Here is a 57,671-nt window from a genome sequence, read left to right as displayed (position 1 = left end):
CGGGCGCGCGCGCAATGAAATTGTCCGTTCGATGCGCAACAGTAGAGGCCATCGAACATCCGTCAGGCTACGTCAGCCGACGGCGGACGGGTAGGGCAGTCACGCCACGCACGCAAGTGGCACGCCACGCCCACGGCGCGAAGGGAAGGCATATGCAGTACGGGTATCAGGAAGCGAATTACGGCTATGGCAATGCCGTGGCAGCCCCCGGCAACGCCGACGCGCCCAAGCCACTCGACCAGCTGCCGCGGCTCGCCCGCGACACCACCGCGGAGAACCCTTGGCCGGTCAGCGTGGTCAGCCAGAAATACCATGATGCCGTCGAACGCTGGCCGGCGTCGTGGGTCGAAGGCCAGATTGTCGAAATCAACATGCGGCGCAGTACGTCTGGCTACATCACACTGCGCGACAACACCCAGGACATCTCGATGTCCGTCATGGGGTTCAGGAACTTCGTCGCGATGGCCCGCGAGTTCAAACAGGGCGAGCGCGTCGTTGTCCATGGCAAGCCGGAAGTGTGGGTGAAGGCGACACGCCTGAGTTTCATCGCCGACGACATCCGCCGCGTGGGAGCCGGCGACCTCAAGGTGCAAATCGACGAACTGCGCAAGAAGCTCAAAGGCGAAGGCCTGTTCGACGCCGAAAACAAGATTCCGCTTCCGGAATTCCCCCGTTGCATCGGCCTGATTTGCGCACCCCAGGCCCGCGCCGAAGGCGATGTCATCACCAACGTGAACCTGCGTTGGCCGGCGGTGGACTTCGTGATTGAGCATGTCCACGTCCAGGGTGCGCAGTGCCCGCCGGAGGTGGTCCAAGCGATCCGCAAGCTCGACGACGACCCGAGAGTGGACGTCATCATCGTCGCGCGCGGCGGCGGCAGTTTCGAAGACCTCATCGGCTTCTCCGACGAAAACGTGGTACGTGCCACGGCGGCATGCCGCAAACCAATCGTCTCGGCAATCGGGCATGAGGACGACTGGACGCTCATCGATTTGGCCGCCGATCTTCGCGCCTCGACGCCGACGGATGCGGCAAAGAAGGTCGTACCAGACGTGCGTGAGCAGTGGCAGCTCATCGCCAACGCCTGGCAACGCATGAATCTGCGAATGGACGCCATGGTCGGCAACGAGCAGCGGCTTATCGAAGGCTATGCGAACCGGCCGAGCCTGACCAACCCGAGTACCATGCTCGAACCGCATCAGCGGCTGGTTGACGACGCCGTGCAACGCATGCGATATGGGTTGACCCGAATCATCGACGACGCCGGCATGACCGTCGAGAAGCTCCACGCCAGCCTCACCGCCATGAGCCCGCAGGCGACCTTGAACCGCGGGTACGCCGTCGTGCAGACCGCTGATGGGCATGTGCTTGACAACGCGGCCGATGCGAGCATGGGAGAGCAACTGTCGATCACCCTGCACCACGGCACCCTGCTCGCCGAAGTCAAAGGGCAGACGGGCGGAAACCACATCGACACCGGCGACTGACGCGGTTGCGGCGCGCCCGTGCGATGCCCGTGTGGTGCTTGTTTGGTGCCTGCCGCCATATGGCCACCAGCAGGCACAGCTTCACCCGCGCAACGCCACGACCCCAGCCCATCGCAACGCAACCGACAATCCGCCTATCAATCATCGACATCAATCACCACTATCAATCATCAACACCCATGGAAGGAACACCGATGACAGTTGAAGCACAGAATCCCCAGAAGACCAACACCACGGCTTCCAGCCTGACCCAAGAGGAGCGCGAGCGTATCGCGTCCATGTCCTATGAGGAGGCGCGCGACCAGCTGATCCAGGCGGTGCAGGCGCTCGAAGCCGGCGGGCTGAACCTCGACCAGTCCATGCGCCAGTGGGAGCTCGGCGAAGCGCTTGCCAAGCGCGCCCAGACCTTGCTTGACCAAGTCCGCGCCAAGCTTGACGCCGCGCAGGCCGAGCAGCAGACTTCTGCCGACACCGCGGGAACCCAGTCCAACCTCGAGTGACCGCCGGCTTGGCGGGCGTTTTGCAGGCGGGTCCAGCCGAAGCTGTGCGGCGGCAAGCCGAAGCGGGGTGGCCGTTAGCCGAATGGCCGTCCGCCGGGTGCGCGCCCGTCTAGCTGCGGCCCGCCAAGCAACGTGAGCCGATGCGCGTCTACGCTGCCGTACCATGCGCAACCGCAATCACTCCACATGCGACGCCCCACAGATGACACCCCGCAGGCGCATCGCCATACCCGGTGCGATGCGCCGTCACGCCACCTGTGAATGCGCTGTTATGCCACCTGCAATGTGGCGAGCAGCGCCACATGGTCCGAACCGGCCACATGCTTGGACTGCACCTGCCCGGCGACCATGCCCTGGTCAATCAGGATGTGGTCAATGCCGGCGAAGGCGGGCACGCCGGTATGGTTCGCCGGCCATGTGAACACCAAACCATGCCCTGCCTGGCGTGTGGCGTCAGAGAACCTCGAACCGAGGATATCGCGGAAAGCGGCATGGTCGTATGTGGCGTTGAAATCCCCCATCATCACATACGCCGTACCGGTTTTCTGCTGCATCAGGGACAGCTCGTTTAGCGCTCTGTTCCACTGGGACCAATACCCGGGCTGCGGCGACGTGGTATGCACGGAGATGAACCGCACCTGCACGCCGCCCATATCAACCGTCCCCGCGGGCATGAACGAGGCGCTGGAATTGACCTCGTCGTCGACGGGACGGTCGAGAGCAACGGCGGACCACAGACCGTTGCCGTACACGCCGTCAGACGATGAGACCTGCGAATACGGCAAATAATCGCCGATACCATCCGCTTCCAGCTGTTTGACGAACGCGTCCGTGGTCTCCTGCAAGGCGAGCACCTCAACACGCTCGTCACGTACCAAATCGACCACAGCCTGCGGGTCGGTCTGCCCTTTGAACACGTTGAGCGTCATCACCCTCGCATAATGGTCGCCGGTCACCGCATGCGCCTGACCGACCGCCGTCACCGCATCCTGTGACAACGCGGCCTGGGAGCGGAAAAACGGCGCCTGCCACCACACCTGCGCCGCGACGCACGCCAACGCAATCAGCGCCACAAACCAACGATTCGAGAACAGTGCGAGCAGCAACGCCACCACGGCGAGCGGCACGAACCACGGGGTCAGCGAGACGACGACCGGAACATACGGCAGCGACTGCAAATCAGCAGGCAGCGCCCGCGCAATCGTCCCCAAGACGGCGACAATCATCAGCAATGCCGCAAGCACGCCAGAAAGCACGTGCTTGCGTTTCGGCTTCACCGCAGGCGCTGACGAATTGGGTGTTCCAGCCATCACATCTCCGTTTTCCTTGTCGTATATCCTCACCACATGTATCCTCACCACTGTAATGCGCGAACGCCCGCCCGCCGTCACAGACAAGCGAACCATCGCGCAATGCTCACCAGTCGGCTATGCTTGAACCAACCGACATGAGAAGGACCCGCATGACCGAACCCACCACACCACCCCAACATTTCGAAGCATTACGGGACTTCGCCAATGACCTGCTGAGCCATTCCGGCTTGCAAGGGCCGACGTTCCTGTGGGATCGTTCCATTCATGATGACGCGCAAAGCGATGACGCCGAGCGCGAAGACATACCCGTGGCTCCCCCTGAGGAGACGAAGCAGACCATCGACGCGCCGATTCGTTGGTATTTACGCGCCATGGATTCGCTCAGCCCGACTCCGCAAGCTGACGGCACTGACGGCATCAACCGCACGGACATGCCGACCTTCTACTACAGCACCGGAGCGCTGTCCGGGGTCGAGGCGGTCGTCGGAAACGCGCTGATGAGCACGAGGTGGTGCGACGCGGCCGGCAATCTCGCCACCGCGCTGATTACGACGTCCTCGTTCCTCGGTAGCATCGCCGACCGGGAAGGCGAAGGACTCGCCTATCTCAAGCGCCTGATTGACGAGACGCGCATTTATTTCGACAGCGTGGCCCAGCACGCGGATCCGGTCACCGGCGGGCAAGCGCTCTCCAGTATCGTATCAGCGGCTTGTCAGGATGATTTCCGGTTCAACCCGGTGCAGATGGTTCAGCTTATCTCGTGCTCGCTGCCGTTTGCGCAATGGGATGACACGCGGGTATTTGTCTACGATGCGATAGACCGGGCGCAAGCGACCATGGCATCGGTCGAGCGCGATATCCGCTCCAATGACAAGGACGACCCGGCGGGCAATCTCATGATGGATTCCGAGGGGAATCTTGTCGATGTGTCGGCGGGCGGCATCCGCGAGCAGTTCGACATGTCGATGCTCATGCTGCGGCATGACGTGTTGCGCATGTGCGGGGAGGACGAGCAGGCCGACCGCATGCTCAGCGAGCACAGTGACATCGAGCCGATGGCCGACGCGTATGCGGCGCAGCTCATCAGGCGCGGACAGTGGCGGCAGCTGCGGGACTTCGCCGGGCGCGTGCTCGCCGACGACCCCTACCAGCAGATGGCGCTGATTCCGCCGCAGCTGGCCCCTGACGAGTGGCACACCATCCTCGATCTGGCGCAATACGAACTCGCGCAGGGGCGGTGAGTCTGCAAGGCTACTGCGGCGTGCAGGGTGATGGCGGTCGAGTTGGGTGACCGCCGCATTGGATGACCGCCGCATTGGGTGACCGCCGCGTCCGGTGACAGTGATGTTGAACGGCGTCGAAGCCTGGCGACAGCAGTGCTAGACGATGTCACCGCGCAGGATTGCACGTGGCGTGGTGCGTTCCGCGTATCGTGTTCCGTGGCATGTCACGTTTCACAGGATTTCATGTGCCCATGTCGCGCGCGGCGCATGCCGTGGCATACATCACGTGCCGAATACCGTGGCGTTTCGTCGAATACCGGCACAGAACGCCACCCGACCAAGCCAAACCAACCCGCCGAAGCCATCCCGACCGTCAAAGTGTGAGTGAATCCTCACACAACACCGTACAACCCAGCCAAACCTGCCACCCGAAGCTAGTCAGGCCGTCAGTATGTGAGCCAATCCTCACACAACCACACCAGACCAAGCCAAACCAGTCACCAGGCACCGCCCCAACCGTCAGTATGTGAGCCAATCCTCACACAACCACACCAGACCAAGCCAAACCAACCCGCCGAAGCCATCCCGACCGTCAAAGTGTGAGTGAATCCTCACACAACACCGTACAACCCAGCCAAACCTGCCACCCGAAGCTAGTCAGGCCGTCAGTATGTGAGCCAATCCTCGCACAACCACACCAGACCAAGCCAAACCAGTCACCAGGCACCGCCCCAACCGTCATCGTGTGAGCGAATCCTCACACAACCACACCAGACCAAGCCAAACCAACCCGCCGAAGCCATCCCGACCGTCAGTATGTGAGCCAATCCTCACACAATGACGCCAACGCGCGCCTTTGTGCGGGCAACGGGCAGTCGTCAGGCGATACGACAACATAGAAACGACAACACGGAAACGACAACATAGAAACGACAACACGGAAACGACAACACGGAAACGATGACACGGAAACGACAACCGGCCGGGGTCGCGCCGCATCCGCGTGTGCGGTGGCGCAACCCCGGCCGGTCATCGTTCGGCTCGCAGGCATCCTGCCCTGCAATCGGCTCAATCAGCAACGCCCTCAGCCGCGCACGGCCAAGGAGCCTGATACCTAGCTCAGCTGAGTTTGAACCCGAGCTCCTTTGCCGCGGCAATCGGCACCGGATCGTCGCACCAGTAATCTTCGACGTTCTCATCGGTTGCCAGCGAACGAATCTGAGCCCGGTCGATGTACAGCTCGCCGCTGAGATGATCGGTCTCATGCTGGAAGATACGAGCCGGCCATCCGTGCAGTTGCTCCTCGTGCCACGTGCCGTCCATATCCTGCCAACGCGCGGTGATATTGCGCCAACGCTTGCGCACCGCCTGATAGCCGTCAAAACTCAGGCAACCTTCGTAGAAGCTGCGCGTTTCGGTACCAATCGGCTGGTAGGACGGGTTGATGATTGCGTGGAACGGGAATTCGGATATCTCGCGCGGATCGTCCTGGTCGTCACGGATATGGTCCTCGACCACGGCGAGCGCGATGCCAAGCCCGATTTGCGGGGCGGCAAGACCGACACCTGGCGCTTCGAGCATGGTGGTTCGCATCGCCTGGACGAGTTTGGTGAGGGTGTTCTTGCTCAGTTGCCCGTTGTAGCGGCGCGTCGGCTGGCGCAGCACCGGCTCACCCACTTGGACGATCGGGAGGATGCCTTCGCTGTCGCCGGACCTGAGCAGGCTTTCAACCGCACGGTTCAATCCCAAATCGATACTCGAGCCTCGTGTGAACATGCTCATGCCAGTTCCTCCGCGACAATCTTGGCGAGACGGTCGCACACCTCGTCCGCTTGCTGTTGGGTGGCGGCCTCAGCCATCACGCGCACCAATGGTTCGGTGCCACTCGGGCGCAGCAACACACGACCGGTCTCCCCCAGCAACGCGGTTTCCTTTTCAACGGCCTTCTGCACGGCAGCGTTCGTGGTAACCGCCTGCTTGTTGGAGCACCGGACGTTGACCAGCTGCTGCGGCAGTTGCGGGAAGTCAGCGGCGAGCTGCTTGAGGCTCTTGCCGGATTTGACGACTTCGTTGCACAAGGTCAGCGCGGTCAGTGTGCCGTCGCCGGTCGTGGCGAACTCGCGGTTAATCACGTGGCCGGACTGTTCACCGCCCAGCGAATAGTCGCCGCGCAGCATCTCCTCGAGCACGTACCGGTCGCCGACGTTGGTCTGCACGGTCTTGATGCCCATGTCTTTGAGAGCGAGCTTCAAGCCGAGGTTGCTCATCACCGTCACCACGAGCGTGTCGTGGTTGAGCTTGCCTTCGCGTTTCTTGGCGCGCGCGAGGATGCCCATGATCTGATCGCCGTTGACCATGGTGCCGTCCTCGTCCACAGCTAGGCAGCGGTCCGCATCACCATCGAAGGCGACGCCCATCGCACTGCCCGTGGCCTTGACCATGGCTTGGAGTTGCTCAGGATGCGTGGACCCTGCATGATCGTTGATATTGTAGCCGTCCGGGGATGCGTTGATCACGATGACTTCCGCACCGGCGCGGCGCAACGCTTCCGGGGCGACCACGGATGTGGCGCCGTTGGCGCAGTCGGCGACCAGACGCAGGCCGGCGAGCGGCTTCGGCTGGGTTTTCTCTGGTCCGACGACTGGGGCGATTGTGGATACCAGATGGTCGATATACAGGTTCGTGGCGGTCACGGTGTCGTGGCTGACGCGGCCCACCCCGGCTCCGGTCGGGCGGTCCCAATCCTTGCCCAGGACTGCTTCAATCTCGTCTTCCTTGCTGTCAGGAAGCTTGAAGCCGCCACGTGCGAAGAACTTGATGCCGTTGTCGGGCATCGGGTTGTGGGAGGCGGAAATCACCGCGCCCATCTCGACGTTAAGCACGGAGGTGAGGAACGCGATGCCCGGAGTCGGGATGATGCCGACATCGATGACGTCGAAACCGCCGGCGCTCATACCCGCAGACAGCGCAGATGACAGGAAGTCACCGGAAACACGGGTGTCGCGCCCCACCAACGCACGACGCCGTCCTTCGGAATGCACGTCATCATCCTTGGTTTTCGGCGCATCGGCCTGACCGAGCACGCGGACGGCGGCGTCCCCCAGATCCAATGCCAGTCGGGCGGTAAGGTCTTTGTTCGCTAACCCGCGCACGCCATCGGTTCCGAACATTTTCGGCATGGTAGTAGTCCTCGCTTCTTCGACATGAATATGCTGCACACCATCGTACCTACCCGTGCTCCCAAACCCGCCGCCGGTGTGGGTGAACATTTGCGAAGCCCACCGCCGGAACCTGCCGCTGACATTCCACGAGTCTGAACATGTCCAACATGTGGAACGTCTTCGAACAGCTTTCCCACGCTCCCGAACCACCCCGCGGATACCCCCGATTCCGCGCGAAGTCAATCACGACAACGAATCAGCCCGTTGCTCACACTCAATGTTACGTCCACATTCCGCCCACGTAATCGACGTATGAATGGCACACAACACCCGAAACCTTCCGCTCTTATAACAAAATCAAAGATTTCACAGGTCCTCCACCGGTCCACAAGATCGTCGCGGGCAGACGAGATCTAAGCACATCCCACGCGTGTACCACCCAATGGAGGCTTCATATCGGCCCGGCTCGGCACCGGCGGCACATGCAATCCATAACCCCGAACGATACCTGCCGCAACCCGATACCCCCCTTTTTTGGCCCGCACACGACCGGCACAATCACCCCGGAAACCAAAGAAACCAAGCATATCAAGGAGATGGCACGATGAACTTCAACCCGGACCATGTCATCATCACCATCGGCTGCGAATACGGCGCAGGCGGCCCGCAAATCGGCAAGATGCTCGCCGACGCTCTGGGCATCGAATACTACGACCGCGACCTGGTCGACAAGGTCGTCAACCAACTGGGCGTCAGCCGCGGCCTCGTCGAGCAGGCCGACCAGAAGCCGAACGTCCAGTACGCCTTCGAGACATCGCTCGGCCCGCGCTACGCGAACCTGAGCAACCGCGTCATCTTCACCCAATCCGAGGTTATCAACGACCTTGCCGACAAATCGTCATGCGTCATCATCGGCCGTTCCGCCAACTACCTACTGCGCGACCGCGACGACGTGCTCGACGTGTTCCTGTACGCGCCGAAGGATGTGCGCATCGAATCCATCATGGAGCAGGACCACGTGGACGCCAAGAAAGCCCGGGAAATCGTCGAATACAACGACGAACTCAACCATTCGCGGCACAAGTACATCACCGGCACCCACCGCGGCGACCGCAGCCAGCGCGACCTGCTGCTCGACACCAGCCTGCTCGGATGGGACAAAACCGCGAAATATCTGCTGACGCTCGTCGAAATGCTGGGCGAGTGACGAGAGGAAGTGAACCAAATGACTGACAAGAAAGCATCGGAATTCGACAAGGTCTTCAATGTCTGGGACATTCTCGTCATCGCCTTCGGCGCCATGATCGGATGGGCCTGGGTCGTCTCCAGCGGCGACTGGATTGACCGCGGCGGCGTGGTCGGCGCCATGCTCGGCTTCGTGTTGGGCGGCGTCATGATTTTCTTCATCGGTCTGACTTACGCGGAGCTGACGCCCGCCATGCCGGACTGCGGCGGCGAACACGTGTTCAGCCACCGTGCGATGGGCCCGACCGGGTCGTTCGTGTGCACGTGGGCCATCATCCTCGGCTATGTAAGCGTCGTATGCTTCGAGGCATGCGCGATGCCGACGATCATCACCTACCTGTTCCCCGGCTTCCTGCAAGGCTATCTGTACACGGTCGCCGGATTCGACATCTACGCTTCCTGGCTCGCGGTAGCCATCATCATGGCCCTGTTCATCACGTATATCAACATCCGCGGCGCGAAAACCGCGGCCATCGTACAGACTGTGCTCACCTGCGTGATTGGCGGCGCAGGCATCCTGCTGATCGCCGGCTCCGTGATCAGCGGCAATCCGTCAAACCTTGAAGGACAGGCGTTCGTCGGCGGCAACACCGCGAGCGTATTCGGCAATATCCTGCGCGTCGCGATGATGACACCGTTCTATTTCATCGGTTTCGACGTGATTCCGCAGGCAGCCGAGGAAATCAACGTGCCGCTGAAGAAGATCGCGAAGATGCTGCTGCTGTCAATCCTCCTCGCAGTCGCTTTCTATGTGCTCATCATCTTCGCCGTCGGCTATGTGCTCAGCCCAGCCGACATCGCACAGTCGGAAAGCTCCGGCAGCGGCTTGGTGACAGCCGACGCCATGGCCCGTGCCTTCCACACCGATGTTATGGCCAAAGTGCTGATCGTCGGCGGCCTGTGCGGCGTGGTGACCTCGTGGAACTCCTTCATGATCGGCGGCAGCCGCGCCATGTACTCGATGGCCGTGTCATACATGATTCCGCCGGTGTTCGGCAAGCTGCACAAGACCTACAAGACACCGTGGGTGGCCATCGGCCTGATTGGCCTGCTCAGCTGCCTCGCCCCGCTGCTCGGCCGCAAGATGCTCGTGTGGATCGTGGACGCCGGCAACCTCGCATGCTGCGTCGCCTACTGCATGGTCGCGATCTCCTTCGTGATCCTGCGCAAGAAGATGCCCGACATGCCACGCCCGTACAAGGTGAAGCACTACAAGTTCGTAGGCTTCATGGCCATCGTCATGTCCGGCTTCATGGTCGTCATGTACTGCATCCCCGGCAGCACGGCGGCCCTCGTGCCCACCGAATGGGCGTTCGTCGGCGGCTGGGCGCTGCTCGGCGTGGTCTTCTACTTCGCTTGCAAGGCCCGCTATGGCAAGAAATTCGGCACGCTGGTCGAAGTCGCCAATGACGAGCTTGACCAGGATTACGCTCGCGAGCGCTCCGCAGCCGCTTCCATCGCGGCCGGCGAGGCCGTCAGGGCCGCACCAGCTGCCAAAGTCGCGACCATCGGTCAGGCGGAGGTCACGGCGGCGATATCCGCAGTCACCGCGGCGGCTACAGCAACGGCAACCGAGCCCACGGCACGCACGTTCAGCTACTATGCGCCGGTCAATCTCACCTTCGGTGCAGGCACGCTGGCGAAGGCGGGCGAACTCGCCAAACCGCTTGGTTCCAAGGCGCTTATTGTGACCGGCCGTTCCAGCGCCAAGAAAACCGGCGTGTACGACAAGGTCAACGATTCACTCACAGCGGCGGGCATCACCACCGGCCTGTTCGACAAGGCGTCAGCCAACCCGCTGACGACGACGGTCGAGGAGGGCGCGCGCCTCGCAAAGGACGGCGGCTACGACATGGTCGTCGGCCTGGGCGGCGGTTCGGTGATGGACTGCGCCAAGGGCATCGCGTTCATGGCGAAGAACGACGGCGATGTCAACGATTACATCTATGGACGCAAGTCCAGCGATGTAGCGCTGCCGCTCGTGCTCATCCCCACCACCTGTGGATCGGGTTCCGAAGCCAATGGTTTCGCGGTGCTCACGAACCCGGAGAACGGCGACAAGAAGTCGCTGCGATGCCCGGCGATCATGGCCAAACGCTCGATTGTGGATCCGGAAGCGATGATGACCATGCCGAAGAGTCAGCTGGCGGCGGTCGGTTTCGACGCGTTCTGCCACTGCTTCGAGGCTTTCACGGCCAAGAACGCGCAGCCATTCACCGATGCGCTCGCGCTGTACGCGCTTCCGCTGATCCTCGACAGCCTGCCACGGCTTGTCGCAGGCACGGGCACGCTCAAGGACTGGGAACACATGTCCGAAGCGGCTACAATCGGCGGCCTGGTGATTGGTACAGCGGGTATCACGCTGACGCATGCCATGGAGCATCCGGTCTCCGGCTTGAAGAACGTGACGCATGGCAAGGGTCTTGCGGCGCTTGCCCCGACCGTCGTGGACACCACATGGCAGGGCGACCGGTTCAAGTTCGGCAGGCTGGCGCGGCTTATGGGCGGCTATACGGCCGAGGATTGCGCCGGGAAAATCCGCGGTTTCGAGCGGAAAATCGGGCTCGATGTGACGCTGAGCGAATTGGGCATCAGCGAATCGGACATCCCGTGGCTCACCCAAAACGCGATGAAGGTCTCCCCTGCCAATATCGCCAACACGCGTACTGAAATCAGTGCGGAGGACATCTCCGAACTGTATCGCAAGGCGTTGTGACCGGCAGGTCGTCGGTGCGGTCTCGCTGCAATCGCCGAATCCGCCGCGGTACCGCACCGACACCACGTCACAGCAACTGCCCCAATTTGGTTCCGCAATCGTAGAATCATCATCCATATCACTCCGGATCGTTTACATCACTCCACATCACAGACGGCCGTCGCTCAGGCCGACTGCATGCCAACCGTCTTCATACGACATGCGGTCGCAGCCATGCGGCGGCCGTCATGTGTTCCGAGTGGGGGCTCAATCAGCCGCACACCCCGTCAATGCCCCCATAGACACCCTTCTTGGTCGCACGTTTGCGTCCCTTCGACGCTTCCGAACACACTCTCCGTGTACACCCCATCAGTACCCCCGTTTATGCCCCGTCGATATATGCCGGAATCATCTCGTCGAAATGTCCACGTTATGGACAGTCATCGCGACCCGCATCCCGCCCGCGCGCCATGCCACCGCAGCGTCGAAGGTGGATTCCCAATCCCAGCACCAACATTCCAGAACAATCGGAAATCCTTGGAATTCCGCTGTTTTCAAGCCCACAAACAATACCCCCGGACCGGATGCGCCCAACTCGTACGACGCGAATGTTACGAGCAAAACACTCCTGTTTCAGCAAAGCAACGACCCCGTTTCTGAATGCCGAACGGAGGGCAACACGCGGGTGTTAAACATTTTCTCGTCAGGTAAGACGGCGACGAAATCCGCAGTATTCCGCCACCGTTGTTGCGAAATACATAGTCAAGGAGATACCGCGATGACATTGGCTGAAGACATGCCCCAGATCGTCACTGAAAGCGTTCCGGGCCCCAAGACCCAAGAGTTCCTCAAGAAGCGCAACGAGAACGTCCCCGCCGGACTGTGCTCTTCGACGTATCCGATCTGCATCAAGCGCGGCGAAGGCGCCATGTTCGAAGACCTCGACGGCAACAAGTTCCTTGACTGGGTCGGCGGCGTCGGCGTGCTCAACATCGGCTACTCCCGTCCGGAGCTCGTCAAGGCCGTGCAGGACCAGGCGACCAAGTACTTCCACACGATTTTCAACGTCATCGGCCATGAAGGCTACGTGGATCTGGCAGAAGGTCTGAACGAGACGATTCCGTGTCGCGGTGAGCACAAGAAGACCTATTTCGCCAACTCCGGCGCCGAATGCGATGAGAACGCCATCAAAATCGCCAAGTCCTACACCGGCCGGCAGGGTGTCATCTGCTTCTCCGGCGCATTCCACGGCCGCACCAACCTGACCATGGCTCTCACCGCGAAGAAGGCCTATTCCAAGGGTATGGGCCCGTTCCCGGCGGATATCGCCCGTGCTCCGTACCCGTACCTGTATCGCGCGCCGAAGGGCTACTCCGAGGCGGAGGCCATCGCCTACTATGTGGACGGCCTGAAGAAGGTGTTCGACCAAGGCATTCCCGCCAATGAAGTCGCCTGCCTGCTCGTCGAGCCGCTCCAGGGCGAAGGCGGCTTCATCCCCGCCCCGATCGAGTGGGTCAAGGCCGTGCGCAAGATCTGCGACGAGAACGGTATCCTGCTCATCGCCGACGAAGTCCAGTGCGGCAACTGCCGTACCGGCAAGTACTTCGCCTCCGAATACTGGGCCGAGGCGGGCGCCGCCCCGGATATCGTGACCACCGCCAAGTCCCTCGCCGGTGGCATGCCGATTTCGGCGATTACCGGCCGTGACGAGGTCATGGATGCCGCCCCCGCAGGTACCATCGGCGGCACCTTCTGCGGCAATCCGCTGTCCTGCGCGTCCGGTCTGGCTGCGATGAAGATCTACAAGGAAGAGGACTTCCCGGCCAAGGCACGCCACATCGGCGAGCAGGTGACCGCGGGCTTCAAGGCAATGGCCGAGAAGTACGACGTTATCGGCGATATCCGCGGCCTCGGCGCGATGATCGGCGTGGAATTCGTCAAGGATCGTGAGACCAAGGAGCCTGCCACCGAGCTCGTCGCCAACCTCATCCAAGAGGCTCTCCAGCGCGGTCTGCTCATGGAATCCGCAGGCACCGACAGCAATGTCATCCGCTTCCTCGCGCCGCTCGTCATGACCGACGAGCAGACCAAGCGCGGTCTGGAAATCTTCGAAGAGTCCCTCAAGGCGGCCCTCGCGAAGTAAGCGGCGCAGGCGATTGCCTCAGTAACGCAAGTGGCGGGTCATCCTATCGCAACGGTCGGATGGCCCGCCACTTGCATGCCCGCAAGAACCCCGTTGCCGACACCGGCGTTCAATCCTCGATGGCGTCAAGATACGGCTGCAACTGGGCAAGCAGCCGGGGAACATCCACTGTGGCGGTGACGTACAGGGCGTCAGAGTCGATCTCGTCGTATTCATGGACGATGGCATTGCGCAATCCCCGAAGTTCATGCCACGGCAGCTGCGGGACCTCCTCGAGAAACCCGTCGGACAGCTTGCGCGCAGCCTCCTGGGCCTGGACCATATCCATAGCGACCGAATTGAATCTCATATAATCCGCTTCCAGCTCCTGAGCCGAAGCAACCGCATTGGCATCACGGCTTGCGCGGGCCAGATGCTCGGCGAGACGGATGAGATTCGTGTCGTCCCTGAATCGCTGGTCGGCATGTCGTCGTTGCATCACACCACCCGAACCATATCGCGCTGAATATGCTCGTAGAACCGTCTGCTTGCGCGGCTGCGCTGCGCGTGCCGGCGCAATGAGGCAAGCGAGGTCAGCGAGACTTCCCTACCAAACGACCGCTCCAGTTCATTCTTCAATTGCGCAAGGTCGCCCATGCCGGATTGGCTTGCCTCCCGCGAGACATACAGCAAGTCGATATCGGAATCGTCATCCGCCTCCCCACGTGCGAATGAACCGTACAGATACACTTGTGCAAGACCGTATTTCTTTGCGATGGCACCGGTGATCAGCTTCAGCGTCGTGATATCGACGGTACTGCCGGATTTCATCGTGATACTTGATGCCGCCGTGAGGTCTGATGTCGTCGTGAGACCGGAAAGGGCCTCGTCATACCGTTGCAGGAAATCCTGGGTCGGATTGCCGCCATGTTCCGCCCGGGATAATGCCGATTGCGTGGTGCCCATCCGCGACGCCACCGTCTGCTGGCTCAACCCCGCCTCAAGACGGCGGGCCTTCAATGCGTCAATGGTGTCCATATCAACACTATAGCATATATGCTATACATACATCGAATCGAACGTCTGAGGGCCGGCCGACACCAAAACGCCAGCCGGCCGGCCCTCAAGGTGTCTGTGTCAGAAGGTCACAGCGCCTCGTTGTAGGCGCGCACCTTGAGCACACGACGGGAGGATTCGACGTTCTCGATGATGATGCGGCGCAACGCGCGCGGCGCATCAGCATGCTCGCTGAGCCACTGGTCGCCCAGTCTGACGAGTTCCGCCGGATCCGCATAGGACGGGTACAGCCCTTCGAGCAGGGCTTCGGCCATGTGGAAGGTCTTATGTTCCCACACCCAGTCAACCTGGTTGAAATACTCGGCGGCGTACGGCTTGGCAAGGTCCTCGCGCGGGGTGGATGCGAAGCCTGCGGCGACCGCTTCGAGCTGCATGTTGGTCAAATCGCCGTTGTGCAGCGCCTGGTCCCACGCCCACGCCTTCGCCTTGGCCGTCGCGCGGCTCGCGCGGGCTCCGTAGGCGAATTCACGGTTCTCGGTCGTATCACGCTTGGCGAGCTCCTCGTCGATGCGCGCGTTGTCGATGGCGTTCACACCGGCGAGCGCCTTGAGAATCGTCCAGCGCATGTTGTTGTCGATGTCCAGCCCCTCGAGCTTGACACTGCCGTCCAACAGGCCTTCCGCGTTGGCACGGAACCGCTCGTCGCCTTCCACGCCGTAGGTGAGGTAGGCACCGACCAGCTGGAACTGCTCATCGGAGCCGGCCTGTGCCTTGCCGGCAAGCTTCCATAGGCGCTCGGCGGTGTTCTTCGCCACGTCGGCGCTGCGGGCAGGGACGACATAGTGGTGGGCCGTCGTGGACACCTGGGCGAGCGCATAGCGGAAGGTGGTGGACTCATGCTCGGTCGCCAGCGCGTCGAGGCTCGTGTTGATGAAGCGCTCGGCTGGGAATTCGCCGTCACGGGTCATATCCCACAGGGACAGCCACACCACGGACCGCGCGAGCGGGTCAGCGAAGCGGTAGAGGTTTTCCGCCGCGAATTCGAGGGATTGCGCGTCGAACCGCAACTTGGTGTACGTCAGGTCATCGTCGTTGACGAGGATGAACGCCGGACGCTTCTTGCCGGCTGCTTCCTCGACGGTCGTATGTTCGCCGGTCACATCGAGTTCGAATCGGTCAGTGCGCACGATTTGCCCGTCGGCGTTCTCGTTGTAGAAGCCGACCGCCAGACGGTGAGGCCGCAGCACGGGATGCTCGGCGGGCGCGCTCTGATCGAGGGTCAGCGCAGCGATGGTGCCGTCGGCGTTCTCGTCAACGCAGGCACTGATGGTGTTGATACCAGCGGCTTCCAGCCACTGCTTGCTCCAGGCCTTAAGGTCGCGACCGGAGGTCTGCTCCAGTTCGGCGAGCAGGTCGGCGAGCGTGGCGTTGCCGTACGCGTGCTTGTTGAGGTAGTGGTTGATACCTTCGAAGAACTTGCCGCGACCAACATAGGCGACGAGCTGCTTGAGCACGGACGCACCCTTCGCGTAGGTAATGCCATCGAAGTTCACATAGGTGTCGTTCAGGTCATTGATCGGCGCAACAATCGGGTGGGTGGTCGGCAGCTGGTCCTGCGCCTGGCCCCAGCTCTTCTCGCCGGAGCTGAAGGTCGCCCACGCGTCATGCCATTCAGTCGCCTCCGCGGTGGCGAGCGTAGACATGAATTCGGCGAAGGATTCGTTCAGCCACAGGTCGTTCCACCATTTCATGGTCACGTAATCGCCGAACCACATGTGGGCGAGCTCGTGCAGCACGGTGACCACGCGGCGCTCGGCATATGCGTCGGTCACCTTGGATTCGAACACGTACTGGTCGCGGATGGTGACCATGCCGATGTTCTCCATCGCGCCCGCATTGTATTCCGGCACGAAGATCTGGTCGTACTTGGCGTACGGGTACGGCACACCCCAGGTCTTGGCGTAGAACGCGAAGCCCTTCTTGGTGATGTCGAACAGGTAATCGGCGTCCTTGTCGAGCGCATCCTTGAGCGCCTGACGGCAGTAGAGCGCCATTGGGATGGTACGGCCGTCCTCGTTCGCGTATTCAGTGTGCCACTGCGCATACGGGCCGGCACAGATCGCGGTCAGGTAGGAGCTCATCACCGGGGTGGGCTCAAACGTCCACTGGCGGGAGCTTTCCGCCGGATGGTCGCCGAGCGTGCCTTCAGCGGTGATATGGTCTACGTCTTGCGTGGAGGTGACCGGCATATTCGACGTGACAATCCAGCTTTGTGGGGCGAGCACGTGGAATTCAAAAATCGCCTTGAGATCAGGCTGATCGAAGACCGCATAGACACGACGGGCGTCCGGCACCTCGAACTGGGTGTACAGGTATACGTTGCCGTCGGAGGGGTCGACGCTGCGATGCAGGCCTTCGCCGGTACGCGAGTACTGGCAGCGGGCGGTGACGGTGACCTCGTTGTGCTCGAGCAGCCCGGCCAGTTCGATGCGGTTGTCGCGGTAGGCGGTCGCCGGATCAAGCTCCTTGCCGTTGAGGGTGATCGAAGTGACGTCGTCGGCGATCAGGTCGAGGAACGTGCTCGCGCCGGTATTCGCGCCGAAAGTGATGGTGGTGGTCGAACCGAAATCCGTTGCGCCTTGGGTCAGGTCTAGGCTGACGGCATAGTGGATGGGCGCCTTGACGATGGATTTACGTTCCTGTGCTTCTTCTCTGGTGAGGTTCGCGCCTGGCATGTCGTTCCTTCCTTGTACGGCTTTGGCTGCATGCAGAAATACGCCGGTTGGCACGGTGTATCTGTCCGTGGTTGCTGGCCGGTATCGCTGATTCGCATGGCTGATGCCGTGGTGCCGTGTATACGCAAAACATCGCGGCTCGGCATGTGAGCCACGCCGCGCCGCGATGTTGGTTGTTCTTCAGTGCTTGCCGCACTGGTTGTCGATAACGTGACGATTCTACGCCACGGTACGGGCAATGTCCATTATTCGACAGAACGGGGTGCGCTGCAAGGGAAAAGTCGTCGGCAGATGATATGAACGAGTCCGGTAATCACGGGTGATTGTGGGGCGGCTACCAGCGTGGGCACATAAGTGAGGTCGCAGAACAATAACCGAGCGACCCCGCCGATAATATTTCCGATGACATATGAGTGAGCGCCGTCCCGCGGAAATGGTGGAACGGCGCTCACTGATGGCTTGCCGTTGAATCACAGCTATAGTCGCCGCAAAATCGCCGCGAAGCCGTGCCGCTTGCTCAGCGCAGCGGATCGTCCTCGTCGCGCTGCGCGATATCGGCGACCACCGGCACAATAACCGGCTTGCGATGCAGCTGACGCGCGACCCAGCTGCCCAGCGTACGACGCATGATCTGCTGGAGCTTGTGCGTGTCGCGGGTGCCTTGCATCATCGCGTCCTGCAACTGCTCGACGATCTGGTGGCGGACCTTCTCGAACTCGCTTTCGTCCTCAGCCACGGCGTTCAGGTAAATCTTCGGGCCGGAGAGCACGTCCGCGGTGTCGGTATTGACCACCACGAAGCTCGACACGAAGCCTTCGGTGCCGAGGATGCGGCGCTTCTCGAGATCCTCATCGGTCAGTTCGCCGACCGAATCGCCATCGACATACACATAGCCGCATGGCACGGAACCGACGACCGCTGCCTTGCCGTGGTACAGATCGACGACATCGCCGTCTTCTGCGAGCACGACGTTGTCCGGGGCCACACCCGTCTTCACCGCGATCAGGCCGTTGGCGACCAGATGGCGGTTCTCGCCGTGGATCGGCATTGCGCACTTCGGCTTGATGATGTTGTACAGGTACAGCAGTTCGCCCTCATTCGCGTGACCGGACACGTGAACCGCCGCATTGTCCTTGTTCACCACGCGGGCGCCCAGCTGGACGAGCTTGTTGATCACGCGGTACACACCGTTCTCGTTGCCCGGAATCAGCGAGCTGGCCAGAATCACGGTATCGAACTCGTTGACAGTGATATCGCGGTGATTGCCGTCAGCGATACGCCCAAGCGCCGCCATCGGCTCGCCCTGCGAACCGGTGCACATGTAGACGATCTTGTCGTCCTGGATGTCCTTGGCCTTCTTGAGATCGACGACCGTGCCCTCGGGGATGTGCAGGTAACCCAAATCGGCGGCAATGGACATGTTGCGCACCATCGAACGGCCGACGAAGACGACTTTGCGGCCGTACTTGTGGGCGGCATCGACGACCTGCTGCACGCGGTGCACGTGGCTTGAGAAGCTCGCGACGATGATCTTGCGGGTTGCTTCGGCGAACACGCGGTCAAGCACCGGGCCAATTGTGGTCTCGGGACGCACGAATCCGGGGACTTCCGCGTTCGTGGAATCCATCATCAGCAGGTCGATGCCACGTTCGCCGAGCTTGCCGAACTCAACCAGATCAGTGATCTTGTGATCAAGCGGCAGCTGGTCAAGCTTGATATCGCCGGTGTCGATAAGCGAGCCGGCGGGCGTGCGCACGCATACGGCAAGCGCGTCAGGAATCGAGTGGGTGACGGTCACGAACTCTAGGTTGAACGGGCCGGCCTTGATCTTGTCACGGCCTTTGACCTCAATCATCGTCGGGTTGATGTGGTGTTCCTTGCACTTGGCCTCTACGAAGGCCAGCGTCAGCTTGGAACCGATCAGCGGGATGTCTGGACGCAGCTTGAGCAGGTACGGTACGCCGCCGATATGGTCTTCGTGGCCATGGGTGAGTACCAGGGCCTCGACCTTGTCGAGACGGTCCTTGATGTAGTGGAAATCAGGCAGGATCAGGTCAACGCCCGGCTGCTCCTCCTCAGGGAAAAGCACGCCGCAATCGATGAGCAGCAGGTGGCCGTTGTATTCGACCACGTTCATGTTGCGGCCGATTTCGCCGAGACCGCCAAGCGGCACGATACGCATCGAGCCCTTGCGGTACTTCGGCGGGGCGATCAGCACATCGTCCTGCTGGGGGGCCGTGGCGAACTCCTGTGGGCGCGATCCACGGCGCGTGGTCGTACGGCCGGTATTACGGGCCGACGACGTGCGGGCGCGGCGGCCGGTATGCTGGCCGCGCCTGCGAGAATTGCTCTTGTTCTGTTCTTGTTCTTTTGCCATTTCCTCGTTGGGTTTCTGTTACTTAGTGCCCGCGCCTATACGTGGGCGAGGTAGTGCCCGTCACAGGAGGCCAGCGGCGCGCATGCCTTCGCGCGCGCGTTCGAACTCGGGTTCGCCCGGTCCGACATTCGGCAGACGCATCGTCGTGCAATCCAGCACGCCGCGAACCTTGAGCGCGGCTTTGGCCATGACCGCCTGGAATCCGGTGCCATTGAGCGATTCGACCAGCGGGGAAAGCTGGACGGCGATCTTCTGTGCCGTATGGATATCACCTTGATCGAACGCATTGGCCAGATTGCGCATCGGACCGGCGGCCGCATGGGCAATCACCGAAATGATGCCGACAGCGCCGACGGACAGGAACGGCAGGAACAGACCATCATCGCCGGAATACCAAGTCAAACCGGTCTCCAAACGCTTGCGCACCGCTCCAGCGATGTCGCCGGTCGCGTCCTTGACCGCCTTGACGTGATCCAGCTCAGCCATACGACGGTACGTTTCCAGCTGGATGTGCACGCCGGTGCGACCCGGGACATCATAGATGATGATCGGCTTGTCCGCCGATTCGTTGACCGCCTGATAGTGACGGAAAATGCCCTCTTGTGAAGGGCGAGAATAGTACGGCGCCACCACGAGCACAGCGTCACAGCCCGCCTCTTGCGTCTGCTCGACCATGCGTACGGTGTGCGCGGTGTCGTTCGAGCCGGCACCGGAGATGATCGGAACATCAACCGCTTCCTTGACCGCGGTGACGAGGTCGACTTTCTCCTCCATGTGGGTGACCGGCGATTCGCCGGTTGTGCCGTTGACCACCAGACCGTCGGCGCCATCCGCGACCAGCTGCTTGGCAAGCTTCTGGGCTGCTTCATAATCGATGGAACCGTCAGTTTTCATCGGCGTCACCATAGCGGGCAGAATACGCCCGAACGGGGCCGGATCAAGAAGATGCATGGTGGTGTCACTCATACTTGGTAACCGTACCTCTGGGGTGGGACGCAGACCCCATCGTCCTCAAGCCCTTCTCGAGGCCTACAAGCCACCCAGCGTCGGCACAACCCTCTACCGACGCTCACAGGGCGCTCAACATCGGCACAACCTTCTACCGACGCTCAGGACGGTCGCAGCGTCGGCAAAACCCTCTACCGACACCCACAACGCCGATCAGCGTCGGTAGAGGGACGGGAAGTGGGATTAGAGGTTGAGGAAGTGGTCCAGGCCGACGGTGAGACCGGGGTAGTTGCCGGACGCGATCTTGCGTACAGCGAGAAGGACGCCAGGCATGAAGGAAATGCGGTCGAAGCTGTCGGCGCGAATCGTCAGCTGTTCGCCGGCGTTGCCGAACAGGACCTCCTCGTGGGCGTTGAGACCGCGAAGACGTACCGCATGCACGTGGATGCCGTCAATCACTTGGCCGCGCGAGCCGCCGTCGGTCTGTGTATTATCCGGGATAGCGCCAAGACCGGCATCCTTCCGTGCTTCGGCGATGGCGTGCGCAGTGTGGATCGCCGTGCCGGAAGGCGCATCCACCTTGTTCGGATGATGCAGCTCGATCACCTCAGCGGATTCGAAATAGGGCGCCGCGACCTTCGCGAAATAGTCAGCCAGCACCGCGGAAATCGCGAAATTCGGGGCGATGAACACGCTCTGGTTTTCGCGCGGGGCCTTCGCGAGCGCAGCACGGACCTGGTCGAGTTTCTCGTCGGTCCATCCGGTTGTGCCGACAACCACGTTGACGCCTTGGGCGACGAGAGCGAGCACATTGTCCAGAGAGACGGTCGGCACGGTGAATTCGACGACGACATCAGTGTTTTCAGAGGTAATCTGCGTAAGGTCGTCACCTGCATCGAGCGCAAGCGCGAGGCTCGTGTCCTCCGCCCCGTTCACCGCTTCGACCACGTGCGACCCCATGCGTCCCTTGGCGCCGACGACGGAAACCTTGATCATGTTCGCTCCTTGCCTGATTCCGGGCGGCCCGTATGCCATGAATCGCATCGGACCGCCCGAATATCATCAATACACCCTTACGGATACTTACTCTTATGAATCTAAAGAGACGCTTCGACGGCTTCGACAGCTTTGCCGGCTTTGTCGCTGCCCCGCCGCGACAGCCGCCATCCGAGCAGCGCGATCGGTATGGCGCACGCGGTGGCAATCCACGGGATCATGAGCCCGGCATGCGGACCTGCATGATCGACGACCACGCCGGCGATGGTCGAGCCGAGCGACGTGCCGACGGTTCCGGCAGTGGTCACCCACGACAGGCCTTCGGTCAGTGAGCCTTCCGGCACGATGTCCTTGACGATGAGATTGCCGGTCGCGAACAGCGGCGACACGCACAGACCGGCGAGGATTTCGAGGACGCCAAGCAGTATCAGATGGTCCATACTCAGCCGGAACAGCACGTACCCGCAGGTCAGCAAGCAGAGGAACCCCACCATATGCGACCAGTTCGATCCCTTGAGTTTGCGCGTGCCGAAGATGATCGCGCCGATGCACGAGCCGAGCGCGAACATGGCAAGCTGCAGCCCGAGGAATTTTTCGATGCCGAGCGCCTTGTAGTCCGCGGTCATCGACACGTCGAAGGCGTTGAAGCTGATGTTGAACACAACGAACACGGCGAGCAGCGGGCCGATACCCGGATAGGTGAGCACGCTGCGATTGCGGCGACGCGGGGTGCGCAAACCGCCGCTGTCGAGTGTGACGGCCGTGTCGGAGCCGGTTTCAGGCCCGCGACTGGCTGCACGCAGCACGTCGGCGTCGTCGGAGGGTGCGGGTTTGACCTCCACCACTTCGATGACGGGCGGTGCGGTGTTGCGTAACGAGAAGAACACCGCTCCCCCGATTCCGGCCGCGAAAGTCGGTACGAACAGCTGGGAGACCGGGCTGACGGAGGTTGCGAGGAAAGCGGCGAGAATCGGCCCGAGAATGAACACGATTTCGTCGACTGCGGCTTCCAGCGCATATGCGGTGTTCAACAATGACGCGTCCGGATTGCCGCGCAACGCGTATGCCCAGCGCGTGCGCACGAGCGCGCCGATGGAGAACTGGCAAAGTCCCATGAGTACGGCGAGGACGAACAGCACGGCAATCGGCACACGGGCCATCGCGGCGAACGCGAAGACGAGCATGCTGGCCACTTGCAAAGCGAGCACTGGGAATCCGACACGCCGCTGACCAAGCCGGTCGAACAAGCGCGCGTAGAACGGCGTGACCGCCGAAACGGCCAGGATATACACCGCGCTCATGGTTCCAGCGATGGTCCAGTTGTCGTACAGGTGGTTGAGCGCGAGCACGATGCCCAGGCTCATCATGGATATCGGCAGGCGCGCGATGGCGCCGGAGATGCAGAAGGCTTTCGCGCCCGGCAAACGGAACAGCCGCAAATACGGCGAACCGGCTTGCTGACCGACCGTTGCGGCGCTTGACGGCGTCGTGGCCAATCACTCACCCCGTTTCGGTTGCTGCCCCGAGCCGGAATTGCCGCCGCGCCGACGATGTCGTACGGTTCGGGACGGTTCGCCGGAATAGATGTACAGATCGTTCATCCGCCCGTACATTTTCTCGACATGGTCTTCCGGATGGTCTGCGGCGATGCGTTTCGCGTTGCACACCAAGCCTTGATGGTCATAGAAGCCGACATCGCAGCTGTTGTCCGTGTGCAGGAAGTAGCGTTTGACGCCACACGCCTGGAAGTAGGCCATCAGGCGCCGCCACAGACCTCCGCCCACGCCATGACCACGGGCTTTGGGCGAGACGAGGAACAGCCGCAGTTCCGCTTGGGTGACTTTGCCGATTTGGCTGATGCGCTCGAGACGGTTTTCCGCGCGATGCCAGTACAGGGTCTCACGCAGGGCGACAGAACCGGTGTCGTCGGCACGCAGCCGATCGTCGATGCCAGCGAGTGTTTCCTGCGCATGCGGATACAGCGGGCGTTCACCATCCACTTGGGCGAAAGTCAGACCGAGGACCTGGCCGTCGAGTTCAGCGACTTCCGCTCGGGTAGTGCCTTCGAGGTAATGCATGACAAATCGTTTCGAGACCATCTGTGACAGCGGGCGGCGCTCCGACAGCGGACGGAATCCCCATGTCTGGTCGTATTCGTCGATGATCGCGGGAAGGTCCGTTGCCGTCAGCGGCCGGTAAGTGACAACGTTGCCGCCTGCGGTGGCGGCATCCGATGACGTCTCGGGCTTGAGCGCGGCGGATACGGCAGGTTTGGTATGGCTTCGGGTCGTCTGCAACGGGACGACGGCCTGCGGTGAGCGCTGTATTGACACGCGGTTGCGGTTCTCGGTGCGGGCACCATCGGTATGGTTCCGGGATGATGCCTTGGCATGGTGGATATGGTCGCGGATCGCGCCCATGATGTTCCTCACTTTCGTTTCGACTCAGCATCCGGCACGTGTGCCCGCCCACACATGCTGCTCGAGGGTCGCGGCCCCGCTGACATGACCGCCCACGGACGCGTTTTCCAGTCTGTGGACCGCCGCCCGCGCCCACGCGCAGGTCAGTCGTTGTCAGATTCTTCGGGGATTCCGGAGCTCAACTCGGCAAGGATATCCTGTTCTGTTTTCCCGCGCGCATGCAGCTCGCGGTCAGCCTCTTGGGGCTCACTCAGATAGTACAGGGTGGCGTCGATGGAGTCCAACGGGATGTTCTCGACCCGCGAAAGCAGCAGCCGATACATATCCAGCTGGGCGAGCTTCTCATCGATATCGCTTGGTTTGCGCGGTTTCCTACCGGTTTTCCAGTCGACGACCGTGAACCGCTTGGTATCGTCCTGCGGATCGAGGCCACCATAGAAGACCGCGTCAAGCTTGCCATGGACGATGATGTCATCCAGTTGCGGCAGTGAGATGACGATTTGGCGCTCAGCGGCTTGGGGACGACGTTTCGCCCACCGGGATGTGACCAATCGGCGTTCCCAAGTGACGAGCTTCCGTTCGAGCGCGGTGCCTCTCGCACTGGTACCTGCAGTTGCACTGGCGCCTGCTTTCGCGCTTGTGCCGGCAGGGGAAGAGCCGGCAGTGGAAGCACCACTTCGAACAGCGTCCGCAGAGCCTTGAGCGACGCCTACAGAACCTTCAGGGTTTTCAGCCTTTGCAGCAGACAGCAGCTCGGCGCGAGCATTGAGATCGCTGATCATCGCCGCACGCGTGGTCGCGGCGGATACCGGAACGGCGGCGTCGTTCATCTGTCCGTCGATGCCGGAAGCATCGGTGTCTTCGATGATTCCGCTGTCGTCGTAGGCGTTCATGAACTGTTCGGCCCAAGCATGGAATAGGGTTCCTGCTTCGGCGCTCGGCGATGCGATACGTGGAATCGGCCGGATCATACCGCGCCAATACTGTTGTAACTTGCGGTTGTCGGTCTGGCCGGCCTGCGTCTGTAGGGAAGTGACCGAACGACGGCTGTTCGCCATCAGACGCATGGCGGTCTGCTTCACTTGGTCGTCAAGATCGTCGGGGGCGGTGGAGAGTTGGTATTCCTGCGGTTGCAAATCCATATCGTTCAGCAGGGCGCGCGTCCTGCGTGATAGCACGTCGGTTTCGTTGATATCCCATGGCTCGGTTTGCCCGTTCGCTTGGGAGGCGTCACTCGGCTTGGATTCCGGCGATTCCGTGGATTGCGGGGATTGCGACAAACCTGCAGATACCCGCGATTCCCCGGATTCTCCGGACACCGCGGATTTCGCAGATTTCTCAGACTTTACCGATTTGCCAGATTCCACAGACTTCGCGGATTCCGCCGATGCCATCCAGTCGAGCGTCTCTTGTGCGGATTCGTCGAGTTTTCTGCGAATTTCCTCGCTCAAGTTCGCCGGCCATGCCAAGCTGGTTTTTTCGTGGATCAGCTCCACAGGAGTCGTCCATGCCTGCCCCACGACCGCGTCCTCGAAGTCCCGCGCGCCATCACCAACGAAGAAACCATCCGGCAGCGGTTGGCCAACGGATGCAAGCGTATGCGGATGCCCGTCCTTCGGGTCTGCGTCCTGGTCGGCTTCGAGTTCGCGCCGATCCGCCCATGAGGGCAACGCCGCCGGTTGCAGTCCTTCCGTCTTCGCGTAATGCCTCATGGAATCGTACATTTCCTGCCAGAAGACGGACCTTGTGTTGCTCTTGCTGTCTTCGGACCACATGTCGATGCTGCTCGACTGGGTTGCGGTGACGAAAACCTCGTGCTTGGCGCGGGTGACGGCGACGTATGCCAATCGCCGTTCGTCTTCATGCAGGCGCCGACCGTATTCTTCGCGCTGGGTGAGGAACAGCTTGTTTTTATCGATGGAATCCATGCCGTCAATCGGCAGATTGCGGCCTGTTCCGTATTCCTCGTCCGCCAAGGTGAGCGTGTCTTCGAATTCACCGAAAGCTTCGGTTGGGTCAGCGCCTTGGACGGCGTCGTGCGGGAAGCGCGGCAGAATATCCGCATCGGCGCGAACCGGTGCGGGCACCATATCGGCACAGGTCAGCCATGTGTTGGCTTTTTCCGTGTATTCCGGCGGCTCCCACTCCCCTGCTGCGTTCGTTGAGCTGACGGTCTTGGCGTCGTCGGCGGGTTTGACGCTGAGAGAGTCGCCCTGGCTGCTGGGGAAGGTCTTGTCGTTGACGTCGACGACGGCGACGGCATCCCATTGCAAGCCCTTGGCCTGATGGATTGTCATGAGCACGACATCGACTGGCTCCGTATGCGCGGCAGCGGTCGGGTCGTCCACGGTTTTCAGCGAATCAATCCAGCTGATGAAGCCTCGCAGCGTCGCCTGACCGGCTTGCACGATTTCCTGGGTGTAGGTGCCGACCAGTTCGATGATGGATTCGACCGGCGCATGTGCAAGAGTCGGATTGACCGACTGCCGGGAATCGGCGAACGCTTGGGCGAGCACGGTATCGACATCCAGGTCCAAAGCACGGATTGCGGCGCGAACCACATGTTCCAACGGCAAGCCCATGGCCTGCCGCACCTCGCGCAGGATGCCGCCGGCACGCACTACGGCATCCACCGCGGTCTCATCCAGCTTGCAACCGGCAAGATCGGCGGGTTCATGAGTGTCTGCGACCACATCGGACAGGTAGACCATATGCGGCAGTTGCCCTCGATGTTCTCGCACGACTTCGGCCCGCTGCCGGGCCGTTTCCTTGCCTGTGGCGTAACCGGCTTGGACAAGCGCCTGATACCGCTGCTCGGTGTCTCGCTGATCGGCACACCTGGCAAGCGCGGTCAGCTGCCTGGCTTCCATGTGGAATCGAGGGGTTGCCAGCAGACGCATCAGCGATTGCGAGTCGGTGGGATCCGCGGCGACACGCAGCAAGGCGAGAACATCGCGTACGTCCGCACGCTCAAGCAGCGCGGAGTATCCGACGGTCTGTACGCTCAAACCTTTGGCGCGCAATGCCTGCTCGTAGTACGGCATCTGCCGTTTGCTACGGAATAGTACTGCGACATGCGGCCGCTCTTTGGCATCCGCCGCCGGATCGGCATTCGTGTGGCGCGCGATGGCGAATTTGGCGAAGCGCACGACGGCGTCGATTTCCTGCCCGAGTGTCGCATACTCCTGGACGCCGACCGTGCCGCGTTCGGTGTCGTCGGGATTGTTGTTCAGCGGGAGCACATCGACTTCGGACATGCGCGAGCTGCTCCGTCTGCGGTGCGTCCGGCGTAGTCCCAAGGTGAGATTGTTCGCCATCTGCAATACCATGCGCGGGTTCCTGCGGCTGATGGTCATCGGGTATGGCTTGAATCCAGGCTGTTCCAAATCGAACGCACGCTGGAAGATCCGCAGCGCGCCCGGGCTTGCGCCACGCCAAGCATAGATGGACTGGTATGGATCGCCCACCGCAGTTACCGCGGACCTGCCGGCATCGGCGATTGAACCGCCTGCGTCAGGGTGGAACAGTGCGGCAATCAGTTCTGACTGCGTAGTGGACGTGTCCTGGTATTCGTCAAGCAAGACATGGGTGTACTGATGGCGGTATTGCTGCCCGATGGATGGGAAACGCCTGACCAGTTGGTATGCGGCGATGGTGAAATCACTGAATTCAGCCATGCCGGCTTCGCGCTTCGCCTGCTCATAGGCTTCGACCAGATTGAGCAGGACGTTGCGCTGTTTGGTTGCATCGAGCATCTTCGCGCAATGGAACAGCGCGGCATCGGCGCGTTGCTGACGCCATTCTTCTTCCTGTTTCCTCACCTTCTCGGCATACTGTTCATCGGTGTCTTTCTTTGCTCTTTTGCGTCGCTTTTTCTCGTCTTCACCCAGCGGGTCCCGGGACGGAATCGCAGTGTTCCGCTCTTTGATATCGGCATCGACGATGCGTTGCACCTGCTCGATGAACGCGTCATCCCAATGCCGGATGCGGCGTACCGCTTCGGAAATTGAATCGCAGTCACCGCCGATCATGGCTCCGCCGATGGCGTGTGACAGGTTGAGCAGCTTGCCGACGAGCGTACGGAACTTGCCTTGCTGTGTGCCATCCGGTTCGTCGGTGTTGGATTCGCCGTCTTGTCCGTCGTCGCCGTCTTGCCCGGAGGCGGCGAACAGTTCGTCCAGATGCGCTTCGATGACGTTGGAGGCGAGTTGGATGGCGCCCGCATCGCTCAACGGCTGTGTATCCTGGTCGAATCCGACCAGAAGCCCATATTGTCTGACGATTGACTGGAAGAACGCGTCGTAGGTCATAACCGTGGGCTTGAGCAGCATATTCGTGCCGGCCTGGAGGCCGCCTGAGACTTTTTCAGACAGTTCGGCCGCCGCCTTTTTGGTGAAGGTCAGGCCGAGGATGCGCTCCGGCGGAACCCCACATGCGATGAGGTGGTTCACGCGCGCGGTCATCGTCGTGGTTTTGCCGCTTCCCGCGCCGGCTACGACCAGCACGTCATCGTTTTCGGGCGCATAGGCGACTTGCCGCTGCTCGTCGCTCGGCTGGAATGCGTTCCCCTTGGCTTTCATTCCGTTCATACTTTCCTCGTTTCGAACACCGTGTTGATTTCTCCTGCACACGCCGGGCAAATGCCATTCCCGTCGCAATATTCAAGATGCGCTTTCTGCGGATGCGCGACAATTCGTTCGGACCGTAAGGCGGCACCCGCGTAGAACACCCGGGCGATCATCGCCAACGCCCAGGCAATCTGAGTGCCGGCCGAGATCTCGGTAAAGTTTTTCCACAACTCTTCTCGCACTCCCACAGGCGGTTCGCCGTTGCGGGGATAATCGTAGAACTTTTCAGGATTACGGTAGTGGTAACGATTGGAGAACTCATGGTCGTTGAGATGTCCATCGACAAAGAGCGGGGGCTGATACAAGGTTTCCGGAGCATAGCTTTCCGCGGGAGTCGCGTGTGCGCTGACATGGAACAATTCGCTTTGGGCAACCAACGGTTGGCTCGTTTCGCCGAGTCTTGCTCCTTCGGATGGATAGGCCAGCCCCAGCTGGTAGCACACCAGCTGCAGATCGTTGAAAACCCCTTTGACATCGGGTTTTTTGCCAGTTTTGTAGTCGATGAGCCTGATGACTTGATTGCCGTTGACACTCCGGTGTTCCTCGCGGTCGATGCGTCCTGACAGGCGAATCGTCAGATCCTCACTCATGCCTTCTGGCCAGCCGCCGACAAGCGCACCCATTATTGCGCCGATTTCGGCAGCAGTCGCCGGTACGGTAACACGCTTGACTCTGTTGTATGCCTCAGCGATGTCGCTCAAGGTGAACTTGGCGTTGAATTCTTTCTCGCATTCAGCTGACTCAAGTTTGCCAACCTCGATTGGTTCCGTATCCTTGCCGCCACGGCGTATCGCATACTCCGGGTCATTGGACTTCACGAAGTATGAGGCGATATTGCCCAGCATGGTGCCCACTTGGGCGTCTTTGTATAGCAGGGTGTAGCGCTCGGCGGGGTCGCTGACCGTAGCGGGATCGACGCGCAATTCCTGATAGCGCGCCATCATCTGCTCACTGATGGCGGCAATGCGTTGATCCTCTGTTTCTCCCTGCTGGTTGTCAGGCGCGTCAAGATGCCAGTCCTGGCTGGCTTCCTGGGCAATCTGGTGGACGATGGTGCCAATGCTCGCCTGCACTCCGCCGGGGCGCGGTCCAGCGAACTGGTTGTCCATCATCCAGCACACCGGGCACGCCCACAGACCGTCAACGGACGACGGGGACAGTTTCACCTCGTTGGGGTTGTGTTGTTCCCCTTGACCAGCCCGCTCCCCCTGCTGCCGTACCGATATATGGGCATCCGCGGCGGGCTCGGTATGCTCCCCGTTGCTCTCCGGCACTGTCGGCACCGCAGTGAGGAAGGACCAATTGCGCGGATCCGCCGACAGCACTCCGTGGTCCTTGAGCATGGTCAGGGTCTTGTACGCGTCCTCACGGGCATGCCGTTCGGTCTCAGTATCGCCGGTGTTGCGGGCGAGCGTGATACGAGCCGCCGCCACCAGACCACGCACGTCGGTGCACATGGCATTGAGTTGCGAATCAAGAACCGTCTCATCCGTTCCGCTCTGTGCAACGGCGGTTTCACCTCCGGCGGCCATGTCTGCACCTTGGCCGTCTGCAACATCACCGCCAGCGGTCTCGCCTGCAGCAGACCCGCCGACATCTGAACCGTCGAAGCGTTCAGGAAGATACCGCAACAGGAAGTCTGATGGGATGAGATCGTCCGAGCGTACCGCGGTGAGCGTCACGTGCTCGCTGGCACGCGTCAAAGCCACCAGCAGGCCTTTCTGTTCGTTGTGGAGCACCGCGGTGAGCCGTTCGTCCCGATGCGCCCCGTGGTCCAATGATGGCAGTGTGCCATGCAATACGAGGTCGTCTAGGTCTTCGCCGCCGAACATCGTGTTGCGTGGCATGAGATTCGGCCATACATCCTGCTGCATGGCGACAATCCATACAAGCGGCCAGTGTCTGCCGCCCGAACCCGCTGGTGTCGTCAACGTGACCGCTTGGTCGATTGGCGCGACTTTGGCCAACGAATCCGCTTCGATACGCATCGAGCGCACCTTGCGGAAGAAGGTGGTGATATCGCCTCCTGCGCCCGCGCCGGAAGCGTAGTCGAACAGACGCATCGCCACGTCGAGCCGGTCGTTGGCGGCACGCCCCTCCTGCGAATTGACCAGCGCCGCCGTCTGCCAGGCGGTGGCGACATGGCAACGTTCCCAAGCCAGACTCAACACATACACCGGCTTGGTGTCGTCAAGCCTGGTGATGCCGGAGGCAATCTCGCCCACAATCCGCCACAGGTTGCCGAACGCGCGAATGTCCGCGTCATGACGGGATATGGAACTCAAAACGTCCAACACTTGCACAGACGCGTCTTCGTTCTCCTTCCCCTCATGCGTTCCAGCATCGTGTGCTGCCTGCGGGCAAGTGAGCAGCAAGTACATCGCGTCCAGCGTCAACGCCGGCGGCTCGGTCGTCTCGTTTGACGTTGCTTCTGGAGATGCCTGGCCGTCTTGTTCACTGGCCTGGGTCAACGCGTCTCGTAGCGCACCCCAATGCTGTTCCAAGAACCGCAACGGGGCTTCATTCCGAGGTTGTGTAGCAGAATCTGCACCTGCCCCACCGGCATTCCCGACACCCTCAACGTGAACGGTCCCCATAGCATTACCGGTATCAGACGTTTGGTCTGTCTTTTCGGCGGTCTGCTGCCGTATGACTGTGGACAGCGAGACCAGAGACTGCATGGCCAACTCCACGGGTTCGATGCGCGCTGGGGACTTACCGCTCTTCCGCCGAGCGGTAATCAACGGCGAGCCCATGACCATGCGCACACGGGAACGGATGAACGCAGCCAGCCTCGAAATATTGTCCCGCCCAGCGGCCCCCGTGTCGGGAGTCCCGACGAATCGCGCATCATTGACGGCGGATGCACCGCGCAAACGCACTTGGGCGAGTTCAATCAACGCGAAGAGCCCTTGGACGAACGGCTCGTCCTTCAACGGCGTGGTCACCGACGAGTACCGCACCGGCACACCGTCACGACGCAGCCTCTCACCGAACGCCCGCACAGTCGCGTTGTCATGCGCGATAACCGCCATATCATTCCACACACGCCCATGATCGAGATGCTCTGCCTTGATGGCGGCGACCACAGCTTCGAGCTCTTCATTCGCCGAAGCATACAGCCGGGTGCCCACGCTGCCATCCTGGGTATGGTCAGTGATGCTCCCGTCCGACGTTTCAGTGTTGATGGATGCGATTGGATAGCTTCCGGGCATGACCGCGTTCTTCCACGGACGTTCCGGAATCGGCATATCGAGTTGTTCTTCAGAGGCGATGTCGAGGCTCACCCGCGAGACGACCAGATTACGGTACCCACCCTGCTCAGGCTTGTCCAGCGCGCCTACCGCGGCATGGAATACGCCCTCCGCCGCCAACAGACGCCCCAACTCATATTCCGGATGCGACCCGCGGAACGCCTGCACCGATTCGTCCGGATCGTCCACAATGAGCAACCGCGCACCGGCACCGGTCGCTTGTTCGAGAAAAGCGAGACCTGCGAGCGTCAAATCCTGTGCGTCGTCGACCACAATGAGTTCGGGAAGATCCTCCCCGCTCAACGAGGGCACCGCAAGCGCCCCTTCAACAAGCAGCATGGACGGGTCAAGCCGGTATTGCCCCGGATAATTGTGCTCAATCGCCGCCGCATATTCCTGCCGCAATGCGAAGGCAAGACGCCACTGGACATCAAGCCGTTTCGCCTGCGGCCCCATACCCGCGCCGGAAGTCCCCGTTGCCCCGGCAATCGTGTGCAAGCGCCCAATCAGCGGCTGCTCGTCTGACTCACGCAGTCCTAGCTCATTGATGCGGGAGATAATATCGCGCAACTGGATGATGAACGCGTCACTAATACCTTTGGTGAACATCGCCAGCGATGTGGATTCCGATGCCGCACCACGCCCGGAAACCCCGCTCAGATTTGCGCCTGCGCGCGCACCTTGCTGCGATACTGGATCGCAGACCATATCTGCCCAGGAATCCTGGGCGAAATACTCGCGCAACAGCGCGCATGTGGGGCATTCGTCTCCACTACGGGCATGCTGAATATGCTCGGCAACCACCAAACGCAGCAGCGCATCTTGTTCAGCACCGTTGAGCAGACGCGGCAACGCCTTGCCCTCGGCCGACCGCACTGCCGTAATCGCCCTGAACGCGAGCGCCGACATGGTTGTCACCGGACGGGCCTGAGAAACCGCCCCGAGCGCACGAATGGCCTCGTTACCCAACGCATCCGCAGCAACGCGACCGGATACGGTCATCACCGCGCGCGTGTCCCCAAACGCGCGGATGCCCTCAAGCAGCGCGCGATAGGCGAACTGCGTCTTGCCGCTGCAAGGCGCCCCCAAAACCACCAGCGTCCGGGTAGGGTCCCCGGAGCCGTTCGTCAGCGTGCCGGCGAGCAACGCCCGCACCAAATCATCGCAGGGCTGCCCGCTTTCGCTGCGCCCGCCGAACGTCGTGTTGCTTCGCATAGATGTACCTCCTATGAAATCCATCATATGTGTGCGACACGCCGATGATTCGAAGTGGAACATCTGCTGCAACCGGCGTCCGGCATGACGTTAAATCCGGCGCAAGCGACGTCCAGCGCGGCGAATCATGATATTGCTTGACGAAATGCCGGCAAACGGCAACCGGCCAACGTGCCGCCGGCCTGTTGCCGGTCTGCGTCTCGCAGACGATTCGCTGCAAGCGGTATGACGTGCGTGCTCCATGCTCTCACCCCCTAGGATTGCCCGGCAATCGATTGATTGCGATCAAATGGTTACGCAATCATTCCGTTGGGACTGGGGATACATATCAGCAACGCGCCGACTTCTTCTGCCGGTACAGCTTCAATGCTTTATTATTCCCCCAATGACCACCACTATTTACAGAACGCACTTGCGACCACGTCAAACGATTTACTATATTTTCGCCCCTAGTGTGGCGAAAGTTACATCATGGTGACATACGTCAGACGCTCAATCATTACCCAAGCAATCGCAAGTATTCCCGAATGGTCCCGTGCATTCCTCAGCATTCCTTACTGCTGATTGGCTTCCGTGGCTTCCGGTGCAACGATTGCCACCACTTGCTCCTCCCCCGATACCCCCTAATCTTCCGCGTTCTCGACGTGTCGCCTCGCTCACTATCGGCGAACGCGGTATACGGAACCTGGTGTCGCGGACATTTCTGACTGCTGCGTTCACCATCATTGCCGCAACTGTCCAGAACCATTGATGATGTCGTTCGTCCCACTGCGAACAACCCTGCTGCGCGACATGTCAGTCGCACGACAGCCAGATAGCCAGCCAACCAACCCCCAACTCCGACGGCACTCGCCCGCCATGCGACGCGTCAGTCGTACACCCCGACATACACGAGTCGGGCCGGGCGACTGCGTTTCCACAGTCACCCGGCCCGACTCGAAAATACTGAGCGCTCTCAGCGCGCCCGGCGGATTACAGGTCTATCAGGCCTGCTGCCCGTCATCGTCAGTGCCATCGGCACCGTCAGCGTCGGCGCCATCAGCACCAGCTTCGTCAGTACCGTCACCAGACGCATCATCACCGGCGTTGTCGATATCCTCCTGACCGCCCTGGTCGTCCAGGAAGTCGTCAGGATTGAAATCGTCGGCATTGAAGTCGTCAGGGTTGAAATCGCCGCCGAGCTTCATGTCGCCGAAATCAATGTTCGACAGGTCGATGTCGCCGTTCTCGTCGCCGAAGTCGAGCGGAGCGTCGGTGTCGCCACCCAGCCCGAAGTTCGGGTAGATGGTGTCGCGGATCGCCTTGTCCGGCTCAACCGTCGCGTTGCGGTAACGCGCCAGACCAGTGCCGGCCGGAATCAACTTGCCGATGATCACGTTCTCCTTGAGGCCCTTGAGATCGTCTTCCTTCTCGTTCAGGGCGGCTTCGGTGAGCACGCGCGTGGTCTCCTGGAAGGATGCCGCGGACAGCCAAGAATCGGTGGCGAGCGAAGCCTTGGTAATACCCATGAGCTCCGGACGGCCGGCGGCCGGCTTGCCACCGTTCTTGATGGTCTGCTTGTTGATCTCCTGGAACTTCTGGCGATCGACGAGCTCGCCCGGCAGCAGCGCAGTGTCGCCCGCGTCGAGCACGGTCACGCGATGCAGCATCTGGTGCACGATGACCTCGATGTGCTTGTCGTGGATATCCACGCCCTGAGAGCGGTACACGTTGTGCACTTCCTCGACGATGTTGACCTGAGCGGCACGCGGGCCGAGGATGCGCAGGATCTTCTTCGGATCGACGGAGCCTTCGCACAGCTGGGTACCGGCGGCGACATGGTCGCCATCCTTGACCATCAGCGGAGCACGGCGCGACACCGGGTAGACGATGGGCTCGATGCCTTCGCCGTCCGGAGACAGCGTGACCTGACGGCCACGATCGGTGTCCTGCACCTTGACCGTACCGGCGTAATCCGTAATCGGCGCCTCGCCCTTAGGTGTACGAGCTTCGAACAACTCGGTGACACGCGGAAGACCCTGCGTGATATCGGATGCCGAAGCGACGCCGCCGGAGTGGAAGGAACGCAGCGTCAGCTGAGTACCAGGCTCGCCGATGGACTGGGCCGCGACGATACCGACGGCCTCGCCGACATCGACCAGCGTGTTGGTGGCCAGCGACCAGCCGTAGCACTTCGCGCACACGCCGCGCTTGGATTCGCAGGTGAGCACGGAACGCGCCTTGACTTCCTCCACGCCGTGAGCGACCATGTCGCGCAGCACATCCATGGACATCGCTTCGTCACGCTTGTAGAGCACTTCGCCGGTCTTCGGATCGAGCACATCCTCAGCGAGCAGACGCGAGTACGGACCACCGTCGGCGGCCTTGACGAGCACGAGATTGCCGTTCTCATCACGCTCGGCGACCTTCATGACAAGGCCGTGCTTGGTGCCGCAATCCTCTTCACGCACGATGACTTCCTGCGCGACGTCGACCAGACGACGGGTCAGGTAACCGGATTCTGCGGTACGCAGTGCGGTATCGGCCAGACCCTTACGCGCGCCGTGCTGCGAGATGAAGTACTCGAGCACGGACAGGCCTTCGCGGTAGTTGGACTTGACAGGACGCGGGATGATCTCGCCCTTCGGGTTAGCCACGAGGCCTCGCATACCTGCGATCTGGCGGATCTGCATCCAGTTGCCTCGTGCACCGGACTGGACCATGATGTTCACGTTGTTGTCATCATGGAAGTTGTCGCGCATGGCTTCGGCGACCTTGTCGGTGCATTCGGTCCACAGGTTGATGAGCTCCTGGCGGCGCTCCTCGTCTGTCAACAGACCGAGGTCGAACTGGGAGTTGACCTTGGCGGCCTGGCCTTCGTAGTCCTTGATGATCGGCTCGCGATCCGGCGGCTCGACGATGTCGGAGAATGCCATGGTCACGCCGGACCACGGTGCGCGGGTGAAGCCGAGATCCTTGAGCGCGTCAAGGGATGCGGCGACCTGCTGCGTGGAGTAGCGCGTCGCGATGTCATCGACGATCTTAGCGAGACGGCCCTTGGGGACCTGCTCGTTGATGAACGGGTAGTCCACCGGCAGGGTGCCGTTGAACAGGACACGTCCGTAGGAGGTGGCGAACAGGTAGGTGCCGTCGGAGAAGCGCTCCTCCTTGACGACATCCGGGCTGCCCGGCTCCGGGTCGGTGACCTTGAGCTCGCCCGGCTCCCAACCGGTCGGCAGCACGAAGTCCTTCGGCATGCGAATCAGCACCTTGGCCTGCATGTCGATATCGTGCTTGTCCAGAGCCATGATGACTTCGTCCAGCGAGCCGAACACGCGGCCCTGCCCCTTGGCTCCCTCGACCACTGTGGTCAGGTAGTACAGACCGAGGATCATATCCTGGCTCGGCATGGTGACGGTGTGACCGTCTGCCGGCTTCAGGATGTTGTCGGACGCCATCATGAGCGTACGGGCTTCAGCCTGCGCCTCGGCGCTGAGCGGAAGGTGGATTGCCATCTGGTCGCCATCGAAGTCCGCGTTGAATGCGGCGCATGCGAGCGGCGGCAGGTGGATGGCCTTGCCTTCGACCAGGATCGGCTCGAAGGCCTGAATGCCCAGACGGTGCAGCGTAGGTGCACGGTTGAGGAGCACCGGATGCTCGGAGATGACTTCCTCGAGCACACCCCACACAGCCGGGTCGCCGCGATCGACCAGATGCTTCGCGCTCTTCATGTTCTGCGCATAGTTGAGGTCCACAAGACGCTTGATGACGAACGGCTTGAACAGCTCAAGCGCCATCGGCTTCGGCAAACCGCACTGGTGCATGCGCAGGCTCGGGCCGACGACGATCACGGAACGGCCAGAATAATCCACGCGCTTACCGAGCAGGTTCTGACGGAAGCGGCCCTGCTTGCCCTTGAGCATGTCAGCCAGGGACTTGAGCGGGCGGTTCGAAGCGCCGGTGACCGGACGGCCGCGACGGCCGTTGTCGAACAGGGAGTCGACGGCTTCCTGAAGCATGCGCTTCTCGTTGTTGAGCATGATTTCAGGGGCGCCGAGCTCGATGAGGCGCTTGAGGCGGTTGTTACGGTTGATTACACGACGGTACAGGTCGTTGAGATCTGAGGTCGCGAAGCGGCCACCGTCCAGCTGGACCATCGGGCGCAGATCCGGCGGGATGACCGGAATCACGTCAAGCACCATGGCCTCCGGCTTGTTGTCGGTGGTCAGGAACGCGTTGACGACCTTGAGACGCTTGAGCGCACGGGCCTTGCGCTGGCCTGTGCCCTTGTCAATCTCCTCGCGCAGTTCTTCCGCCGCAGCCTTCAGATCGAAGTCCTGCAGGCGCTTCTTGATGGCTTCGGCGCCCATGCAGCCATCGAAGTAATCGCCATAGCGATCCTTCATTTCACGCCACAGATCGACGTCGCCTTCCATATCGCCGGGCTTGAGGGTCTTGAAACGGTCGAACACGGCGGTCAGACGCTGGATCTGATCGTCGTAACGCTGGCGGATAGCCGCCATATCGCGTTCGGCGCCGCTACGCAGCTTGGCGCGTGCGCTGCCCTTGGCCTCGCCAGCCTCTTCGAGGGCGTGCAAATCCTCTTCGACCTTCTTGGCGCGCGCCTCGATGTCGCTGTTGCGGCGACGCTCAAGGTTCGCGATCTCGTTGTCGAATTCTTCCTGGAGATCAGGCAGATCCTGATGACGCTGCTCCTCGTTCACCTCGGTGACCATGTAAGCCGCGAAGTAGATGACCTTCTCGAGGTCCTTCGGAGCGATGTCCAGCAGGTATCCCAGACGGCTCGGAACGCCCTTGAAATACCAGATGTGGGTGACCGGGGCGGCCAGCTCGATGTGGCCCATGCGTTCGCGGCGCACACGGGAACGGGTGACTTCCACACCGCAGCGTTCGCACACGATGCCCTTGAAGCGCACGCGCTTGTACTTGCCGCACGCGCACTCCCAGTCACGGGTCGGGCCGAAGATCTGCTCGCCGAACAGACCATCCTTCTCAGGCTTGAGGGTACGGTAATTGATGGTTTCAGGCTTCTTGACCTCGCCATAGCTCCAGCCGCGGATGTCGTCGGCGGTGGCCATGCCAATGCGAAGCTTGTCAAATGCGTTGACGTCCAGCACTCTTGATTCCTGTCTTTGAAATTGTTTCCATCACGTTTGCGGGGAGCTGTCCGCGCCCGGCCCGCTTCAGGCGGGGCACGGACAGCTATGTCGTCACTTGTATTCGGGCTCTTCCGCGGCCTGATCCTCCTTGGCGGAGGCGTCCGGGCGGGCACCGATGTTGAAGCCGAGATCGTTGGAGTTGGAAGCCGGGTCGTCGTCTTCCTCGCGCATGTCGATCGCCTGGCCGTCGGCGTTGAGCACCTCGACGTTCAGGGCGAGCGACTGCATTTCCTTCAGAAGCACCTTGAAGGACTCCGGGATGCCTGCCGGCGGCAGGTTCTCGCCCTTCACGATGGCTCCGTAGGCGCGCACGCGGCCGTCGACGTCATCGGACTTGGTGGTCATCATCTCGTGCAGCGTGTAGGCGGCGCCGTAAGCCTCAAGGGCCCACACCTCCATCTCGCCGAAGCGCTGGCCACCGAACTGGGCCTTGCCGCCGAGCGGCTGCTGCGTGATCATCGAGTACGGGCCGGTGGAACGCGCGTGGATCTTGTCGTCTACGAGGTGGTGGAGCTTGAGCATGTACATGTAGCCCACGGAGATCGGCTTCGGGAACGGTTCGCCGGTGCGGCCGTCAAACAGTTGCGCCTTGCCGTCCTCGCCCACGAGCTTGTTGCCGTCCTTGTCCGGCAGCGTGCACTTGAGCAAGCCCTTCAAAGTGTCCGGACGGACGCCGTCGAACACCGGGGTCGCGACCGGGGTGCCAGGCGCGCCCTTTTCGGCGCCTTCAGGCACGTACTTCTTCCAAGCGGCCTCAACATCCGGGTCGATGCTGATATCCCAGCCGGCGTGTGCAATCCAGCCCAGGTGAAGCTCGAGCACCTGGCCCAGGTTCATTCGGCTCGGCACGCCTAGCGGATTGAGCATGATGTCGATCGGGGTACCGTCGGCCATGAACGGCATATCCTCTTCCGGAAGAATCCGGGAGATGACGCCCTTGTTGCCGTGGCGGCCAGAGAGCTTGTCGCCCTGCGTAATCTTGCGGTGCTGGGCGATGTACACGCGGATCATCTGGTTGACGCCGTTGGGCAGCTCGTCGCCGTCCTCCTCGGCATCCTCGCGGGTGATTTCCTTGACCGCGATGACAGTACCGGTCTCGCCGTGCGGCACGCGCAGCGAGGTATCACGAACTTCGCGGCTCTTCTCGCCGAAGATGGCGCGCAGCAGGCGCTCCTCCGGGGTCAGCTCGGTCTCGCCCTTCGGGGTGACCTTGCCGACGAGGATATCGCCGGCCTCGACCTCGGCGCCGATGCGGATGATGCCACGCTCGTCAAGGTTCGCGACCGCGTCCTCGCCGACGTTCGGCAGGTCGCGGGTGATTTCCTCAGCACCGAGCTTGGTTTCACGGGCGTCGATCTCGTACTCTTCGATGTGGATCGAGGACAGGGTGTCGTCGCGCACCAGACGCTGGGAGATAATCACAGCGTCCTCGTAGTTGTAGCCGTTCCAAGGCATGAACGCGATGAGCAGGTTCTTGCCCAGTGCCAGATCGCCCTTCTCGGTGGCCGGGCCATCCGCGAGGACAGTGCCCTTCTCCACGCGCTCGCCATGCTTGACAAGCGGGACCTGGTTGTAGCAGGTGGTCTGGTTGGAACGCTGGAACTTGGCGAGCTTGTAGCTGGACTGCGTGCCGTCGTCGTTCATCGTGCGGATGATGTCGGCGGACACGTAGGTGACCACGCCATCCTTCTCAGCGAGGATCACATCGCCGGAATCGACGGCTGCACGCCATTCGGAGCCGGTACCTACGAGCGGGCGCTCGGACTTGACCAGCGGGACGGCCTGACGCTGCATGTTGGTACCCATCAGCGCTCGGTGGCCTTCATCATGCTCGAGGAACGGAATCAGGGAGGCGCCGACGGACACCATCTGACGCGGGGAGACATCCATGTAGTCGACCATCTCGACCGGGACATCTTCCGCTTCGCCCTGGGCGTCACGCACAAGGGCTTCCTTGGAGACGAAGTTGCCGTTCTCGTCAAGCTCCTGATTGGCCTGCGCGATGACGTGCTCGGCCTCACGGTCGGCGGTCATGTAGACGACCTCGTCGGTCACATGGCCGTTGACGACCTTGCGGTACGGGGTCTCGATGAAGCCGAACGGGTTGATGCGGCCGAAGGTCGCCAGCGAGCCGATCAGGCCGATGTTCGGGCCTTCAGGGGATTCGATCGGGCACATACGGCCGAAGTGGGACGGGTGCACGTCTCGCACTTCCATGGATGCGCGGTCACGGGACAGGCCGCCGGGGCCGAGGGCGGACAGACGACGCTTGTTCGTCACGCCGGCCAGCGGGTTGTTCTGGTCCATGAACTGGGACAGCTGGGAAGTGCCGAAGAACTCCTTGATGGTCGCGTTGACCGGGCGAATGTTGATCAGGGACTGCGGGGTGATGGCCTCGGCGTCCTGGGTGGTCATGCGTTCGCGCACGACACGCTCCATACGGCTCAAGCCAGTGCGCAGCTGGTTCTGGATCAGCTCGCCGACCTGACGGATACGACGGTTGCCGAAGTGATCGATATCGTCGACGTCCACACGCAGATCGACCGGCTCACCGTCACGCATGCCCGGGAAGGTCTTGTCGCCGGCATGCAAAGTCACCAGGTACTTGATGGTGGCGATGATGTCCTCGCGGCTCAGGCTGCGATCGTTGTAATCACGCTCAAGGCCCAGCTTGCGGTTGATCTTGTAGCGGCCGACGCGCGCCAGATCGTAGCGCTTGGTGTTGAAGTAGAAGGAATCCAGCAGGTTCTTGCCAGCCTCGGGGGTCGGGGTGTCCGCCGGACGAATCTTGCGGTATAGGTCAACGAGGGCCTCGTCCTGCGTGTTGATCGAGGTTTCCTTCGCCAGCGCGTCAAGCACGAGCGGGTAATCCTTGAAGGATTCGGCGATCTCCTGCTTGGTCATGCCGATGGCCATGAGGAACACGATCGCGGACTGCTTGCGCTTGCGGTCCACGCGCACGCCGAGGACGTCGCGCTTGTCGATCTCGAACTCGAGCCATGCGCCGCGGCTCGGGATGATCTTCGCGCCGAAGACCTCCTTGTCGGAGGTGCGGTCCTGCTGGCGGTCGAAATACACGCCCGGGGAGCGCACGAGCTGCGAGACGATGACGCGCTCGGTGCCGCCGATGATGAAGGTGCCGTGCGGGGTCTGCAGCGGGAAATCGCCCATGAAGACGGTCTGGCTCTTGATCTCGCCGGTGTCGCCGTTTTCGAACTCAGCGTTCACATACAGCGGCGCGGAATAGGTGTAATCCTTCTCCTTGCACTCCTGGACCGTGTGACGCGGCTCCTCGAAGTACGGGTCGGAGAAGGTCAGGCTCATGGTCTGGGTGAAGTTCTCAATCGGTGAGATCTCCTGGAAGACCTCGTCAAGACCGGAAACGTGCGGCACGGTGTTGGTGCCGTTCTTTTCGTCTTCCTCGACGCGCTTCTTCCAGCGCTCGTTGCCGATCAGCCAATCGAAGCTGTCGGTCTGCACGCCCAGCAGGTAGGGCACATCGATGGGCTCACGGATGGAGCCGAAATTCACGCGATCCGACGCCTTGTGCAGTTTGATGTCATGCTCGTCGGCACGTGCGATGACTTTGGTGGTGTTCGTCGTAGCTTGTTCAGCAGCCAATGGACGTTCCTTATCGCTCGCTTTGTCGTTTGTTCCCCGGAAACGCGGGCGGACGGCCACTATATGCTGTTCGCGGGCGCTTCTTCACTGTCAGCATGCCCGCAATATGACACACTTTACGCAAAGTCAATAGTTTAGCCGATGATTGCGCGCGCCGCAAATGCGACACGCTTGTGGGGTGGGCAGGGATGGTGGGGGTGAGAGCAATGGGCGGCTGCGGGAGTGAGGGGATGGCGACGGGAGTAGCGGGAGCGGTCTATCCGTCACGCTGACCGCCAGAATGCGAGCCAATCCTCGCACAACCACGGGCCACCAAGCCAAACCACCACCCCGCCCCCACTCACACCGCCATTGTGCGAGTCCATCCTCACACAACGACACCCGGGGACCACCAAACCGGCCAGCCCCAGCCACCCAAACCGCCATCGTGCGAGCCAATCCTCACACAATGACCCCCAATCCAGCCAAACCACCAAGCCGGAAACGACAATACCGCCGGCGTGCGAGCCAATCTTCACACAACCACGGATCAACAAGCTAACCCACTGCCCCGCACCCACTCACACCGCCATCGTGCGAGTCCATCCTCACACAATGACCCCCAATCCAGCCAAACCACCGAGCCGCCCCCGGTCACACCGTCATCGTGTGAGCGGATCCTCACACGATGACACCCAACTCGAGAACGCCGACGACTCGAAGCCGTCCCGACCCCCATTATGTGAGTGAATCCTCACATGATGACACCCGAGACCAACGAACCGGCAGACCCGACCCGGTCACCCCGCCACCGTGCGAGTCAATCCCCATATGCGGCTTGTATGGACAACCTGTCATGGCGCAAAATCACCGTTCGCACATACCCGCACATGCGATACCCGACAGATCGCAGCTCAGCCAACCGAACCAACCCCGCAAATCACCGGGCGCGCATGCCACGACATGCGCAACACGACAGACCAACCTCAGACAAGTCCGATCACACCGCCAAATCACCGGTCACGCATGCCGCGACATACACAACCCGGCATATCGTGTATCAACTGTTCCCCACAACTCCCCCACTGCACCCGACCGACCAATCGCACTGCGCATACGTCACACCTCGTATGCCGACGCATACATCATCGCTCTGAGGTGTTGTCCCAGAAGCTGGTGCATGAAGTCCCATTCCCTGCGGGGTGCTGAAAGGGTTCACCGCCTAGTATCGCCATAGATAGACGTTCGAAATTGGTGACGGGAAGGACCGTCCAGCGCCGCCCGTCCAGCCACGCGCTGCGAATCCCCAGTACCACCCATTCAGCACCGCCAATCCACAGCGCCACCAGCCCAGCACCGCCAGCCCGACTCCGCTGACCGGCACCGCCTACCCGACGGTAATCGTCACCTTATTGCTCACAATCTTCGGATGGTCCTTCATCGACAGCTGTGCGGTATAAGTCCCGGCCTCCACCTTCGGCAGCGTTGAATCCTCAGCGCACGAGCTCCCGGTACGATTCGTGTTCCACGTCATCGTCTGCGTGTCGGTGTCCCCCACCGCAAGCAGCAGCTGGCGCGAATCCACATCGCATACGTCGGACCGCCACACGGTGTCGCTTCCCGACTTGATGGTCAGCACCCGCGAATCATCCGCGGCATCAATCAGGCAGCTGCTCTTGCCCTTCGGCACATACTTGATGGTCGCTGTGAATTTCATGGAACCACCGACAGCAACCGTCTGGGAATCCGACTGCAACGACAAATCGATATCGGACGCCGTGCAATCCTTGACTTTGCTCTGCTGCTTCGGCGTCGGCACCGCCGAACGAGTCAACGCCATCTGGTCGTCATGGCGGATCGACGCATCAATCGCCATCATTCCCCGGCCGAGGCTGTACACACAAAACGCAATCAACGCAAGAACGACAATCAACGCAATCAACGCGACAATGCGACGCCTGCGGTAGATCTGCCGCTGCCGTTTGGACAATTTTCGGCGGGGACGGCGATTCCGCGGGTTGTTGGAAGTGCGCTGGCTGCTCGATGACATATGGTCCAGTGTAGTCATGCCGGTGGTGACGTGTCACGCTGACGCTACGTCGGATTGCGAAGTTGCGTCAGATTGCGAAGTAGCGTCGGGTTGCGAAGTGTTGGCGTGCGTTTCGATGCTCGCACTGGTATCGGCGCTGCCAACGGCACCAGCACTGTCATCGGCGCCGGCACCTGCGTCCGCGTCGGCATCAGCATTCCGGACGCTCCCGGCGGGCAGACGAATCCCTTCATCACCAATGATTTCAATCAGTCCGTCCTCGTCAAGCGAGGCGACGCACGCATCAAGCTGCGTCTGGTCGGGCCACAACGACGCCACCCGCGCGCGCGACAATACCGGGGCATCTGCAGGCAGCGCACGCAACGCAGCCAACACAATGCCGCGCACCTGTCGATTCGTGCCCGCGAACCGCTGACGGGGACGAGTCCGGCGCTGTCCCAGTCCCGGACGGCCCGCCGCAAGAAACGCGCAAACCGACGCAACCGGGCAAGTCTCACAAGCCGGAGATTTCGCCGTGCACACCAGTGCGCCGAGCTCCATCACCGCCTCGTTCCACACGACGCTGGCTGTCTGATCTTCGGGAAGCACGCGCAAAGCCAGATCCCGATCCTTCGCCGTCGTGGACCCGCCCAACGATTCCTCGCCGACGAACATGCGTGACAGAACACGCCGAATATTCGTATCGATGACGGCAATCCGCTCTCCGAACGCGAAACTCATGACCGCACTCGCCGTGTAATCGCCGATTCCGGGCAGCGCGACCAGCTCGTCGTAACTGCGAGGAAGCCGGTTGCCGTATCGCGTGGCGACTTCGCGGGCGCACTCCTGCAAACGCAAAGCACGACGCGGGTAGCCGAGGCGGCCCCATGCGGTGATGACCTCCGCCGTGGATGCCGCGGCAAGTGCTTCCGGGTCCGGCCAATGGCGCATCCACGTGGTCCAGTAGGGCACGACCCGGCTCATCTGGGTCTGCTGGCTCATCACTTCGGAGACAAGGATGCCCCAGGCGCCGGTCCGTCCGAAGCGCCACGGCAGGTCACGCGCATTGGACCGCCACCATGCGGCCAAGCACAGCGCGACTTCGGTTGCGTTAAGGTTCTTGGTGTCATTCATCATTCCTATTCTTAGCATTCATGACTAACGAAGCAGCAAATCCCGAGGATCATGTCGAAAAGATGTTCGAATACGGGTACCGCAAGTCCAATTACGGGCCGGACGAGCTGGTGACCGACGCGCACGGCAACCCGATTTCCGTGGTGGACGCCATGCTGAGCGCGAAGGATGCGGCCAAAACGGAAACCTCCACGCCGCATCTGTGCTACTACTCCCCACGCATTCCGGGCAACACGGGTTCCGCAATCCGCCTGTGCGCCGTAACCGGCACAATCCTGCACTTGGTGGAGCCCTTGGGCTTCAATCTACGCGACACCAAGCTGCGCCGCGCGGGGCTTGACTACCACGACATGGCACATGTGGTGCTGCACCCGAATTTCGAGGATCTGGTGGAATCGATGCCGGATTCGCGCATCATCGCCTTCACCGCGCATGCCACGAAGTTGTATACCGACATCGAATACAGGCCGACCGACATTCTGCTGTTCGGCCCGGAACCGGGCAATATCCCTGATCCGATGGACATCATGGCCGGCCCGCATGTGGCCGAGCAGGTGCGTCTGCCGATGCGCCCGAGCCTGCGCAGCTTGAACCTTACCAACTGTGCTTCCATCGCCATCTACGAAGCCTGGCGCCAAATGGGCTTCAAGGGCGGGGCGTGACGTAGAAGCCCGGTGGGCTTCTACGTAGCCCCGCCGAGAGAGGCACGACAGTGCCGAACGAGGAGATATGACCGTCCGGCCGCAAGGCCGGTCAATAATTGCAAACGGAGCGTGACGCAGAAGCCCAGTGGATTCCTTATGCTCCACAATAATCGCGGTGAAAGCAATGCAAACGCTGCTTTCACCGCGATTATTGTTTTCACTATTGCCTCACATTCTCAAGATTCCGTTTTGCCTGGTCGGATGGTCGCGGCGCGTGCGATCCGATGGAGCTCTTCCTCCCAGCGCCCCACGGCCTTGGGACGACGCCCGGGCCGGGCCGCGTCCAGGCACAGCATGACGGCCAGGCCGTCCGGCCGGGGCGCGAGCAGCGCGACCGTCAGACACGAGCCGTTGCGCGCCTCCCAGCGGCGGGTGAACGGGCCCTCCCCGCACGGCTCGCGCGAGACCGAGCGCGCGGGCCCGTTATCCCCCTCCCAGCGCTCCAGCCACTCGTCCCACGCCTCCCCGCCGTCCGCCTCCGCGTCCCACTCCGCCTCGGCCAGGTACAGGGACGCCACGGGATCCCCGCCCCGTCCGGTCCGTTCGAAGGCGAGCAGCACCTCGCCCGCGGCCGACGTGCGCTCCGCGAACCCCTCTCCCGGACCGGGCATGACCACCTCGCCCCCGTCGCACAGTCCCGCGCTCCGCGCAACCGGCACGCGGGGCGCGGGCCTCCGGCCGTGCGTTCTCTTCCACTCGTCGATGGCCGCGTACGCGTCCAGCACCGCCTGTCCGAGCTCCTCGGCGGACGCGCCGGCAGGCACGGTGCCCCGCCACACCTCGTCGTCCCAATCGTCGCCGATTCTTGGCGGATATGCGTACACCCAATATTCCTTGTCCTTGTAGTTGGTGACCTCGACGAGGTCGTTGTTCCGGACGAACGCCCGATACGTCCTGTATCTGGTGTCGTGCCGCCAGAAGTTCTCCTGCTCCTCGAGGCTCAGCTCGAGCGGGCCCGTGCGCTCGATGAACGCGAACGAGTCCAGCAGCGCCACGCCCACATCCCCGGCCGTCACGCCGGGGCCCTTCAGACTCCGAAAGAACCGGTCCGTCACCCGATTGATGCCCCAGCTCATCACGAACGGGCAGACCAGGAACCTGTCCTTCTCCCTGTTTATGGAGACTATCCTTATCTGGCTCATGTATTTTCCTCCTATTTCGCGATCTTGTACACGATGCGTATGCCCGTGCCGGCATGCTCCCTCTGGAACGCCCTCAGCGCCCCGGCGATGTCGTTGCCGATGGCGGTGTCCGGGAACACGACCTCCAGCATCTTGGAGTCATAGTCCTTTTCGGACAGACGTTTATCCCTATTTCCAATCTTTCTGTACCTGTGGCCTTCACTATCCACCTTATTCAGATACTTGTCCTCGAATCCCTCGAGATCCTTCACGTACTTGTTGAGTCTGGATCTCAGCCTGCCGGGCGTCTGGTAGCTGCGCGCGTCCAGGTCGAGGCTTTTCGTGCTCACCAGGACCCTGTTCTCCAGCCTGTCCGCGACCGGGAACGTGCGGCCCAGGCCGCGGCCCGTGGAATGCCCGTTCAGGTGTTCGTCAATGATGTCGCCGCGTTTCAGCCACCGCTCGTTCCAGACGTTCTTGCCGGTGTCGATTGTGGCCGCGATGGGCAGGTCCCTACCGGATGTGACCAGATGCTTGGCGAGACCGGCCTTGTTGACGGCCTTGACGAGATGCTGCTTCTCTTTTTTGGTGAGTCTTGCGTGGCCGGTCTGGGAGAAGCTGGCGGCGGCCTTGACGAATCCGTCGCTGCCGCCGAGCTTGGCGACCACGCTCGGGCAGCTCTCCTCCAGTATGGCCAGCAGTCTTGCGGCCTTCGCCGGGTCGTCTATGTTGCGCAGGATGAATCTGCCGGCCTTCGCCGCGCCCTTGGCCGCGTCGCCGGCGGCGGGGACGATGCCCGCGGCGCTGATCGCGGCGAATGCGTAATCGCCGTGCTTCACGTTCGCTATGGCGTCGCGAACATCGGATGTGGGGATGACGCCCCCGATGATCTGGCCGGCCAGGGTGACGGGGTCGTCGTCATCGGTGATGAAGTCCCCCGCAAGCGCTCCGACCACGAAGCAGGCGAACTGCTCGTACCATGCCTTGTCGTACACGTACGGGCTGGTGTCGTCGGCGAGCTCCCTGTCGTCGCGCCGCCCGTCGCCGTCTGGGTCGGGCGAGGTCGGGTCGAAGTTGCGGCGCACTTCGTCGCCGTCGGTCAACCCGTCGCCGTCCGTGTCGGGATTCATCGGGTCGGTCGTCGGGTCCGGTTCGTCCGCGTCGGCGATGCCGTCACCGTCCGAATCGACCAGTGTGGGGTTCGTGATGAGCCGTCCGGTGACAATCACCTTGGTGCGGTCGGCGTTGTACCGGTAGTCGAGGCGGTCGATCTCCTCGCCGTCGGGGATGCCGTCGCCGTCCGTGTCGGGATTGTTCTTGTCGAGTTTGAGCGAGACGCCGTTGAACAGCACGAGATGGTCCTCGTACCAGTCGGGGATGCCGTCGCCGTCGTTGTCGGTCTCGATGTCGATGAGCTTGCCGATGTTCTCGTAGATGCCGGCCAGCGCATCGGCGTCCTGGGCGAGATAGGATTCGCCGCCGGTCTGGCTGGCCAGCGGTTTCATCCATCGCTCGAAATATGATCCGGGGCCGCCTCCGCCCAGTCCGACCGCGTTGATCTTGACCTTGCGCTTGTTGGCTTCGGCGACCACGCTGTCATGCAGCCGCGTATCGGCAGTCTCCCCGTCGGAAAGCACGATGATGTTGCGTAGCGTCGCATCATCGTCGCCCTGGAACATGTTCAGGGCCTGCCGTACGGCCAGGTACATGCTGGTGCCGCCCGAATCGTGGAAGTTCGCATCCGCCAGGGCGTTCTTCGCGGTCTGCGCATCCGTAAGCCCGCCGGTCAGGTCCGTGGCTCCGTCCGCGAAGCGCACGACGCCGGTGCGGGTGTTCCCCGGGAAGCGCCCTACAAGGTCGCGGGCCACGGAAAGGCGCTTCTTTCCGCGGTCGTTGCTCCACATGCTGCCCGAATCGTCTATGACGAACACCGTCTGCACCGCGTTGAACTGTTCGTCGCCCCACACGTCCTCCCATGAGAACGAGTCGTGGAACGTGGTCCGGTTCACCAGCACGTATTTCGAGAAATGCGAGACCGTCGCCGTGGCCTCGTTTCCGGTCACGGTGGTATCGAGTTCCTCGAGCCGCTGTTCCTTTTCGTCGAACCAGCAGATGGCCGGGTCGAACGACGAATCCGACAACAGCGATTCGTCGAAGCGGAAGCGCAGCGTCGCGGACCCCACCTGCCCGTCAACGGTGAACTCGTACGCATCCCCTATGAGCCCCGGCATATCGTCCGGGAAATACGACGGGTTGTCGTATCTGCGCACGTCGAGGGTGGCGGCCTGGCTCGCGGGGAGATTCACCGACACGGACACGTCCACGTCGCCTTGCCCAACATCCTCGGCGGGTGCCGTCACATCGAACGTCTCCTGAGGTACGAGCGGGTCCGTGCCCCATTGGATCTCACGCCGGTCGTCCACGCCATCGCCGTCCGTGTCCGATTTGAGGGGATCGGTATGAGTGCGCGTCGTTTCCTCGCCGTCGGTCAGCCCGTCGCCATCCGTATCGGCCGCCATCGGGTCCGTGCCGATCTCCCGCTCGTTCAGGTTCGTCAGCCCGTCGCCATCCGGATCCTCATCGCCATCCGCCACGCCGTCGCCATCGCTATCGGCGCGGGAGGGGTCCGTGCCTGTTCTGATGGTTTCGAACGCATCGGGCAGTCCGTCACCGTCGGTGTCGCTATCGCCGCCGAGCATCATGCCCAGTACATCGGGCACGCCGTCATCGTCGCCGTCGATGGCCGGATCGCCGCAGGACCAGTCGCCGCCGTCCCAACGGCATACCCCGGACGCCTCGTAGCCGGGCGCGCTCTTTGCGGGAACCTGATGCCCGCCGTCGTTGAACAGCACACGCGCCTTGGCGTATTTCGTTATCGTGTAGGAATACCAGCCGTCCGCCATGTGCTTCATGGCGTTGCCCGGCCAGGCGGGCCCGGTGTCGGCATCGGACGTGTAATAGTAGATTCGGGGGCTGCCCCATCCCGATGGCTTATGGAACATGACGAGCACGCCGTCGGGTCTCGTGTCGGTCCATACGCCGTTGCGGCACCATGCCTCGGCCGTTACCAGATGACCTTCCTGACCGCTTGCCGGGGTCTGCCTCGAGCCGCCATCGTTGAACAGCACGCGGGCGGGCTGCGTTCCGAAGATGGTCGCGGTATACCATCCGTCACCGTCTGCATGCATGGCCTCGCCCGGCCACGTCGGCCCTCTGGCCGCTTCGGAATAGTAGTACAGGCGGACCTTGCCCCAGTTCGCGTAGTCGTAGAAGTGCACCTTCATGCCTTCCGGCATGGAGTCGTGCCGCGTGCTCCCCACGAACCAGGCTTCGCCATTGACCTCGTACCCCGGTTGGTTCGCTCCGGGGTGCTGCGATTTTCCGTTGTCGCTGAACAGCACGCGCAATCCATGCGGCGCGTCCACGGTGACGCTGTACCAGCCGTCGCCGTCGTCCGTCATCCGTTCGCCCGGCCAGGACGCGGAGCGCACGCCGTCGCCGTACATGTACGCGAACGGCTTCGCCCAGCCGGCACTGTCGTAATAATGAATCGTCACTTCGCCTGATCCGCCGCTTCCATCGGTGGCTGCGGACGCCACCGAGGCGGGCATCACCATGAACATCGAAAGCAGCGCGCACAGCACGCATGACAGACGGGAACCTCTCATAGGCCCTCTTCCCTTGACCTCATCGCATGGGCGCGTGCGCCGCCGCGGACGCCCCACGCATCCCTCACTTCCCTGCGGGCCCGCACGGCCGCGGCCCGCAACCGATTACAACAGACAAACACCCCGGAACGCAAACGACGGCAGAACACAAAACGCCAACGGAACCATTGGAACCACAGCCGTCAAACCTTTGACCCACCAACCAGGAAACGTCCAGAATATGAGACAACACAACAACCAGCCACAGGGATTAGACAATCTGAACACAGATAGCAATCGTGCATCTAATGAGGCTTCCGTTCCCGTAGCCACCGCCGATACCGGGGAGTGGAAGACGGGGAAGGCGATACACGGCAATGCCTTCACCAAGATGCTTGAGGTCGTGTTCCCGGACACTGCGATCGGCAACGACATCGCCGAGGCGCTGAGGGCGTTCCAGAGGGAGCATGCCGGCACGGGCATACGCATCGTATACAAGATCGCCAAGTGAAAGGACCGCATATGGAACCGGACTTCGATCCCAGATTCGTGTTGATAGACAAGGAGGGCAGTCGTTTCTTGATTCGCCCATGCGTAGAATCCTGGGGCGTCAATCGGGTGACGGACCGATTCTTCAGGAGCCTGAAGGGCCCCGGCATGACGGCCGGGGACATAGGCGGGGCGGTGCTGGACGCGTTCGCGTTCATCGAGCGCACGGGCCAGCTCGAGCTGAGCCTCGAGGAAAGGAGGAATTCCTGGAGGTATGACACGAGGTACAGGACGCATCGGGCGTTCGTCCGGAACAACGATTTCGTCCGGGTCTCCACCAGTCCCGGCGGCAGGTATCTGGTGTGCGCCTATGCGCCAAGGTCGGGCGGCGACGATCCGGGAGACTCCATATGGCACGCCATCGTGCCCGCCGGCGCGTCCGCGGGGGAGCTCGGGCGGGGCAGTGATGGACGCGTACGGGGCGATCGACGAGTGGAAGAGGGCGCGCGGCGAGCGGGGAGTGAACAAGGCTCCGGATCGTGTACAGGATTACCAGAAGGAAAGGAAGCAGATGATATGGGTGTGATGACGGTATCGGTGAACCGGGAGGGGAATAGGCTCCTGCTTCTACCTTATGTGGAGTGTTGGGGCGTTGATCGATTAACGGATCGGTTCTTTGCGAGTCTGAAGGGCCCCGACGTGACGGCCGAGGACGTGGGCGTGGCGCTGCTGGACTCGTTCGCGTTCATCGAGTGCACGGGACCGCTCGAACTGAACCTCGAGGAGCAGGAGAACTGCTGGCGGCACGACACCAGATACAAGACATGGAGGGCGTTCGCCCGGAACAACGATTTCGTGGACGTCACCTACTACGAGGATAGGTACTACTGGGTGTGCGCATATCCGCCGCGTACCAGTGATCTGGTGGGCGACGAGGTGTGGAAGGGCACCGTGCCTGCCGGCGCGTCCGCCGAGGAGCTTGGGGATGCGGTGATGGACGCGTACGGGGCGGTCGACGAGTGGAAGAGGACGCACGGCCGGCGGGCCGGGGGACGCGAGCCGGTTGCGCGGAGCGTCGCACTGTGCGATGGGGGCGAGGTACTGCTTCCCGGGCCGGGCGAGGGGTTCGAGGAGCGCACGTCGGCCGCGGGCGAGGTGCTGCTCGCCTTCGAGCGGACCGGCCGGGGCGGGGATCCCGTGGCGTCCCTGTACCTGGCCGAGGCCGAATGGGACGAGGGGCCGGACGGCGGGGAGGCGTGGGACGAGTGGCTGGAACGCTGGGAGGAGGAGAACGGGCCCGCGCGCTCGGTCTCGCGCGAGCCGTGCGCGGAGGGCCCGTTCACGCGCCGCTGGGAGGCGCGAAACGGCTCGTGCCTGACGGTCGCGCTGCTCGCGCCCCGGTCGGGCGGCCTGGCCGTGATGCTGTGCCTGGACGCGGCCCGGCCCGGGCGAAGGGCCAGAGCCGTGGAACGCTGGGAGGGCGAGCTCCTGCGGGTCGCGCGAGCCGCGACCATCCGACCAGGCAAACCCGAAACGGAAACAGACGAATAAACCAGCTGCATTAAGAAAATATGCAATCAACAGAAAAGCCCGGAGGCGAACGCCTCCGGGCTTTAGAGAGAGAAGAGAGAAGAAGGGGATTCAATTATCGGGAACCTTGCGGTTCGAGGCTTTTTGCAGCTGAGACATAGTTAACCTCCCTAACCTTCAGGAACCACCATGTTTTTCTGCGAGTTTCCTGTGAATCCGCACTCCCCTACCAAGCTCGCATCTCACATCCATGCGCAAACACAACGGCCCCTCCGCGGAGGGGCCGAAGCAATGCACTCAAGCGTGAAGATGCGCTAGTTCTTGAAGGAGTGGATCGGTGCCGGAATGCGGCCGCCACGGGTCACGAAGGCCTCGCAGCTGGTCTGGTTCACCGGCATAATCGGCGCATAACCCATGAGCCCGCCGAATTCCGCGGATTCGCCGACACCCTTGCCGATGACCGGAATCACACGCACGGCGGTCGTCTTCTGGTTGACCATGCCGATGGCCGCCTCGTCGGCGATCATGCCGGAGATGGTGGACGGCGTGGTATCGCCTGGAATCGCAATCATGTCAAGGCCGACCGAGCACACGCACGTCATCGCCTCGAGCTTTTCGATGCGCAAGCAACCGGAAGCAGCCGCATCGATCATGTTCTTGTCTTCAGAAACCGGGATGAACGCGCCAGACAGGCCGCCGACGTACGAGGACGCCATGATGCCGCCCTTCTTAACCTGGTCGTTAAGCATGGCCAGCGCTGCGGTGGTGCCGGGCGCGCCGACCTGCTCAAGCCCGCATTTCTCAAGCACTTCGCCGACAGAGTCACCGGCAGCGGCGGTTGGAGCAAGCGACAAATCGATGATGCCGAACGGGATGCCGAGCCGGCGTGACGCCTCCTGGGCGACCAGCTGGCCGACACGCGTGATCTTGAACGCGGTGCGCTTGATGGTCTCGCACAGGAATTCAAAGTCCTTACCCTTGGCCTCGTCAAGCGCGCGGGACACTACACCGGGGCCGGAAACACCGACATTGATCACCGCGTCGCCTTCGGTCACGCCATGGAAGCCGCCTGCCATGAAGGGGTTGTCATCCGGCGCGTTGCAGAACACCACAAGTTTGGTGCAGCCGTCGCTGTCGGTGTCGCGGGTGGCGTAGGCGACATCCTTGACGATGTGGCCGAGCAGGTAAACCGCGTTCATGTCAATGCCGGTCTTGGTGGAGCCGACATTCACCGACGAGCACACGATGTCGGTTTCGCTCAGCGCCTGCGGCAGGGAGCGGATGAGCATCTCCTCGGCGGGCGTCATGGATTTGGAAACAAGTGCAGAGTAGCCGCCAATCAAGTCAACACCGACGGTTTTCGCGGCTTTGTCCAGCGCATGGGCGATGCGCACGAAATCCTCGGAGCTCTTGCAAGCGCTGGCTCCGACCAGCGAAATCGGCGTGACGGTGATGCGCTTGTTGACAATCGGAATGCCGTAATCGCGCTCGATGGCCTCGCCTGTGGAAACCAGATCCTTGGCGTACGTGGTGATCTTGCGGTAGATGTTGTCGCACACCTCGTCCACGGTGTCGGCCGCGCAGTCAAGCAGGCTGATGCCCATGGTGATGGTGCGCACGTCGAGCTTCTCCTGCTCGATCATCTTGTTGGTCTCGTGGACCTCCATGATATTCAGCATGGTCGTGTCTGTCCTTTTCGATTCGTTCGGTTGCGTTCTTGCGCGGCGATCCGCGTGATAACTGGACTCAGACGCGATGCATCTTGGTGAAGATCTCTTCGCGCTGGCAGCGGATGCGCACGCCGATCTCCTCGCCGAGCTTGTCGAGGTCGTTGACCATGGTGCCGAATTCGTTGTCGGCGTTGCTGTAATCGACGATCATCATCATGTTGAAGAACCCGTCGATGATGGTCTGCGAAATGTCGAGGACGTTGACATGGTGACCGGAAAGGTACGTGCAGACGCGGGCGATAATGCCGACGGTGTCCTGGCCTACGACGGTGATGATTGCCTTGTTCATGGATCTCCCTTGGAAAATCGGTGCGATGGTATCCAGATGGATTCAAGTATAGGGAATGCACACGTCATCGGGCCGGGAATGTCCGTTTCGGGACGATTTGCCTAGGGCTGAAGGGCACCGACTCGCTGTGAGAATAACGGACGCCAAGTCAACGACGCCTGAAGCGGGGACACGCGACACAACAGGCAATCGAAACAACAAACACCCGAAATAACAGACGCCCGAAACGAACTCGGCATTGTTGCCGACGGTCCGTTCCGGGCATCTAGGCGTTGCTGACGTTCCCCGTGTCAGTCGATTTGTATCAGTCGACGCGGTGCGCCGAAGCGGATGCGACCGCGGCGAGCGCCCGAGGCTGGTGGAATCCATGCACTGCAAACGCGTCAGCGATCTTTTGCGCGACCTCACGGCTGCGTCCCTTGTCTACCAGCGCGATGATGGAGCCGCCGAAGCCGCCGCCGGTCATGCGGGCGCCGTACGCGCCGTTGGTCCGCGCGGTGTCCACGGCGACATCGAGCTCCGGCACCGTGACTTGGTAGTCGTCGCGCAGGGAATTGTGGGAGGCGTTGAACAGTTCGCCGGCACGCTTGATATCCCCAGCTGCGAACGCATCGACGAACTGTCCGACACGGCCGATTTCGGTGATGACGTGACGTACACGCCGACGCTCCACGTCATCATCGAGCTTGCCGAGAACGTCCGCAAGCGCGGCCTCGGGGTCGTCGGCGGCGTTGACCCGGTCGGCAATCACCCGCAGGTTCTCCACCCCGAGCCCGGCAGCCGCCTGTTCGCAGGTGGCGCGGCGCTGGGCGTATTGCCCGTCGTTGAGCTGATGCGGGGCCCGCGTGTCCACGACCAGCAGTTCAAGCCCATACTTGTCGAGGTCGAATGCCTGCTGGGACACGCTTTCGAGGGCGCTCAGGCCAGGCCGGCAGTCCAGCAGCAGGGCGTGCCCCGGCGTGCATCGCATGGAGGCGTTCTGGTCAAGCCCGCCCGTGGAGGCGCCCGCCATATCGTTTTCCGCGGCGATGGCTGCGTTGATCAGGGTGATGCGCCCCGCATCGCTTGAGCCGAAGCCGAGCCCGTACACGTCATCCAGGGCGAGGGCGGTCGAGCAGGTCATCGCGGCGGAGGAGCTCAGCCCGGAGCCGAGCGGCACGCATGAGGCGAAGGCCGCGTCAAAGCCCTTGACTTGCCTGAATCCGGCTTCACGCAGCGCCCATGCGACACCAACCGGGTAGGCCGCCCACCCATCGACGCCTCCGGCTGTGAGACCGTCCAAATCGGCTTGTGCGACCTTGTCGGGGCTGACATCGGAAACCACACGCACACTCGTGTCTTCGCGCGGTTTCAGTGCGATATACGTGCGGTGCGGCAGCGCGATCGGCAGGCACAGGCCCGCGTTGTAATCGGTGTGCTCGCCGATGAGGTTCACACGCCCCGGAGCCGCCCACACACCTGCCGGCGCCTCACCGTATGCCTGTTCGAACAGCTCTCGGGCTGCGGCGGCGCCTTCCGCGTCGCCCATCGCGTCGATGAACGGGATGCTTCCGGCGGCATCCTGCGTTGCATGCTGCTGGTCTGGTGTTGTCATGATTATTCCTTTCGAATGATGTTGCGCTGATGTGCCGCTGTGCTGCCCACCGGCAGCTGGTCCAGGCCCACCGACGTTCCGCACGCCAATGCCTGGTCAGCCGCCGCACGGCCAGCCGATACATGTTCAGTCGTCGATGTCAATCGGCCCGAGCTCATGGAACCGCTTGGCGATGAGTTCCGGCGTCGTGTCGGACACCCATGCGGCCATACCTGATTCGGAACCCGCCAGATACTTGATCTTGTTCGCCGCCCTGCGGAAGGAGAAGAACTGGAGGTTGAGCCGGTAGTTCGCGCGGCGGGCGTCATGAATCGGCGCCTGATGCCACGCGGCGATGTACGGCAGATCCATGCCCTTGCCGTCGCCCTTGTCGAAGAAGGCGTTGCCACGCTTGAGCAACGTGGAGTACATCTGTGCCAAATCCCAACGCTCCTGGTCGTCAAGCTCGTCGATGGTGAGCACGTCGCGCACTGGGGCGACATGCACTTCCAACGGCCAGCGCGCCGCCGCCGGCACGTAGGCTATCCAGCTGTGGTTGCGCATGACAATCCGCTCCCCCGCCTCGATTTCGGCGTTCATGAGGTCGCGAAGCAGGTTGCCGCCGGTACGTTCGTGGTATGCCTCGGTGTGCTGCAGTTCGGTTTCCAGCTTCGGCGCGATGAACGGGTAGCAGTAGACCTGGCCGTGTGGATGGGCGAGCGAGACACCGATTTCCTGACCGTGGTTCTCGAACGGGAAAATCTGCTCAATACCGTCAATATGCGAGATCTCGGCGGTGCGGAAGGCCCACGCCTCAACAACCGTGCGCAGGCGGCGCACCGGCAAATCGGCAGGCAGACCATGCTCGTTGGGGTCGAAGCAGATAACCTCGCACCTGCCGCCGGCCATCTTCTGCTGCCACAGCGGGTTGCCGTCGACATTCGTCACCGTGTCAGGCACGCCGGGCACGCGCACCATCGAGGGGAAACGGTTTTCAAAGATAACGACGTTGTAATCGGTATCCGGCACTTCGCCGTCCTGATACGGGTCACCCGGCTTGCGCGCGGCGAGCGGGTTGCCCTTCGCAGTGGCCCCCGGACCGGCGGTGATCGGCCGGTTCATGCGCGCAGTGGCCATGGGGATCCAGTCGCCGGTCAGCGGGTCGCGGCGCATCTGCGGTGCAGCGTACGGCACCTCGTTGCCGTCGGCGTCCAAATGAGGCGCGAAACGGTAGGCGAGATGGCGGGGGTCATGCAGTTCGCGGGTCTTCTTGCCGCTGACGTACTCAGGGTCGTCATCGAGATAGAAGAAGTCGCGTCCGTCGGCGAGG

31 protein-coding genes and 1 pseudogene (1 of these 32 only partly in view) are annotated in these 57,671 nt (G+C 61.9%); 9 read left to right on the top strand and 23 right to left on the bottom strand.

From position 1 onward, the window contains the following. The first annotated feature begins 152 nt into the window (after positions 1-152). Together xseA and CQR48_RS02480 are read left to right on the top strand one after the other, a co-directional pair. Positions 153-1,487, top strand: a complete 1,335-nt coding sequence (xseA, locus tag CQR48_RS02485; RefSeq protein WP_101451891.1) for an exodeoxyribonuclease VII large subunit — start codon at positions 153-155, stop codon at positions 1,485-1,487. A gap of 194 nt (positions 1,488-1,681) precedes the next feature. Then, the gene (locus tag CQR48_RS02480; protein WP_101451890.1) at positions 1,682-1,987 is read left to right on the top strand and encodes an exodeoxyribonuclease VII small subunit; all 306 of its coding nucleotides are present in this window, start codon (positions 1,682-1,684) and stop codon (positions 1,985-1,987) included. A gap of 269 nt (positions 1,988-2,256) precedes the next feature. Here CQR48_RS02480 and CQR48_RS02475 read toward each other — a convergent pair whose 3' ends face one another. After that, on the bottom strand, positions 2,257-3,297 hold the full coding sequence (locus tag CQR48_RS02475) for an endonuclease/exonuclease/phosphatase family protein (RefSeq protein WP_101451889.1): 1,041 nt from the start codon (positions 3,295-3,297) through the stop codon (positions 2,257-2,259). 152 nt (positions 3,298-3,449) lie between these two features. Between CQR48_RS02475 and CQR48_RS02470 the strand changes: the two genes are divergently transcribed. Beyond that, positions 3,450-4,541 (top strand): hypothetical protein, encoded by a 1,092-nt coding sequence (locus tag CQR48_RS02470; protein ID WP_101451888.1) that lies wholly within the window; start codon positions 3,450-3,452, stop codon positions 4,539-4,541. A gap of 1,101 nt (positions 4,542-5,642) precedes the next feature. On the opposite strand, the gene CQR48_RS02465 is transcribed toward CQR48_RS02470, so the two are convergent. Together CQR48_RS02465 and glmM are read right to left on the bottom strand one after the other, a co-directional pair. Further along, complete coding sequence (locus CQR48_RS02465) at positions 5,643-6,299, bottom strand: peptide deformylase (protein ID WP_015450011.1); 657 nt, start codon at positions 6,297-6,299, stop codon at positions 5,643-5,645. 2 nt (positions 6,300-6,301) lie between these two features. Then, on the bottom strand, positions 6,302-7,702 hold the full coding sequence (gene glmM / locus CQR48_RS02460; RefSeq protein ID WP_015450010.1) for a phosphoglucosamine mutase: 1,401 nt from the start codon (positions 7,700-7,702) through the stop codon (positions 6,302-6,304). A 586-nt stretch (positions 7,703-8,288) separates the two neighbouring features. On the opposite strand from glmM, the gene CQR48_RS02455 reads away from it, so the two are divergent. The 3 genes from CQR48_RS02455 (at position 8,289) to CQR48_RS02445 (ending at position 13,767) form a co-directional block, all read left to right on the top strand. Continuing rightward, positions 8,289-8,891, top strand: coding sequence for a cytidylate kinase-like family protein (locus CQR48_RS02455; protein ID WP_101451887.1), 603 nt, complete (start codon positions 8,289-8,291; stop codon positions 8,889-8,891). Positions 8,892-8,909: 18 nt separating this feature from the next. Then, a complete protein-coding gene (locus CQR48_RS02450; RefSeq protein ID WP_101451886.1) occupies positions 8,910-11,645 on the top strand; it encodes a bifunctional amino acid transporter/iron-containing alcohol dehydrogenase in 2,736 nt (911 codons plus the stop codon). Between the two features lie 757 nt (positions 11,646-12,402). Beyond that, positions 12,403-13,767 (top strand): aspartate aminotransferase family protein, encoded by a 1,365-nt coding sequence (locus CQR48_RS02445; protein ID WP_101451885.1) that lies wholly within the window; start codon positions 12,403-12,405, stop codon positions 13,765-13,767. A 109-nt stretch (positions 13,768-13,876) separates the two neighbouring features. Here the strand turns inward: CQR48_RS02445 and CQR48_RS02440 are convergent, their stop codons facing one another. From CQR48_RS02440 to CQR48_RS02375, 14 genes and pseudogenes are all read right to left on the bottom strand, one after another. After that, on the bottom strand, positions 13,877-14,245 hold the full coding sequence (locus CQR48_RS02440) for a HepT-like ribonuclease domain-containing protein (RefSeq protein WP_015450002.1): 369 nt from the start codon (positions 14,243-14,245) through the stop codon (positions 13,877-13,879). Then, positions 14,245-14,784 (bottom strand): nucleotidyltransferase domain-containing protein, encoded by a 540-nt coding sequence (locus tag CQR48_RS02435; protein WP_015450001.1) that lies wholly within the window; start codon positions 14,782-14,784, stop codon positions 14,245-14,247. Before CQR48_RS02435 ends, CQR48_RS02440 begins: the two co-directional genes overlap by 1 nt. A 107-nt stretch (positions 14,785-14,891) precedes the next feature. Then, positions 14,892-17,498, bottom strand: coding sequence for an aminopeptidase N (gene pepN, locus CQR48_RS02430; RefSeq protein ID WP_101451884.1), 2,607 nt, complete (start codon positions 17,496-17,498; stop codon positions 14,892-14,894). 517 nt (positions 17,499-18,015) lie between these two features. Beyond that, positions 18,016-19,875 (bottom strand): ribonuclease J, encoded by a 1,860-nt coding sequence (locus CQR48_RS02425; protein WP_015449999.1) that lies wholly within the window; start codon positions 19,873-19,875, stop codon positions 18,016-18,018. A gap of 60 nt (positions 19,876-19,935) precedes the next feature. Beyond that, positions 19,936-20,841, bottom strand: a complete 906-nt coding sequence (dapA, locus tag CQR48_RS02420; RefSeq protein ID WP_015449998.1) for a 4-hydroxy-tetrahydrodipicolinate synthase — start codon at positions 20,839-20,841, stop codon at positions 19,936-19,938. A 225-nt stretch (positions 20,842-21,066) separates the two neighbouring features. Then, the gene (gene dapB / locus CQR48_RS02415) at positions 21,067-21,819 is read right to left on the bottom strand and encodes a 4-hydroxy-tetrahydrodipicolinate reductase (RefSeq protein WP_101451883.1); all 753 of its coding nucleotides are present in this window, start codon (positions 21,817-21,819) and stop codon (positions 21,067-21,069) included. 101 nt (positions 21,820-21,920) lie between these two features. Beyond that, positions 21,921-23,315 (bottom strand): MFS transporter, encoded by a 1,395-nt coding sequence (locus CQR48_RS02410; RefSeq protein WP_101451882.1) that lies wholly within the window; start codon positions 23,313-23,315, stop codon positions 21,921-21,923. Then, the gene (locus CQR48_RS02405; RefSeq protein ID WP_101451881.1) at positions 23,316-24,239 is read right to left on the bottom strand and encodes a GNAT family N-acetyltransferase; all 924 of its coding nucleotides are present in this window, start codon (positions 24,237-24,239) and stop codon (positions 23,316-23,318) included. Between the two features lie 143 nt (positions 24,240-24,382). Further along, positions 24,383-28,828: an ATP-dependent DNA helicase gene (locus tag CQR48_RS02400; protein ID WP_101451880.1), complete on the bottom strand. Its 4,446-nt coding sequence runs from the start codon at positions 28,826-28,828 to the stop codon at positions 24,383-24,385. After that, positions 28,825-33,336: a PD-(D/E)XK nuclease family protein gene (locus CQR48_RS02395; RefSeq protein ID WP_101451879.1), complete on the bottom strand. Its 4,512-nt coding sequence runs from the start codon at positions 33,334-33,336 to the stop codon at positions 28,825-28,827. Before CQR48_RS02395 ends, CQR48_RS02400 begins: the two co-directional genes overlap by 4 nt. A 983-nt stretch (positions 33,337-34,319) precedes the next feature. Next, on the bottom strand, positions 34,320-38,453 hold the full coding sequence (locus tag CQR48_RS02390) for a DNA-directed RNA polymerase subunit beta' (protein ID WP_101451878.1): 4,134 nt from the start codon (positions 38,451-38,453) through the stop codon (positions 34,320-34,322). Positions 38,454-38,546: 93 nt separating this feature from the next. Beyond that, a complete protein-coding gene (rpoB, locus tag CQR48_RS02385; protein ID WP_015449988.1) occupies positions 38,547-42,116 on the bottom strand; it encodes a DNA-directed RNA polymerase subunit beta in 3,570 nt (1,189 codons plus the stop codon). A 1,366-nt stretch (positions 42,117-43,482) separates the two neighbouring features. After that, positions 43,483-44,145 carry a hypothetical protein gene (locus tag CQR48_RS02380; protein ID WP_205827696.1) on the bottom strand — a complete coding sequence of 221 codons (663 nt, stop codon included), beginning with the start codon at positions 44,143-44,145 and terminating at the stop codon, positions 43,483-43,485. A 213-nt stretch (positions 44,146-44,358) separates the two neighbouring features. Beyond that, positions 44,359-45,276: pseudogene (locus CQR48_RS02375) on the bottom strand (HhH-GPD family protein); the annotation flags it as partial. Positions 45,277-45,278: 2 nt separating this feature from the next. On the opposite strand from CQR48_RS02375, the gene CQR48_RS02370 reads away from it, so the two are divergent. Next, positions 45,279-45,920, top strand: coding sequence for a tRNA (cytidine(34)-2'-O)-methyltransferase (locus tag CQR48_RS02370; protein ID WP_101451876.1), 642 nt, complete (start codon positions 45,279-45,281; stop codon positions 45,918-45,920). A gap of 218 nt (positions 45,921-46,138) precedes the next feature. Here CQR48_RS02370 and CQR48_RS02365 read toward each other — a convergent pair whose 3' ends face one another. Together CQR48_RS02365 and CQR48_RS02360 are read right to left on the bottom strand one after the other, a co-directional pair. Continuing rightward, the gene (locus CQR48_RS02365) at positions 46,139-47,104 is read right to left on the bottom strand and encodes a hypothetical protein (RefSeq protein WP_244898903.1); all 966 of its coding nucleotides are present in this window, start codon (positions 47,102-47,104) and stop codon (positions 46,139-46,141) included. An 11-nt stretch (positions 47,105-47,115) separates the two neighbouring features. Next, positions 47,116-50,751, bottom strand: a complete 3,636-nt coding sequence (locus CQR48_RS02360; protein ID WP_101451875.1) for a starch-binding protein — start codon at positions 50,749-50,751, stop codon at positions 47,116-47,118. A 220-nt stretch (positions 50,752-50,971) separates the two neighbouring features. Here CQR48_RS02360 and CQR48_RS02355 point away from each other — a divergent pair, with 220 nt between their 5' ends. Both CQR48_RS02355 and CQR48_RS02350 read left to right on the top strand, forming a co-directional pair. Next, positions 50,972-51,241: a hypothetical protein gene (locus tag CQR48_RS02355; protein WP_101451874.1), complete on the top strand. Its 270-nt coding sequence runs from the start codon at positions 50,972-50,974 to the stop codon at positions 51,239-51,241. Positions 51,242-51,252: 11 nt separating this feature from the next. Continuing rightward, on the top strand, positions 51,253-52,770 hold the full coding sequence (locus CQR48_RS02350) for a hypothetical protein (protein ID WP_244898902.1): 1,518 nt from the start codon (positions 51,253-51,255) through the stop codon (positions 52,768-52,770). A gap of 293 nt (positions 52,771-53,063) precedes the next feature. Here CQR48_RS02350 and CQR48_RS02345 read toward each other — a convergent pair whose 3' ends face one another. From CQR48_RS02345 to galT, 4 genes are all read right to left on the bottom strand, one after another. Further along, complete coding sequence (locus tag CQR48_RS02345; RefSeq protein WP_101451873.1) at positions 53,064-54,428, bottom strand: PFL family protein; 1,365 nt, start codon at positions 54,426-54,428, stop codon at positions 53,064-53,066. 67 nt (positions 54,429-54,495) lie between these two features. Further along, complete coding sequence (locus CQR48_RS02340; protein ID WP_015449974.1) at positions 54,496-54,768, bottom strand: ACT domain-containing protein; 273 nt, start codon at positions 54,766-54,768, stop codon at positions 54,496-54,498. Between the two features lie 304 nt (positions 54,769-55,072). Further along, positions 55,073-56,296, bottom strand: a complete 1,224-nt coding sequence (gene galK, locus CQR48_RS02335) for a galactokinase (protein WP_101451932.1) — start codon at positions 56,294-56,296, stop codon at positions 55,073-55,075. 192 nt (positions 56,297-56,488) lie between these two features. Further along, on the bottom strand, positions 56,489-57,671 hold the 3' portion of the coding sequence (gene galT, locus CQR48_RS02330) for a galactose-1-phosphate uridylyltransferase (RefSeq protein WP_101451872.1). The gene runs 101 nt beyond the window's last position; the window shows 1,183 of its 1,284 coding nt (coding positions 102-1,284); the start codon falls outside the window, past its right edge — the gene reads right to left on this strand; its stop codon occupies positions 56,489-56,491.

It is taken from the genome of Bifidobacterium thermophilum, from assembly GCF_002846655.1.
Lineage (GTDB): Bacteria > Actinomycetota > Actinomycetes > Actinomycetales > Bifidobacteriaceae > Bifidobacterium > Bifidobacterium thermophilum.
This window is presented reverse-complemented; position numbering and strand designations above follow the sequence as displayed.

Excerpts from the sequence above, each read along its gene's own strand:
- xseA (WP_101451891.1), top strand. The coding sequence starts at position 153 with ATGCAGTACGGGTATCAGGAAGCGAATTACGGCTATGGCAATGCCGTG.
- CQR48_RS02480 (WP_101451890.1), top strand. The coding sequence starts at position 1,682 with ATGACAGTTGAAGCACAGAATCCCCAGAAGACCAACACCACGGCTTCC.
- CQR48_RS02475 (WP_101451889.1), bottom strand. The coding sequence starts at position 3,297 with ATGGCTGGAACACCCAATTCGTCAGCGCCTGCGGTGAAGCCGAAACGC.
- CQR48_RS02470 (WP_101451888.1), top strand. The coding sequence starts at position 3,450 with ATGACCGAACCCACCACACCACCCCAACATTTCGAAGCATTACGGGAC.
- CQR48_RS02465 (WP_015450011.1), bottom strand. The coding sequence starts at position 6,299 with ATGTTCACACGAGGCTCGAGTATCGATTTGGGATTGAACCGTGCGGTT.
- glmM (WP_015450010.1), bottom strand. The coding sequence starts at position 7,702 with ATGCCGAAAATGTTCGGAACCGATGGCGTGCGCGGGTTAGCGAACAAA.
- CQR48_RS02455 (WP_101451887.1), top strand. The coding sequence starts at position 8,289 with ATGAACTTCAACCCGGACCATGTCATCATCACCATCGGCTGCGAATAC.
- CQR48_RS02450 (WP_101451886.1), top strand. The coding sequence starts at position 8,910 with ATGACTGACAAGAAAGCATCGGAATTCGACAAGGTCTTCAATGTCTGG.
- CQR48_RS02445 (WP_101451885.1), top strand. The coding sequence starts at position 12,403 with ATGACATTGGCTGAAGACATGCCCCAGATCGTCACTGAAAGCGTTCCG.
- CQR48_RS02440 (WP_015450002.1), bottom strand. The coding sequence starts at position 14,245 with ATGCAACGACGACATGCCGACCAGCGATTCAGGGACGACACGAATCTC.
- CQR48_RS02435 (WP_015450001.1), bottom strand. The coding sequence starts at position 14,784 with ATGGACACCATTGACGCATTGAAGGCCCGCCGTCTTGAGGCGGGGTTG.
- pepN (WP_101451884.1), bottom strand. The coding sequence starts at position 17,498 with ATGCCAGGCGCGAACCTCACCAGAGAAGAAGCACAGGAACGTAAATCC.
- CQR48_RS02425 (WP_015449999.1), bottom strand. The coding sequence starts at position 19,875 with ATGGCAAAAGAACAAGAACAGAACAAGAGCAATTCTCGCAGGCGCGGC.
- dapA (WP_015449998.1), bottom strand. The coding sequence starts at position 20,841 with ATGAGTGACACCACCATGCATCTTCTTGATCCGGCCCCGTTCGGGCGT.
- dapB (WP_101451883.1), bottom strand. The coding sequence starts at position 21,819 with ATGATCAAGGTTTCCGTCGTCGGCGCCAAGGGACGCATGGGGTCGCAC.
- CQR48_RS02405 (WP_101451881.1), bottom strand. The coding sequence starts at position 24,239 with ATGGGCGCGATCCGCGACCATATCCACCATGCCAAGGCATCATCCCGG.
- CQR48_RS02400 (WP_101451880.1), bottom strand. The coding sequence starts at position 28,828 with ATGAACGGAATGAAAGCCAAGGGGAACGCATTCCAGCCGAGCGACGAG.
- CQR48_RS02395 (WP_101451879.1), bottom strand. The coding sequence starts at position 33,336 with ATGCGAAGCAACACGACGTTCGGCGGGCGCAGCGAAAGCGGGCAGCCC.
- CQR48_RS02380 (WP_205827696.1), bottom strand. The coding sequence starts at position 44,145 with ATGTCATCGAGCAGCCAGCGCACTTCCAACAACCCGCGGAATCGCCGT.
- CQR48_RS02370 (WP_101451876.1), top strand. The coding sequence starts at position 45,279 with ATGACTAACGAAGCAGCAAATCCCGAGGATCATGTCGAAAAGATGTTC.
- CQR48_RS02365 (WP_244898903.1), bottom strand. The coding sequence starts at position 47,104 with ATGAGCCAGATAAGGATAGTCTCCATAAACAGGGAGAAGGACAGGTTC.
- CQR48_RS02360 (WP_101451875.1), bottom strand. The coding sequence starts at position 50,751 with ATGAGAGGTTCCCGTCTGTCATGCGTGCTGTGCGCGCTGCTTTCGATG.
- CQR48_RS02355 (WP_101451874.1), top strand. The coding sequence starts at position 50,972 with ATGAGACAACACAACAACCAGCCACAGGGATTAGACAATCTGAACACA.
- CQR48_RS02350 (WP_244898902.1), top strand. The coding sequence starts at position 51,253 with ATGGAACCGGACTTCGATCCCAGATTCGTGTTGATAGACAAGGAGGGC.
- CQR48_RS02345 (WP_101451873.1), bottom strand. The coding sequence starts at position 54,428 with ATGCTGAATATCATGGAGGTCCACGAGACCAACAAGATGATCGAGCAG.
- CQR48_RS02340 (WP_015449974.1), bottom strand. The coding sequence starts at position 54,768 with ATGAACAAGGCAATCATCACCGTCGTAGGCCAGGACACCGTCGGCATT.
- galK (WP_101451932.1), bottom strand. The coding sequence starts at position 56,296 with ATGGGCGACGCGGAAGGCGCCGCCGCAGCCCGAGAGCTGTTCGAACAG.